General features: G+C 44.2%; 54 protein-coding genes and 1 pseudogene (1 of these 55 running past the window's edge). 35 read left to right on the forward strand and 20 right to left on the reverse strand.

Annotated features, from left to right (window positions below; genetic code table 11):
- Positions 1 to 40: 40 nt before the first annotated feature.
- The 5 genes from GL182_RS13480 to GL182_RS13500 all read right to left on the reverse strand — a co-directional run bounded on the left by GL182_RS13480 (position 41) and on the right by GL182_RS13500 (position 5,263).
- The gene (locus GL182_RS13480; RefSeq protein ID WP_163380216.1) at positions 41 to 274 is read right to left on the reverse strand and encodes a type II toxin-antitoxin system HicA family toxin; all 234 of its coding nucleotides are present in this window, start codon (positions 272 to 274) and stop codon (positions 41 to 43) included.
- Positions 271 to 507, reverse strand: a complete 237-nt coding sequence (locus GL182_RS13485; RefSeq protein ID WP_205603658.1) for a type II toxin-antitoxin system HicB family antitoxin — start codon at positions 505 to 507, stop codon at positions 271 to 273. Before GL182_RS13485 ends, GL182_RS13480 begins: the two co-directional genes overlap by 4 nt.
- Positions 508 to 543: 36 nt before the next feature.
- On the reverse strand, positions 544 to 1,407 hold the full coding sequence (locus GL182_RS13490; RefSeq protein ID WP_163380217.1) for a tyrosine-type recombinase/integrase: 864 nt from the start codon (positions 1,405 to 1,407) through the stop codon (positions 544 to 546).
- On the reverse strand, positions 1,404 to 2,276 hold the full coding sequence (locus GL182_RS13495; RefSeq protein ID WP_163380218.1) for a tyrosine-type recombinase/integrase: 873 nt from the start codon (positions 2,274 to 2,276) through the stop codon (positions 1,404 to 1,406). Before GL182_RS13495 ends, GL182_RS13490 begins: the two co-directional genes overlap by 4 nt.
- An 80-nt stretch (positions 2,277 to 2,356) precedes the next feature.
- A complete protein-coding gene (locus GL182_RS13500; RefSeq protein ID WP_163380219.1) occupies positions 2,357 to 5,263 on the reverse strand; it encodes a CHC2 zinc finger domain-containing protein in 2,907 nt (968 codons plus the stop codon).
- A 286-nt stretch (positions 5,264 to 5,549) separates the two neighbouring features.
- Between GL182_RS13500 and GL182_RS13505 the strand changes: the two genes are divergently transcribed.
- Positions 5,550 to 5,888 carry a helix-turn-helix domain-containing protein gene (locus tag GL182_RS13505; RefSeq protein ID WP_163380220.1) on the forward strand — a complete coding sequence of 113 codons (339 nt, stop codon included), beginning with the start codon at positions 5,550 to 5,552 and terminating at the stop codon, positions 5,886 to 5,888.
- Between the two features lie 241 nt (positions 5,889 to 6,129).
- On the opposite strand, the gene GL182_RS13510 is transcribed toward GL182_RS13505, so the two are convergent.
- The 7 genes from GL182_RS13510 to GL182_RS13540 all read right to left on the reverse strand — a co-directional run bounded on the left by GL182_RS13510 (position 6,130) and on the right by GL182_RS13540 (position 11,690).
- Complete coding sequence (locus GL182_RS13510) at positions 6,130 to 6,480, reverse strand: DUF3592 domain-containing protein (RefSeq protein WP_163380221.1); 351 nt, start codon at positions 6,478 to 6,480, stop codon at positions 6,130 to 6,132.
- Complete coding sequence (locus tag GL182_RS13515) at positions 6,480 to 8,081, reverse strand: RHS repeat domain-containing protein (RefSeq protein WP_163380222.1); 1,602 nt, start codon at positions 8,079 to 8,081, stop codon at positions 6,480 to 6,482. Before GL182_RS13515 ends, GL182_RS13510 begins: the two co-directional genes overlap by 1 nt.
- A 102-nt stretch (positions 8,082 to 8,183) precedes the next feature.
- Entirely contained in the window at positions 8,184 to 8,786 is a 603-nt protein-coding gene (locus tag GL182_RS13520) for a hypothetical protein (protein ID WP_163380223.1), read from the reverse strand.
- A gap of 69 nt (positions 8,787 to 8,855) precedes the next feature.
- Positions 8,856 to 9,188, reverse strand: a complete 333-nt coding sequence (locus tag GL182_RS13525) for a type II toxin-antitoxin system RelE/ParE family toxin (protein ID WP_163380224.1) — start codon at positions 9,186 to 9,188, stop codon at positions 8,856 to 8,858.
- Positions 9,182 to 9,400, reverse strand: a complete 219-nt coding sequence (locus GL182_RS13530; RefSeq protein WP_163380225.1) for a hypothetical protein — start codon at positions 9,398 to 9,400, stop codon at positions 9,182 to 9,184. The genes GL182_RS13525 and GL182_RS13530 overlap by 7 nt, the downstream gene beginning before the upstream one ends.
- A 70-nt stretch (positions 9,401 to 9,470) precedes the next feature.
- Entirely contained in the window at positions 9,471 to 10,349 is an 879-nt protein-coding gene (locus tag GL182_RS13535) for a hypothetical protein (protein ID WP_163380226.1), read from the reverse strand.
- Positions 10,350 to 10,367: 18 nt separating this feature from the next.
- Complete coding sequence (locus tag GL182_RS13540; RefSeq protein WP_163380227.1) at positions 10,368 to 11,690, reverse strand: site-specific integrase; 1,323 nt, start codon at positions 11,688 to 11,690, stop codon at positions 10,368 to 10,370.
- Between the two features lie 1,196 nt (positions 11,691 to 12,886).
- On the opposite strand from GL182_RS13540, the gene GL182_RS13545 reads away from it, so the two are divergent.
- The 5 genes and pseudogenes from GL182_RS13545 to GL182_RS24500 all read left to right on the forward strand — a co-directional run bounded on the left by GL182_RS13545 (position 12,887) and on the right by GL182_RS24500 (position 18,372).
- Positions 12,887 to 13,819 carry a heme-binding protein gene (locus GL182_RS13545; RefSeq protein WP_163380228.1) on the forward strand — a complete coding sequence of 311 codons (933 nt, stop codon included), beginning with the start codon at positions 12,887 to 12,889 and terminating at the stop codon, positions 13,817 to 13,819.
- 35 nt (positions 13,820 to 13,854) lie between these two features.
- Positions 13,855 to 15,885, forward strand: coding sequence for a flavin monoamine oxidase family protein (locus tag GL182_RS13550; protein ID WP_163380229.1), 2,031 nt, complete (start codon positions 13,855 to 13,857; stop codon positions 15,883 to 15,885).
- 139 nt (positions 15,886 to 16,024) lie between these two features.
- Positions 16,025 to 17,809: a thiamine pyrophosphate-binding protein gene (locus GL182_RS13555; RefSeq protein WP_205603659.1), complete on the forward strand. Its 1,785-nt coding sequence runs from the start codon at positions 16,025 to 16,027 to the stop codon at positions 17,807 to 17,809.
- Between the two features lie 73 nt (positions 17,810 to 17,882).
- Positions 17,883 to 17,990: pseudogene (locus GL182_RS24310) on the forward strand (transposase); the annotation flags it as partial.
- Positions 17,986 to 18,372, forward strand: a complete 387-nt coding sequence (locus GL182_RS24500; RefSeq protein WP_410267501.1) for a transposase — start codon at positions 17,986 to 17,988, stop codon at positions 18,370 to 18,372. The pseudogene GL182_RS24310 and the gene GL182_RS24500, both read left to right, overlap by 5 nt.
- 53 nt (positions 18,373 to 18,425) lie before the next feature.
- Here the strand turns inward: GL182_RS24500 and GL182_RS13570 are convergent, their stop codons facing one another.
- The 3 genes from GL182_RS13570 to GL182_RS13580 form a co-directional block, all read right to left on the reverse strand.
- Positions 18,426 to 18,878 (reverse strand): phage tail protein, encoded by a 453-nt coding sequence (locus tag GL182_RS13570; RefSeq protein ID WP_163380232.1) that lies wholly within the window; start codon positions 18,876 to 18,878, stop codon positions 18,426 to 18,428.
- A gap of 67 nt (positions 18,879 to 18,945) precedes the next feature.
- Positions 18,946 to 20,106 (reverse strand): DUF4221 family protein, encoded by a 1,161-nt coding sequence (locus GL182_RS13575; protein ID WP_163380233.1) that lies wholly within the window; start codon positions 20,104 to 20,106, stop codon positions 18,946 to 18,948.
- Between the two features lie 282 nt (positions 20,107 to 20,388).
- The gene (locus GL182_RS13580; protein ID WP_163380234.1) at positions 20,389 to 21,633 is read right to left on the reverse strand and encodes a polysaccharide deacetylase family protein; all 1,245 of its coding nucleotides are present in this window, start codon (positions 21,631 to 21,633) and stop codon (positions 20,389 to 20,391) included.
- A gap of 549 nt (positions 21,634 to 22,182) precedes the next feature.
- On the opposite strand from GL182_RS13580, the gene GL182_RS13585 reads away from it, so the two are divergent.
- Together GL182_RS13585 and GL182_RS13590 are read left to right on the forward strand one after the other, a co-directional pair.
- Positions 22,183 to 23,316 (forward strand): alpha/beta hydrolase family protein, encoded by a 1,134-nt coding sequence (locus GL182_RS13585; protein ID WP_163380235.1) that lies wholly within the window; start codon positions 22,183 to 22,185, stop codon positions 23,314 to 23,316.
- A gap of 162 nt (positions 23,317 to 23,478) precedes the next feature.
- Positions 23,479 to 24,396, forward strand: a complete 918-nt coding sequence (locus GL182_RS13590) for an endonuclease/exonuclease/phosphatase family protein (protein WP_163380236.1) — start codon at positions 23,479 to 23,481, stop codon at positions 24,394 to 24,396.
- A 334-nt stretch (positions 24,397 to 24,730) separates the two neighbouring features.
- Here GL182_RS13590 and GL182_RS13595 read toward each other — a convergent pair whose 3' ends face one another.
- The 4 genes from GL182_RS13595 to GL182_RS13610 form a co-directional block, all read right to left on the reverse strand.
- Positions 24,731 to 25,876, reverse strand: coding sequence for a hypothetical protein (locus tag GL182_RS13595; RefSeq protein WP_163380237.1), 1,146 nt, complete (start codon positions 25,874 to 25,876; stop codon positions 24,731 to 24,733).
- A 265-nt stretch (positions 25,877 to 26,141) separates the two neighbouring features.
- The gene (locus GL182_RS13600) at positions 26,142 to 27,305 is read right to left on the reverse strand and encodes a hypothetical protein (protein ID WP_163380238.1); all 1,164 of its coding nucleotides are present in this window, start codon (positions 27,303 to 27,305) and stop codon (positions 26,142 to 26,144) included.
- 365 nt (positions 27,306 to 27,670) lie between these two features.
- Complete coding sequence (locus GL182_RS13605; protein WP_163380239.1) at positions 27,671 to 28,078, reverse strand: PH domain-containing protein; 408 nt, start codon at positions 28,076 to 28,078, stop codon at positions 27,671 to 27,673.
- Between the two features lie 125 nt (positions 28,079 to 28,203).
- Positions 28,204 to 28,524, reverse strand: coding sequence for a nucleotidyltransferase family protein (locus GL182_RS13610; RefSeq protein WP_163380240.1), 321 nt, complete (start codon positions 28,522 to 28,524; stop codon positions 28,204 to 28,206).
- A 474-nt stretch (positions 28,525 to 28,998) separates the two neighbouring features.
- Between GL182_RS13610 and GL182_RS13615 the strand changes: the two genes are divergently transcribed.
- From GL182_RS13615 to GL182_RS13725, 22 genes are all read left to right on the forward strand, one after another.
- Positions 28,999 to 29,604 carry a Uma2 family endonuclease gene (locus GL182_RS13615; protein WP_163380241.1) on the forward strand — a complete coding sequence of 202 codons (606 nt, stop codon included), beginning with the start codon at positions 28,999 to 29,001 and terminating at the stop codon, positions 29,602 to 29,604.
- A 906-nt stretch (positions 29,605 to 30,510) separates the two neighbouring features.
- On the forward strand, positions 30,511 to 30,762 hold the full coding sequence (locus GL182_RS13620; RefSeq protein ID WP_163380242.1) for a hypothetical protein: 252 nt from the start codon (positions 30,511 to 30,513) through the stop codon (positions 30,760 to 30,762).
- Between the two features lie 110 nt (positions 30,763 to 30,872).
- Positions 30,873 to 32,135 (forward strand): 6-bladed beta-propeller, encoded by a 1,263-nt coding sequence (locus GL182_RS13625; protein WP_240469836.1) that lies wholly within the window; start codon positions 30,873 to 30,875, stop codon positions 32,133 to 32,135.
- A 272-nt stretch (positions 32,136 to 32,407) separates the two neighbouring features.
- On the forward strand, positions 32,408 to 33,292 hold the full coding sequence (locus GL182_RS13630; RefSeq protein WP_163380244.1) for a polysaccharide pyruvyl transferase family protein: 885 nt from the start codon (positions 32,408 to 32,410) through the stop codon (positions 33,290 to 33,292).
- 313 nt (positions 33,293 to 33,605) lie between these two features.
- Positions 33,606 to 35,192, forward strand: a complete 1,587-nt coding sequence (locus GL182_RS13635) for a cysteine peptidase family C39 domain-containing protein (RefSeq protein WP_163380245.1) — start codon at positions 33,606 to 33,608, stop codon at positions 35,190 to 35,192.
- A 95-nt stretch (positions 35,193 to 35,287) separates the two neighbouring features.
- Positions 35,288 to 35,503: a hypothetical protein gene (locus tag GL182_RS13640; protein ID WP_163380246.1), complete on the forward strand. Its 216-nt coding sequence runs from the start codon at positions 35,288 to 35,290 to the stop codon at positions 35,501 to 35,503.
- Between the two features lie 162 nt (positions 35,504 to 35,665).
- The gene (locus GL182_RS13645; RefSeq protein ID WP_163380247.1) at positions 35,666 to 35,884 is read left to right on the forward strand and encodes a hypothetical protein; all 219 of its coding nucleotides are present in this window, start codon (positions 35,666 to 35,668) and stop codon (positions 35,882 to 35,884) included.
- An 81-nt stretch (positions 35,885 to 35,965) separates the two neighbouring features.
- Positions 35,966 to 37,099 carry a DUF4221 family protein gene (locus GL182_RS13650; protein ID WP_163380248.1) on the forward strand — a complete coding sequence of 378 codons (1,134 nt, stop codon included), beginning with the start codon at positions 35,966 to 35,968 and terminating at the stop codon, positions 37,097 to 37,099.
- 18 nt (positions 37,100 to 37,117) lie between these two features.
- Positions 37,118 to 39,319, forward strand: coding sequence for a peptidase domain-containing ABC transporter (locus GL182_RS13655; protein WP_163380249.1), 2,202 nt, complete (start codon positions 37,118 to 37,120; stop codon positions 39,317 to 39,319).
- A 2-nt stretch (positions 39,320 to 39,321) separates the two neighbouring features.
- A complete protein-coding gene (locus GL182_RS13660; RefSeq protein ID WP_163380250.1) occupies positions 39,322 to 40,626 on the forward strand; it encodes an HlyD family secretion protein in 1,305 nt (434 codons plus the stop codon).
- An 11-nt stretch (positions 40,627 to 40,637) separates the two neighbouring features.
- Positions 40,638 to 41,723 carry a hypothetical protein gene (locus tag GL182_RS13665; RefSeq protein WP_163380251.1) on the forward strand — a complete coding sequence of 362 codons (1,086 nt, stop codon included), beginning with the start codon at positions 40,638 to 40,640 and terminating at the stop codon, positions 41,721 to 41,723.
- 13 nt (positions 41,724 to 41,736) lie between these two features.
- Positions 41,737 to 42,513, forward strand: a complete 777-nt coding sequence (locus GL182_RS13670) for a galactosyltransferase-related protein (RefSeq protein WP_163380252.1) — start codon at positions 41,737 to 41,739, stop codon at positions 42,511 to 42,513.
- Between the two features lie 37 nt (positions 42,514 to 42,550).
- On the forward strand, positions 42,551 to 44,302 hold the full coding sequence (locus tag GL182_RS13680) for a sulfotransferase (protein ID WP_205603661.1): 1,752 nt from the start codon (positions 42,551 to 42,553) through the stop codon (positions 44,300 to 44,302).
- 64 nt (positions 44,303 to 44,366) lie between these two features.
- Positions 44,367 to 45,158 (forward strand): DUF3405 domain-containing protein, encoded by a 792-nt coding sequence (locus GL182_RS13685; protein WP_163380253.1) that lies wholly within the window; start codon positions 44,367 to 44,369, stop codon positions 45,156 to 45,158.
- A 414-nt stretch (positions 45,159 to 45,572) separates the two neighbouring features.
- On the forward strand, positions 45,573 to 45,932 hold the full coding sequence (locus GL182_RS13690) for a LytTR family DNA-binding domain-containing protein (protein WP_262889341.1): 360 nt from the start codon (positions 45,573 to 45,575) through the stop codon (positions 45,930 to 45,932).
- A gap of 252 nt (positions 45,933 to 46,184) precedes the next feature.
- On the forward strand, positions 46,185 to 47,609 hold the full coding sequence (locus GL182_RS13695) for a glycosyltransferase family 2 protein (RefSeq protein ID WP_163380255.1): 1,425 nt from the start codon (positions 46,185 to 46,187) through the stop codon (positions 47,607 to 47,609).
- A gap of 675 nt (positions 47,610 to 48,284) precedes the next feature.
- The gene (locus GL182_RS13700) at positions 48,285 to 48,527 is read left to right on the forward strand and encodes a hypothetical protein (RefSeq protein ID WP_163380256.1); all 243 of its coding nucleotides are present in this window, start codon (positions 48,285 to 48,287) and stop codon (positions 48,525 to 48,527) included.
- Positions 48,528 to 48,588: 61 nt separating this feature from the next.
- Positions 48,589 to 49,584 carry a hypothetical protein gene (locus GL182_RS13705; RefSeq protein WP_163380257.1) on the forward strand — a complete coding sequence of 332 codons (996 nt, stop codon included), beginning with the start codon at positions 48,589 to 48,591 and terminating at the stop codon, positions 49,582 to 49,584.
- Positions 49,544 to 50,620 (forward strand): 6-bladed beta-propeller, encoded by a 1,077-nt coding sequence (locus GL182_RS13710; protein WP_163380258.1) that lies wholly within the window; start codon positions 49,544 to 49,546, stop codon positions 50,618 to 50,620. The genes GL182_RS13705 and GL182_RS13710 overlap by 41 nt, the downstream gene beginning before the upstream one ends.
- A 190-nt stretch (positions 50,621 to 50,810) precedes the next feature.
- The gene (locus GL182_RS13715) at positions 50,811 to 51,068 is read left to right on the forward strand and encodes a cysteine peptidase family C39 domain-containing protein (RefSeq protein WP_163380453.1); all 258 of its coding nucleotides are present in this window, start codon (positions 50,811 to 50,813) and stop codon (positions 51,066 to 51,068) included.
- Between the two features lie 157 nt (positions 51,069 to 51,225).
- Positions 51,226 to 52,494: a carboxypeptidase-like regulatory domain-containing protein gene (locus tag GL182_RS13720; RefSeq protein WP_163380259.1), complete on the forward strand. Its 1,269-nt coding sequence runs from the start codon at positions 51,226 to 51,228 to the stop codon at positions 52,492 to 52,494.
- Positions 52,481 to 53,935 carry a TlpA family protein disulfide reductase gene (locus GL182_RS13725; RefSeq protein WP_163380260.1) on the forward strand — a complete coding sequence of 485 codons (1,455 nt, stop codon included), beginning with the start codon at positions 52,481 to 52,483 and terminating at the stop codon, positions 53,933 to 53,935. The genes GL182_RS13720 and GL182_RS13725 overlap by 14 nt, the downstream gene beginning before the upstream one ends.
- A gap of 61 nt (positions 53,936 to 53,996) precedes the next feature.
- Here GL182_RS13725 and GL182_RS13730 read toward each other — a convergent pair whose 3' ends face one another.
- Positions 53,997 to 54,167, reverse strand: a complete 171-nt coding sequence (locus tag GL182_RS13730) for an ATP-binding protein (RefSeq protein ID WP_240469837.1) — start codon at positions 54,165 to 54,167, stop codon at positions 53,997 to 53,999.
- Between the two features lie 202 nt (positions 54,168 to 54,369).
- Here GL182_RS13730 and GL182_RS13735 point away from each other — a divergent pair, with 202 nt between their 5' ends.
- The 5 genes from GL182_RS13735 to GL182_RS13755 all read left to right on the forward strand — a co-directional run.
- Entirely contained in the window at positions 54,370 to 54,684 is a 315-nt protein-coding gene (locus GL182_RS13735) for a LytTR family DNA-binding domain-containing protein (RefSeq protein ID WP_163380261.1), read from the forward strand.
- A 139-nt stretch (positions 54,685 to 54,823) separates the two neighbouring features.
- On the forward strand, positions 54,824 to 55,135 hold the full coding sequence (locus GL182_RS13740) for a nucleotidyltransferase family protein (protein ID WP_163380455.1): 312 nt from the start codon (positions 54,824 to 54,826) through the stop codon (positions 55,133 to 55,135).
- Positions 55,125 to 55,409 carry a HepT-like ribonuclease domain-containing protein gene (locus GL182_RS13745; protein ID WP_205603662.1) on the forward strand — a complete coding sequence of 95 codons (285 nt, stop codon included), beginning with the start codon at positions 55,125 to 55,127 and terminating at the stop codon, positions 55,407 to 55,409. Before GL182_RS13740 ends, GL182_RS13745 begins: the two co-directional genes overlap by 11 nt.
- A 171-nt stretch (positions 55,410 to 55,580) precedes the next feature.
- Positions 55,581 to 56,666: a BF3164 family lipoprotein gene (locus GL182_RS13750; RefSeq protein WP_410267513.1), complete on the forward strand. Its 1,086-nt coding sequence runs from the start codon at positions 55,581 to 55,583 to the stop codon at positions 56,664 to 56,666.
- A gap of 160 nt (positions 56,667 to 56,826) precedes the next feature.
- Positions 56,827 to 57,671 carry the 5' portion of an alpha/beta hydrolase gene (locus GL182_RS13755; protein WP_163380263.1) on the forward strand. Its footprint extends 310 nt past the window's final position, so only the first 845 of its 1,155 coding nucleotides appear in the window; the start codon lies at positions 56,827 to 56,829; the stop codon falls past the right edge of the window.

The following is a 57,671-nucleotide window of genomic DNA, read 5'->3' on the forward strand; positions in this document are numbered from 1 at the left end:
TCCGGCTATGTCGCTTGAGAGGAGATGTGTAACGGATGGTTTATATCCCGCCTAACAGTTCAATGAATTCCTCTGGCGTAATTTCTACTTGCCGAAGTACCGCCCGTAATAATGAACGGCCGATATCTCTGCCCTTATGATGTGGTATTGTGGTATAACGGCCATCGGGATGACGATAAAAAACATGGCTTCCTTTTTGCCTTTTTATTTCAAACCCCAACAGTAAAAGAACCTTTTCTAAGGTTTTGGCATCTACCAACGGTAGTTTACTCATACAGCTATCGATATCTGTTGGAAGCCTATAAACTCGGACAGGTCGCTTAGTTCTTCAGGGCTCAGCTCTTCCAGGCACAACTCAATAACTTCTTTTAAATTAGTTTGTAACTCGTCTAATGTGGCTGCTTGGGTATAGGCACCCGGCAGGTTAGGAACAAGCCCCACATAGAGGCCTGTCTCCTTATCTTTTTCTATTTGGGCCGTAAACTGATAAGTTTTCATAGTAATCATAAAGGTAAACATTTTATATGGTTATTTAAGTTTCTTTCACCCCAAAGGATGGTGTTTCTGTACCGCCACTTTCAGCTCTTCGAGCTGTGCCTGTTTGTATTTCTCCGTTGCCGAGGGGTATTTATGACCGGCAAACACCTGGACAATCCTCAGGTCGTTCCCTGCTCTCAGAAGATTGGTGATGACACTTTGTCTGATCGTCCGGCAGTTGACCTTCCGGGGTGCATAAAGCCCCTTAAAGCTCCTTGTGACCTGCTTGGTGATATCTTCCGAAGTTACCGGGTGCTGACGGCTTCCGATAAGTAGTGCTTCACTTTCATTGTCCTTTAATAGTTTCGGCCTGACCTGGCTGAGGTACTCATGAAAAAGCATGATCTGTTCAGGTTTCAGCTGTAATTCCCTGCTGTTGGTCTTGGGCGTTCCCCTGATGTAGATGCTTCCCCTGTCCAGGTTCACATCGTTGGTTTTCAGGTTCTCCAGTTCGGCCGGTAACAGTCCCTGGTAAACCAAAAGGCCCATCAGTACCCGGTTCCGGTAAGTGAGTACAGTGTACCGCTCTTTGCGGTCCAGCAGTTTTTCCAGTTCTTCCGCTGTGAATAAATCCTGCAACTGAATGTCCCTTGATTGTTTGTCCCTTAGTTTTATTGACCTGGACGGGTTGTCCTTTCTTTTCCCGCTGGCATGCAGGTAGCTGTAATAGGCTTTGATGCTGCAAAGTATCCGGTTGAGTGTGGCCGGGTTGCCGTAGCGCTTGCGTAAAGCCCCGAGGTAATTGGCAATGTCCTTGTGCATGGCCACGGCCGCCCCGGGCTGGTTCTGCAGGTAGGCCTGTATTTCCCGCCCGTAAGCTGTTGCCGTTTTGGGCGTATACTGCTGCTGTAAGTATTGCTCAAGTGTCATAGTTTCCTGATCTGGTTTTGATGCACCTTAGCATAGATCTGCGTGGCTTCCAGATGGCTGTGCCCCAAAAAGTCACGGACCTGTTCCACCGGCAGGCCGCTTTCCAACAGGTGCGTGGCGATCGAATGCCGCAGGTAGTGTAAACTGATCTCCCGCTTTATCTCTGTCCTGGCCGCTATCTCTTTCAGCCTGCGGTTGTAACTGTCCCCACTCATTCTTGTCCCGGTCCCGTTCAGCATAAAAGCTTCTGTATCTTTTGCCTTTTTTGCTGCGCCCCGTGCTTCCAGGTAATAGTTTTCAAGTTCCCGGCTTACTCTCGCTGTCATGGGTACGGCCCTGCGTTTTGCCCCCTTCCCCTCCCGCACGTAAAGGACCTGCTGCCTGAAATGGATGTCTCTGGTGTTGAGCTTTACGGCTTCCGCCCTTCTCAGGCCGCAGGAATAAAACAGGTGCAAAAGGGCGGTTTCTTCGATCGCCTGGCAGGCTTGGAACAGGGCTTTAATTTCGCCTTGTGTAAACGGCTCCCTGCGGTTGGGCACGGGGCTTTTGAACTTCATGGTGCTGATGGGGTTTTCCCCGATCCGCCCGGTGGTTTCCAGCCAGCCGAAAAAGATCCTCAGGGCGTAGAGGTGGTGGTTGATGTACTGTTCGCTCAATGCCCCTTCCTTTCGTTTGTGCGGCCTTTGACGCAGCCACCTGTAAAAACGGACAATATCGGCAGATCTCATTTCATCTATTGGGATGTGCCCCTGGCTCTCCAGGAAGGCTTTTACGCAGTCCGGTAGCATGCTAACGCTGCTCTTGCCGTAGCCTATCTGCTGTAGGTAATCCCTGAATTCCCTGACCGTCTGGTCATACGTAGGCGTCATATTGCTGTCTTTTTTGATGGGGCTTGCACAACTTTACCGGACACCGGAAGCCAGTCCCCATAAGCGGGGACGGCGGCCATTTATTTTGATCCCTGCCCGTTTTCAGCGTTTTCCCTGCTTCCTGCCGGTACTTCTGGCTTCCGGTCTGGTGTCCGGTCCATGCCGGAAGCTAACCCGTTTTCTTTGTTTTTTATCGTTACCAGTTGCTCTGTCAGGTGGACTTTTATCCTGGCCCTCAGTGCGGTGTAGTCGTCCCAGTGGCTGATCCTGTAGGTAAAGCCACGGTTGGCAAAACCATACTGACGGACGTATTCCAGTGCTATCAGTCGGTTCAGATAAACCTGCAGCTGGCTTTTCTTCAGTCCGCTGGCCTGCATCGCATCAAAACGGTTGAACTCGTAGTCTTTCCCTTTCTTTTCAATGAAGGTTTTCAGGGATTCGTAAAACTGTCTGAGCGGCCCGTCCAGCTCGTCCACTTTCAGCACAATGCTCTCGAACATGATCCCTATGGCCGTGGCCAGGTCTTCGGTGGTGGCGGTCAGTCTTCCTTGTCCGTCCTTCTTTCGCTGATACTGGTTCACCACCGTGATGATCTTGATAAAGCCCTGGAACAGCTCGTTCAGCCTCCGGATCTTGTGGGCTTCCTTCGGCAGGCTGACTTTGCCGGCAAAGGGGTTGACCACCTCATGGGGCTTTAGCATCCGTACCAGCTGCTGTAAAAACCGCTTGGTTTTCTGCTCTTGCCTCCCGTCAATGATGCCGGCCGCTTTCCGGTCCTGGTAGCGGATGATCCGTTCGGTCTGTCCGGGGCTCTCATCCACCGCTATCAGGAACACCCGGCTCATGTTATCCTCGTAAACCTCGCCTTTGGTGGTGCAGCACAGGGAGGCCACCGGGCCCCTGACTATCCGCTGTCCCTCGCTGATCTGACCGCTTTCGTTCTTTACCGACACGGCACTGCGCAGCTCCCCGCCGCTGATCAGCTCCCGGGCCGAGTATTCGGCTTCCTCGGAGAGGCCGTCCATGTCCTCCAGGCAGAGCAGGTGGTTCACAAAATAGGTCTCCGGAAAGTTGTACAATGCCTTGTCGCTGATCCGGGTGAAACGGTCGACGCTCTCTTCCGGCATGCAGTCGCTGACCTGCCGCATCAATCTTGTTTTGCCACTGCCGGAGGAGCCCTGGATCAGGGCGTGAAGGGGTTCCGGGAGCTTGTGGCTGAAGGCAACCAGGAACAAAAATATCCGGTTGTGGTCTTCCCCTACTATGCCGGTCTTGCCGAGCAGTCCGCCCAACCTTTGTATGAGTTTCGGTTGTTTAGCAAAGGCCTCCAGCTCCTGCCGTTCTTTGGCCGTCAGTGGCGTAAGCTGTGGGCTCTCCCCTTTCTCCGTGGCAGCGTTTACTAAAGTTTCACGGTATGCATCCAGTAAATCCGTCAGGCGGTAAATGTCTTCTTCCAAAAGGTCTTTTCTCAGGTTCAGCCGCTCACTTACCTCCTTGCACAGGCGTTCCACCTGTTTGTCTTCATACAGGTCTACTTTATTGCGGCTCTTGCGTTTGGTTTCGGGGTGCTCCACCTGCAGGGTCACTTTCATGCTGTCAGGTGTCCTGCTGATCCCGCCCAGGATGGCGTAATGGGCCCTTGGAGCCTGTCCCGCACCTGATACGGGAGTGTAGCTGAGTTTGTAGGGGTTGCGGGTGTCCAGCCGGGCACCGCTACCGGCGGCTGTTTTTCCTGTCTTTGGGGCCTCCGGTTCCTTTGTGTCCCGGCCTTCGGCAGGCGATCTTTCTTTTTCATCCGGGGCATTTTCAATTGAAAATTTATCTGCCGGCAGGCATGAAAGAAAAGTGCCTGCATTGCCCCAGGGAAGGCGGGCTTCCAGCAGATGGGCTAGCACCCCGGGTTCATGGGACTGCAGCAGGCTGTTCACATCCTCGTTTTCCGGCACGTCCACGCTGCTCAATGCCAGTCCGGGGTTCAGGGACCTGAGGGTTTCGGCATGTCTGCTTACTGCTTTTCTGCCCGGATCGTCCCCGTTGAGAAAAAATATGACCTCGTCCAGGCTTTCCAGGGATTTGATTGCTTCGGTGTGTTCTTCGGTTAGCCCGTTGGTGCCGTACAGGGCCAGGATACCGTATTGTTTGGCTATGGCTTCCTGCTGCAAAAGGCTGGCCGCATCGATGATGCTTTCGGTAAGGATCAGCTTTTGAGTTGCAGCATTGGGGTATCCCGGGTAAAGCCCGGATCTGTCTTTCAGGTAAAAGTGCCGCTGGTCTTTATTGTCGGTGGTACTGCGGAAGTACAGGCCGCTGACCTGATCGGAACCGTTCCGCAGGGCGAAGCATATACAGCCCTTCGCAAAGGGTTTATACCCCTGACCACCGGAACGGGTATTGCTGCCGGAGGGGGAAAGCAGGCCCACTTTCACGCAGGCTTCGATCAACGCATCTTCCTGCTTTGCTCCCGATACGCTGCCGCTATCCGGACTTCCAGCTTTTCTAAACCTTCCAGCGTGGTGGAACTGGCCACTGTTGTAGCCTATTTCCAGCCTTGTGTGGTTAAGGGACCTGCTTTCCAGGTAATCCCGGGCCGGGGGGCTGTTGGGCACGGCGTTCCTGAAGTAGGCGAACATTTTGTCCAGTATCTGCTCACGGCTGACGGTTGGCTTCACTGCTGGGCTTACAGTTTTGTTTGGGTTATTTAATGGATTGTTTTCTCCGCCTGAAAGTTCAATGGCCTTTTCGATTGCTTCCGCTTTGCTGCTGTTCTCTTTGTGCATGATAAAATCGATCACATCCATGCTCTTACCATGGGTCTTGCAGTTGCTGCTGAAGCAGTAGGCCGTGTGGGTTTTGGGATACACCTGCAGGGAAGGCGTCCGGTCTTCGTGGAACGGACAGTGCAGCCTACCGTGTTTGTCGGGTTTCAGGCCGTAGTGGGCCAAAACTTTCGCCAGCGTCAGGCGTGCTTTGATTTCCTGGATTTCCATTCCTTTACCGGTTAAAGGGGTGGGAAGATGTCCCGCGGCGGCACATCCATAAACAGCGGTATTCTTCCCGGGGGGCGGTTTGGAAAAGCCCTTTCGGATTTTGGGGGTCACGGCGGTTTTCTTTCATCTGAAAAAAAATTAAAATTTTTATTTTCTCATATCTGTCCCAAAAGTAATATTAGTGAGAATCCAACGCAAGACATTTGAAAGAAAAAAATAAGTTTTTTGCTTATATTTGTCCTTATAAGATATAAAAAGGCTTTTTTAACTAAAAAGCTTCTCAATTATGACTATATCAGAGAAAATAAGACTCACAAGGCAGCAGAAAAAATTGTCCCAGGGGGAACTCTCAAAAATATCGGGGGTCAACCTCAAAAGCCTTTCAAGGTACGAGCTCGGCACAACCGTACCCCCGGCCGATGTGCTCAAAAGCATCGCCGATGCACTGGAAGTATCCACCGACTACCTGGTGAGTGAAAACGGGCAGGTACAGATAAAGGACAAGGAGCTGTTCAAAAAGTTTGAGCTCATCCAGGAAATGGAGGGAGAGACCAAAAACATGATCATGAACTTCCTAGACCTGGCGATCAGGGATTTTAAGGCAAAACAGGCATATGCTTCTTGAAACCAGTACCCGTAAAGCGATAACTATCCGCTCTTACTTAACCCTATTGTTTAAATTTAAATAACCCCGTTACTTTCAAAATTTTTCTATGATTAACAACAGATTAACCATCGGGCGGGATTCCGACTCGAAAATTCAAACAAAAAAATCATCTTCCCAAACAATTATCAGCTGAAAGAAAGTAAAGCAGAATGTTTCTAAGGAAGAATGTAAAACCTTATTCTTACGCAGGAGATTGTAGTTATTGATCGCTTATCTTTTTATCAAACAGAATCCGGCTTTGAGTTGGGTCTTCTTCTAAATAAAGTACATAATACCTTTCACCTACCTTGGTAGTCTTTGAAGCTGTACAGGAGGAAATTGATTTATAGTTTTCTCCATTTACTTCAAATTTATATTTAACAAAATACCCATATCCACTTCCACACTTTCCTCGCCAAACTTTTTCAACAATTCCAATAGACTCTATGCCATTTACCTTTAATTTCTTATAATTATAGAGCATTTCTCCTCCTTTATATAATCCCATAATAAGGATATAAAGAATTAAAAGCCAAGAAATCCAATATATCGTTTTTTTAATTTTTAACATTAGTTCAAATCAAGGAAATCACTGTTTTTTGGTTTTGGAGTATATTCTTCTTGATCTCGGGCAAAAGGGATTGGCAATTCTGCTGAATCCGAAGGATCAGCAGATTCATTTCCTGAAGGGTTATCTGATAAGTAAATTGTCAATTTTTCTCCAAGGGCCGAAGTAGCACCCAGACCAAGATTAGCTCCAACTACTGAAATTGGATTATTTCGAGGGAAAACAGTCTTCTCAACAAAAGGACTTAAAGCACTTCCTTTTGTTGTAATTGGTTTTAAGAGTTTATCTACAATTTTTCCACCGCCAAATCCGATCCCTGCAAATGTCCCTGCAACCATCGTTTCAACAGGATTCACTTTTGAAAAATCCCCATCCAAAATTATATCCTTTTGAATTGTTTGGTCAAGTAAATTTGACCCTGTGGCAATTCCTACACTTCCGAAAAGTCCTACACCTGACCCTAATGCCACTCCTGTACCAGTGGTTGTTGCTAGGTGTAACCAAGCTTTACCATCGCCCTCTGACAATTTTTGAATAGCATTAAAAAAACCGCCATGTTGTTGGGTTAGGTCATACAATCCCACACCAGCACCGATAAGACCGCCGGCTAACATTGTAGGGCAATTTACACAGTCTCCTTTTGGGTCGATTTTCGCAAGTGGATTGTCATCCATTGAATTATATGGTGATTGCCACGGAAAAAACTCCAATTTAGGATCCACACTCCACCACCTCCCTACCACGGGATCATACTGCCTGAATTCGGTCGTATAGCTCCTACCGGGGCCATTTACCTCATCATCCCCTTCCATCCCATTGAACCCATATCGGTACGTGCTGTCCTGAACCGTACGACCATCCATAGCTAATCCGAACGGATAGTAATCCGTGGTGTTGATAGCTGTCGTCCAGGTGCTGTCCTGGTCCAGGTGGATATTGTCACTTACGACCGCAAGGACGTTTCCAAGGTGGTTTGTAAGTTCGTACTTCTTGCCTCCAAGACTTCTATATCCTGTTTTCGAAGCGTAATTAACCAAACCAAGCCTGGAACTGCCATAAATGGCTTGTTCCTTGAGCGTTCTATTATTGTACACCCCCATCACATTACCAGAAGCATCCCTTACATAAATGGTTGTGTCACTATCGGTGATCTTGGCTATTCGGTTTCCTGATGCATCATATCGGAAATGTACCTCAGAATTGTCATCTTTAAATACTGCTCGTACCTTTCCATATGGGGTCCATGCGATACTATCGATTCCCTCCGCATTGTCACCAATAAGGTTGCCAATCTGGTCGTAGGAGTAGTTTTCAACATCCGAACCGTCTACGTTCTTTAGTTTGTTGCTCTCCTCGTAGTAGCTGTATGTCAATTCATCAAGAATCGCCGTCTGCGAGTCCCTCCTTTGTAAAGTTAATAAATTTCCGTTAGCATCATAGCTGTAATCGGTGTCATATTTATCCGTAGGATCAGTCCTCGTTAACCCGTTCTGGCCATAGGTACTCAGGCTTCTGGCCCTAACTATTCTGTGAAGCTGGTCGTAGCCGTAGACCATGGCCTGCATGCGGTCGGACTCGCCCAGGCTGGGCAGGTCGGTGCTCATCCAGCTTCAATAATCGGTTTTTAAAAGTATTGTTTTTACCCTATTAAAAATTATTCTCTGAATTTAATTCACTTAGGGCCTACCCTGCCACCTGGCTCCTCCCTAAAATGATCCAAAGGGATCATTTCTTAACGGTCGGCCCTCATTGCACAAGCCCTTCGCCGCAGTCGTACCCCGGTCGTCCTGATACCTGGTCCATAGGTTGTCCCGGGTATCGGAGAGCGTGATGCCGCTGCCGATCGGCATATAATCATCCTGGTAATAGCCCAGCGAAAAGGCCATGGCATCTCCGCCGGTACGCAGGCCGTTTTCCCCATCCCCTCCGGGATCGCCTGTGTACGGAGTGTTCACCCCCTTCAGCCAGCCCTGCAGGGTATAGTAGTAATCCAGCCCCTGTACATTGTATTCTCCCAGCTCTACCCGGGCCAGCGGGCCGTGGGGATAATAGAAGTAAGTGGCATCTGTGCTCCAGACGAAGCCATCGGTGCTGCTCATCACGTCCTCTATTCGGTTGTCTGCATCGTAGCGGTAGCGGTGGATCAGTTGGTCCTCATGACCGCCCTGATAGATCACCGCATTTACATTGCCACTTATCAGGTCGTAGATGTAATCGGTACGTTTACTGCCTATCTCCGGCAGGTCCTGAAGTAGGGCCTTAACCCACCCTGCAGCCCGGCCCTTCGCTAAATTGCTCCACCGGAGCAATTCTTAACGCTCTGTCCTCATGCGCATCATAGCTATAATTTATTCTGAGTCAGAATACTTGGTGGGACACTAGTAAGACTTAGGTTCTTGTTTTACATGCCTTACCCGGAGGATTTTGATTTCTTTATCTGTGTGCCGATAAGCTACCCGGTAGGAGTATTTCTCAAAAGCCCTGTAGCTCCCTGGGTTGTCCTTTTTAAACCTGTCCAACGGATATTTCTCTGGGTGATCTGCCAAGTTGCGGGTCAGGAATAGAATGGTGTCTTTCACTTTCTCAGCACTTGCAGGTGAGTTTTCTTTAATTTTTTTGTAAGCTTTTTGAAGTGAAATAAAAGCACTTTTGGTCCAGGATACCGTAGGTCGTTGTTTGGAAAAATTCTCTACAGGATTACCTTCTACCATTTTTTAGCCATTTTCTCTGCTTCATCCTGGCTGTAGAAGGCTCCCCTGTCCATCTCGGCTTCAGCTTCATCCAATTCCCGGTTGTATTGCTCAACGCTGATAGGACCTTCCGAGAACTTAATCAAAGAAGTTTCTAATTCAGTGAGCTCTTCTTCATTCAAGTGCATTACCTTCTCTATAATCGCGTATTTTCTGGCGGCAATTGTTTCCATCCTTATCAATATTTAAGTCTTTTCAAATATAACGATTTTAAAGGAATTTAGATTTTTCTGACTATTTCCGTTAATGGTATTCCACCCCATTTTTCAATCCAACCCTTGGACTTTCCATGGTGTCAATAAGTCTGTCGATTTCACTGGCCTTCGACCCCAATTTTGCCTGATTGAATATTGCTTTGACATTTCTAAGCTGATCGATCCTTTTGGGTGAAAGATTTGCTCCATATCTGATTTCGCTTACCTTTTTAGTGATATCCTTTTTGATGTTATCCGGAGAAGCTGTCAGGATTTCTCCCAACACCCGGTAAACACCTTCCTTCGACAAACTGCAATTTGGATCCAGGCAGAGTTTGTTGATCAGTTCATTTAATGTCCCCGGTCCACCCAACAAAAAATCGATGGCCAGTAATTTCTCCGTTTTATCCAGTTTGTTTTCTGAGGTTTCGATCACGGCATAATCTCGCTTTGCCCGCATATTTTCATAGAAAAGTAGTGCAGCCTCCCTGTCAAGAAAATCCAGGGTTTCAAATTCCCGGAAATTGGCCAATTTCTCCGTAGGATCCACATACTTTAGAAAAATGCTGGTCTCCCGAATGTTCTTAAGGGTATTGCCAATCAGGTTATAAATAATCCCCGCCGTAATCCCTGAAAAAATCAGGGCCATTGGTACTTTTAATGTAACGTCAATCGTCAAAACCGAAATGGCAAGCAAAAGGCTTAGAAAAGTAAGGAGAATGGGATAAATCAAGGACAGGTAGACAAACCACTTTCGGCGCCGTATAAAATGCGAAAAATCCTCAAAGTGCTGTCGGTTGATGGAAAAAATATGCCAGCCATACCGGTAAGCCAGCATCCTTTCTTCTTCGGAACTCCCGTCAAAAAGCAGCAGGTACTCCCGGAGTTTGTACAGCCAGAGGGGCCTTTTTGGATCGAACTTTTTCATGGTTCAAGGGTTGATTTCTTACACTGGAGCTCCCCAGGCTTTCTGCATCTCGTTTCTTTTTCTTTCTTCCGTCACTTTCACATACCGTTGAAAGCTCTTGTAATCGGCATGGCCGGTAATCTTCATTACGGTCTCTGCAGGGATTCCTTTTTCCAGGGATAAGGTGGCAAAGGTTTTCCTTCCGGTGTGTGCACTGATTATTTCGTGTTTTTTGTAGATGGTGGATTGTTTGGTGGCACCTTTGTACCGGATTATTTCTATGGGATCATCGATCCCAGCCAGTTTGCAGAGCTCCTTGACGTATTTGTTGAACTTCTGATTAGAAATCATGGGAATGGGGCTTGCCAGGTTCCTGTATTTTTCCAGAATGGTTTTGGAATATTGGTTCAAAGGGACAATGGCAAGTTCCTTGGTTTTTCGGATGGTCAACCGGATTTCCATTTCTTTGATATGTTCTCGTTTTAGTTGCTGCAGGTCTGAAAACCTGAAACCGGTCACACAGCTAAAACAGAAAATATCCCGCACCTGATCCAAACGCTTGTTGGAGCTCAGGTTAAAATTAAAAAGCAGGTCCAATTCACCTTGGGTCAAGGCGATGACTTCCAGTTTGTCTTTCTTGATAGAAAAATCCTTGTATCCATCATTGACCTTGATGCCCTGCCTCTTGGCATAGCCAAGGAAAGTTTTAAGGGTACTCAGTTGCTTGGCAATGGTAATGTTATTCAAGGTTTTTACCGTGCCGGTAGTCTCATGTACCTCTTCCCAACCAATCAAATGGTTTTGAAAGGCCTGCATAAAGTTGTAGTCGATTTTATCGAACCGGATTTTACTCCTGGTTTTGGCCTCATAATTTTTTAAGTGCTTTTTAAGGGATTTATACACCACCAAACTACCCTTGACCCGGGTGAGTTCGTGTTCCTGAATGTAGCGGTCTACAAAATCATAGACGAGATTGGAGGGGTCTTCTTTTTTGGTTAGTTGAAGTTTTGATTCCTTTATTTTTTCCACCAGCATCTCTACACTGTAGGCTATGCCCCTGGACCTATAACCTTCTTCCAACTTTCGAACTTTATTTTTCAAATCAATCAGGTCATCCTGGTACTGGATTAGGGTATGCTTGTTGGGTAGGTTGTCTCCATATTTTTTTTGGAGTTGGATTTTAAGCTTTGTGGTTAGGTTTAAAATTTGCTGACGCTCCCCGGACCAAAGTTCAGGTATCAAATTAATTCCTGTACCGACTTTTTTCCTTTGGCTCGCCAGGTGGATCAATAAGGTGAGCGGTTGTTCCCCTCTTTTGTTTTCCAAATCCCGTCTTAACTCATATCTCAATGATGCTTCCATCGGCTGATTTTAAATAATGATACCTAAATTTACGAATAAAAAAATTCAGGGGCGAATTCAGGGGCGAAAAAGTTGATTAAATGTGTTCAAAACTTATCTTTAACCAAGATATAATATGTTCATATATATGTATATATGGCACTTATGATATCTTTTGATAAAATAGTATGGATAGGTTCGAATCCCTCCTCCTCTGCACAAAAATAGCCAAGCTGATTGCTTGGCTATTTTCATTTCGAGTCGCCGGGAGCCACCCTGCAGCCTGGTAAATCGCTAAAATACTCCATTCGGGACGAATTTTTAACGCTCGGGCCCATGAATCGACACGATCCCGATCCACCCCAACCTAATCTGGTACTTGCCTGCCAGTAGGCAAGGTTTACGCTTCCGCTCGGGCTAGTCCCGCCTACCCGGCCCAAAACGCTTACCTTGTCCTCCATCGTCTCGGATAAATTCACTGGATATACCGGAAGAAATGGACCCCCAGAATAATGCGTTAGCAGAAAGGTTAAACTGTCTCTAAATGCGTTAAACCCCTACTATTCTGGCAAAAGAGAATTCCACACACTCGTATATCACCATTCCAGCTTAAGGCATAGCAGTGATTCCCGGAAAAATATGCCCTGTAGTCGTTGTATGTAAATGGCATTTGGCGGAATATTGAATTACCCGGTGTGCCTCAAGGAATGCTGCCGGAAACTCACGAGAAGTTGAACGCTAACGACTGGGAAAGATTGACCATCCGTTCAGGTGTTGGCAAGCGATCGGAGTATGGGATTTGCTTTCAACGCGGTTTCTTAACGCAACGAACAAACATCTGAAAAAAGGCACCCATTCCGTATAATCTATGCTTTTTTCCGTCTTAAATCATGCAAAATAAATATTATTGAGTACATTTAAAGAAGGTTGGGCAAAACCAGGAAAAAAGGACTCCACAAACGCCTCCCGCACCCGGGCTTGGTGCTTTTGGCAGGGTTCAATTATAATTCATACGCAAATAGTCTGCGAAATCTAATGGTTTATCCACTCATTGCGGCAAATGATATTTTCAAAAAGTAGAAAATAAAAAACATTATTAAATAGGCGGCATCCGAAAAGCCAATTTTATACCAGAGTAGAAAAATTAAATGTTAATCGAATCGTATTAAAACTAAACATGTAATCCTCTTGCATCATCCACTTAAACGAACACTTTTATGCTTACCACAGAAAATTTCAAGGAAATGCTCGCCCAGGGTAGAACGTTAAAGCATGCTCCGGCAGACGAAGACGCACTCGGCCCTCTTAAACAATTAACGGGCGTTTGGACAAACGTACCCCATCTACCCGGTCATGGTTGGAACATGATCGCGCTTCCGTTCATCAAGGAAGGGTCTTCGCTGAACTACAGGTTGCTGCTTAATCAATACAATGAGAAAAACGCGTTTGGCCTGGTGGATAAGGGCGTTCCAAATAGAGGCGTAGACCTTAATGAACCGGAAAACACGGATCAGTTCGTAGCCACGCTGGATTACGATCAGTCTATCACCCAAATCGCGGCTATGGACTTTCCGGAGAGTGGGGAAGCAGGCCCCCCAGACCTACCCATACATCACGAGCCCGGCTTATTTTTGCACATGACGAACCTGGCTACCACCGGTTTTGACATCGCAAGACTTGGTTCTATCCCCCATGGGAATTCAGTTTTGGCTTTAGGAAAGGCTCGAACGATTGACGGTGCCCCGACCATTCCTCAGGAAAGTGGATTACCGTTAGGTTTCAAAAAGCTTGATAACCCCTACCTGGCTCCGTATAAGCATTTTCATGAAAATCTTTTTAAGGGTGTTTTCGACCCCACCATTCCGAACGACCTGCTTACCAAAGCCAACGAGGGAGTCGCTATTGTAAAAACCACCGAGCTGACGTTTGATTCCACTTTTGAGTCCGGTGGCATTTCCAGTATTCCTTTTATTAAAAAGCAGGCAAACGCCACCAAGATGAATGCTACGTTTTGGATACAGGAATTAGCGGACAAGGATTCGAACGGCGACCCGATTTTGAGGCTTCAATATACCCAGACGGTCATTCTCAACTTCTTTGGTATTGACTGGCCTCATGTCAGCGTCAACACCTTACAAAAGGTAGTATAATCAACCGTATTTTAATAAACCCAAATCTGAAAAAAATGGCACACTTTAAAGTTAAGAATCTAAAACATCCCGAAGGTCATCAGGTACCAAAAAAAGCCTCCGTGGTGATTGTAGGAGCCGGTATGGCAGGTCTGTATACGGCCTGGCGGTTAATCAATGAGAAAGGGTATTCCCCGGAAGAAATCGTAATTCTTGAAAAACTCAATCGTACCGGAGGAAGACTAGACTCGGACCTGATCCAATTTGAGGGGGCCACTGTCAAAGAGGAAGAAGGTGGCATGCGCTTTACGTTTGACAGTATGGATAACCTGATGGCACTGTTTATGACCCTGCCAACTGCTGATGAGAGCGGTGAACCCAATCCGGGAGAGGAGCTTATCGCCAGGCAGATCGTTCCTTTTCCCATGCAAAGTGGCGGAAACAATAGATTATACTTTAGAGGGGTTCCTTTTAAACAAAAGGAAGCGAACAATACCTGGCCACAACTGTACAATCTTACCGAGCAGGAAATTGCCCTGAGCCCCTCAGAGATTATCAATAGCGTTTACAATCAGATATTGGCTGCCAATCCGGATTTTACGGCCAAATACCCAACGGCGGAAGACCGCAAGGGGCCGGCCTATTGGCAAGACTTCCGCATCGGCTGCCAATGGGAGGGGGTGACTATGAAGGACTGGTCGTTATGGAATCTTTTTGCTGACATGGGCTACAGCAATGAAGCCATTAACATGGTGTATCAATCATCGGGATTCAATGGCACATTCCTTTCTCAAATGAACGGCGGAGTTGCCTACCAATTGCTGAAAGAATTTCCAGCCGATCCACAATTTCGTACCTTGAGTGAAGGCTTCAGCACATTGCCTAATGCCCTTGCAGCGCAAGTAGGCAAAAAGTCCATATTCCTGAACACCACCGTTACCAGTCTGAACCAATCCAGCGAGGAGGGCTATCAGCTTGATTACACGATCACCAATAAAAAAGGTGAGGAGGAAAAAAGGGGGCAAATACAGGGTGCAAAGGTGGTTCTAGCGCTACCCAGGCTGGCACTGGAGACGCTATTCATCCGATCCAATACGTTCAATGTACTGGATAAAAGCAAATCGGATGAATTGTGGAACACGCTTCAAACAGCCACTAACCAGCCCCTACTCAAGATCAATTTGTATTACCCAAAAGCCTGGTGGTGTAACGAGACGCTGGTAGAAAAAGGAGCCGTCGAATTCGGACCTAATTTTGCCGATTTACCTGTTGGTTCCATTTATCCATTCTATGCGGTGGATGATGCGTTAGCGGCTGCCCTGGAATATCAGCAATACATGCGCGAGCACAATCAACCGATTCCGGAAGATATTCAGAAAAAGATAGATGAAATCAATCGGCGTAAATCTCAGAAACCGGCAGCGTTGACCATTTACTGCGATTACATGAATATCAATTTCTGGTTGGCCTTGCAAAAAAATGGACCGCTTTTCACTTCGGATATGCAGGAGAAAGAAAACGATAAAGAGAATCAGGTAGTCTTTGCCGCTTCCCAGAAGGTGGTAGAAAAGGCGACTGAGTTTTTCAAGAAAGTGTTCAATGTGACCTACATTCCTCAGCCTGTCTTGACCAGTGCCCGTATTTGGGCCGGAAGTACCGTTATCGATAAAGAAGCCAGCGAAAGATTTGGATACGGTGTGCACCAATGGGCTTTGCACGCAGAAGACGATAAAACGCAGGAACTACTCACGGAACCCTTACCGAATGTATATATCTGCAATGAAGCCTATTCAGATTACCAGGGTTGGGTAGAAGGTTCGCTGCGTTCGGCCAACCTCATGCTGAAAAAATGGGGATTGAATGCGTACAGCGAGGTATTCCAGGAGAAAACCGGGAAGACCCCCGAAGAAGCCGTCAGTAGTTTCTACAAAAAGAACAGCCTTGAGCAAATTAAAACGTATATCGATCCAGATTTTCAGGAGTTCAAAGAAATCGCTCCGTCAAAAGCACGCGAGAATGTTCGGCAAAGCCTCAAAGCAGATGGCGTTTCGCATGGCATTACATTGACGCATTACGACTTACCCTAAGCAGGATGAAACGGTCTCAGCAACCGATCATTTCCTGATTCCCGGATCGCTCGAGGAGGCCGGCCGGGTGTCAGATCAGGGACAAGGGCTGGTTTCTGGGACAGTATCATTTTTATCACCTTATAACAAAATCATGGACATGAAAACCGAAATGACGGTGGCGGGTTACCTAAAATCCCGTATGGAGGAACTTGGAATAGCGTATATGTTTGGTGTGGCCGGAAATTATACCGCACCATTGCTCGACACCATTCTTTCCGATACGAATTCTCCAATTAAAATAATCAATAACTCCAATGAGATTACTGCAGGATTTGCTGCCGATGGCTACGCTCGCGTCAAAGGAAAGCCAAGCGCCGTATATGTGACCTATAGTGTAGGCCCCTTCACCGGACTCAATACGATCGCAGGAAGCTTCGTAGAAAAAGTACCGATTTTGATGATCAATGGAGCGCCTACGAATAAGGAAGACAGTAATGAGAAAAATGTGGGGCTTTTGTACTCGCATACTACTGGCTACGAATTTATCGACATTCACATGTTTAGACCGATTACCGTGGCCGCAGAGCGCATCACCAACGCTGCCCAGGCACCCTATCAAATAGACTCGGTACTAACGGCATTGCTTACGCATAGCCGACCCGTTTACCTGGAAGTGACGGAAGACGTGTGGCGCGCGCCGTGTAATGCACCTGAAGGGTCATTGAGCTCAGGAAAAGGACGTATCCTGACCGTAAGTGAAGCAAGCAAAGCCATAGATGCCGCCATAAAGTTGATCAGGAGCAGGCCAAAATCCATATTTTGGGCTGGAATTGAGTTGCAACGAATGGGCTTGCAAGAAGAATTCCTTGAACTTCTTGAAGTAACCAATGACCAACATGCCCAGCCTAATGAGCGGATTCACTTTGTTACCTCAGCACTAGGCAAGTCATGCATCTCTGAAGATAATCCGTTTTTTGACGGTTGTGTTACCTTAACAAAAGATCAAATCAATAAACTGGTCGGCGATGACGGCGTGATCATCGGCATCGGTGCCTGGACCATTGGCAAGGACACGGAAAACCAAAATATCAGAAGTGACAGAACCATTATGGCAGCACACGATGGGGTGTTTGTAGGTTCGGAATTTTTCCCATTGGTGGATTTAAAAACGTTTATCGTAGCGCTTACGGAGGCATTTAAAACCGCGCCTAATTTGAATTTGAAGGGCATTCATCCAGCGCTAAAGCGGCTGGCTCTGGTTGAGACGAGTGATAAGGGCATGGGCTATACGCCGTTTTTCAAAGAACTGGAGAGCTACATCAAACAGGAAAAAGACACCGTTCTTGTAGTAGATGCCGGATTTCCCTTGATCGGAGCACAAGGTGTAACCATTCCCGAGAGAAACGGCTTTGTGGCCCAGGCTGCCTGGTTGGCGATCGGCTACTCCGTACCGGCGGCTACAGGAATAAAGTTTGCCGTACCTAACAAGCGCGTGATGGTAGCCGTGGGAGATGGTGCCTTTCACGAGACCTGCCAGGCGGTCGCAGAACACCATGCAAACGGTCAGAACACCGTCGTGTTCGTATTGGTGAATGGGATTTACGGGATCGAACAATACCTGGTGAACCCCAACCCCTTTCGAAAGCCTCCGGTCGATTATTCCGATAACTTGTTGGATGCGAACTATTCGTACAACGAAATTCCACGGTGGAACTACAGCAAAATACCCGATGCGATGGGTGGTATTGGCAGAAAAGCAGGTACGGTAGATGAGCTACGGACCATACTGGAGGAGATCAGGCAGACACCCCATGAGAATTTTGTCGTAGAGGTCAGCATTCCCTCCAAAGATACTCCGGAGGTCTTATGGCCACATCTGCCTGGTGCAATCGGAGAAGACGAAACAGAAAACCCCAATTGGCCACCAGAATCTAAGTTTTAGTTGCTGATCTTCTACTTCTTGAAAGTCTTGGTCAAACGTTTAAAAGGATTTATGCACATGGACTACCGATGAGGTTAGAATCCTGATCGGCGCAGTAATTATCAAACATATGCTCAATCTGGATGATCGGGAAACCGTCGCCCAGATTACTGAAAACATGTATCTTCAGTACTTTCATGGGGGGTACAGTTCCTATAACAAACAACCTCAAACTGGCGGCCAAGCCACTGGGAAGGCCCTCGGCAAGGGCAGTGGAAAACCACGTAGGACCCTGGGAAAGGAATCCGATAGCGGGCAAGTTTGGACTTACTAAAAACGGATACGGTATGAACCGGATCAGGGCAAGGCTCAAAAACACCAGCCAATCATGGATCGCCTCCATCATCCTAGTACTCAACCTGGTCAAATTGGCCGGGATGGCGCTCCCGTGCCTGAGTTTTTCAGCGTGGACGGAGCTGAAATACACCATCAAGAGCATAATAATCCAGATTCTGGAAAACCTGAAAACACATAACCAGCCCAGAGAGCTCTCTGGGCTGGTTATGAAAACTTGTGTTTTTTGAGTTTTTCAGCAGACCCTAATTATATTCCTATTTAGTCGAAGGATGGTGATCTTTTAACCATTACTTATGGCAAGCTCCTCAAATGAAATTTCAATCGCCTCCACCGCTATTTCGTCGGCATCTGATTTAAAATCAGAAGTAGAAATTTTGATAGGAAAGGCATTGTTAAGGATCCATGTCATCGTTGGTCTACCTTCACCATCACGAAGTTTGATGGTAACGGTTTGCTGTTTGATGGTATTCATCTTGATTTTTTTGAACCAATCCCAAAATAGGTGGTCACTCATAATAATGCCCTTCTTTAAAGTCACACGGGCATACGTATTCATTTCTGGCATTTTGATAGTAGAAAATACTGGATTATTGCCATGTCTGTATTCCAATCGTTGTGGTTCTGTATCCAAACCGCTTACCTCCTGAAAGGGTACGGCTGCTCCGGTTCCAAAGTCTACTTCGAAGAAAAACCTGGGTAAAGGCCATATGTTGTTTTCTGCTTCTTCCGCCATGGTTTTTTAAAATTACGGCATTTTTTTAATTGATTGATAACATAAAGGGTGGGGGCGTAAAAAACAGCTATGCATCCAGGTCCAACCGTACAAAAGCCAATTCGTCATTGACATTAAGATAAAGCCATACTTTTCCGTCTTTCATAAAAGGTTTTTGGGGTATAGGAGTCGAAAAAAGTTTGCCAATACCATCTGCTACCTCTGCCTCTTTGGTCACTTCAAAAGAATCATTCAGAATACTGATAAACACTTTGTGGTCATTCATTTCTGGCAGGCCCTTGTCATTCATTTTAGGTTCCCCAATAATGGAGAGCCTTACGTAATGCTCATTATTCAGGTCTATCATTAGAGGCAGGAATGTAACTTCCTCTTTAATCTTCAGTATTTCCATTTCGAAGGACTCCCTTGAATTTACCTCCTTGGTATAGGTACCCACTTTTCCGCTTGCAGTGAGCGTAGGGTTGCAATCATAATATTTCAAGTTTTTTTCAGCCAAATCATATACTGCTATTTTGCTAAACACGGGATTGGTGATAATTAACTTATTTCCCAACCTGACTATTTCCGAGCTCTGGGGAGAAGAAGTCGATACCCCACCACCAACGCTATGTTCTACTGTATATTCGTGAGCTCTCTCAAATCCATCCAGTTTAACCTTTTTTAGGGACTGATTTTCTTCATTTACTATAGCAAAAAATATTTCTCCGGTCTCATAATTCTCAACGAGGCCGTATACAGTTTTATAATCATGGGAAGGAATAATTTTTGAGATGAACTGCTCCCTGCCTTCTAATTTATCCCCTTGAAATTCACGACCATTAAAGATAAATTTTTTCAGTTTTTGCTTTTCTAAGTTAAAGATGCTTGTCCCATCCCCACTCGTCAGGACCAAATTATTATTGACATCAGAACTTACCCCAAATACATAATCACCAAAAGCATTGGGCCCATCCTCGTCAAAATTCATCCTTTCTTCAAACTTCAACGTTTCCAGATTTATCCTTTCCAGGTAAGGACTTGTCCCTCCTGAATTAAAAAGGTACTTTCCATCATTGCTGAGACCCGAAAAATAAATCCCAGAACGCAGGTTGATAAAATCCTCTCCGGTAGCTATCAAGACCGTATCAATGGAAACCTCCAATCCCTCCACTTTTCCCGTTCCAGATGAGGACTGATTACAGGAATAAAATGAAAGTGTTATTAAAAATAGACTGAGGGGTTTTTTCATAAGCCTAATTTTGAACTAAAAAACCAAATAAACAAATGTTATGATATAAAAACCCGATTCAAGGGCCTGATATTCAGCCACTATTTCACATGTTGATTGGTAAACTTAAAGCGCTTATTGTCCAGTTAAGACTTAAAAAAAGCTAACCTTTTAATGGCCTTTTTAGCATTTATTCAGGATACCGGTAAAAAGCAATAAAACAGGGGCTAACTTTTCCGGGATCATCCTGCGGGTTAAATACTCCCTGCTCATTTGTTGATTGGCATCAAGGGTGTATTCTGATCATTTTTCAACCGGTACCAGCCTCAGGGCTTTTAAATCCATCAATGCTCCCTCTTCAAATTGCTCGCCGGAAGCCACGGTGACCCGGTTAAAATCCGCATCCAATACCAGTTCTCCTATCTTCGTTTCCTGAAAGGTCTCCCAGGAACCGGAGGGTTTTACGATGCCTTCAATGCTTTGATCGCCCGAGGTCAGCACAAAAGGTTTTCCGGCTTCTTCATCCGATACAGACCATTCCATCCAGACTTCATAGGTGCCTTTCTTTGGGAGATCCAGGTCCCATTCCACCCGGTCCTTTGCCGTAAACCAACCAAAGGCATTCCACTCAGGCATGTATTGGATAGCAGGGCCTATGCCTTTACCTTTTTCCGCTGTAAGGTAAACGGTTCCATCTGCTGAAGGCCGTGAAATTCCGGGAATATTTAAATTATCCTTCATGGCGGTCCGCTTTTCCTGAACGTATTTGGCAACGGTTCCCACCGGGGCGATCCAGATGCCGTTTGCCGGATCATTGGCATAAGCACAAAGTTTCCTTAGCATGCTCAAATAAGTGGTTTGATTGCCCTCCGTATTCGTCTCATGCCCGGCAAGGACCAACCATTGCCGGTTTTCAGCAGCAGCCTCTATCAGGGGCAAAATTTCTTCAAAGGATTTGTTGTCCATTTCCATACCGGTAAGTTGCGCCATGTCTGCATAATAAGGATCCACCGGAGCTTCATCTCTCCAGCCCCTTCCTGAGAGAAACAGTTCTGAAATCAGGGGTACATAACTTTGGGTACGTTCTCCCTTGCCAACGTATGTAAGTCCGCAGGGATAGGCGAAAACTTCCGGTCTTACGCCTAATAGCCGCTCCACTTCATCGTTTGCTGCGATCAATTCCTTTCGCATACGGTCCAAGGTGTAATCTTCAAGTGCCTTATTTCTGGACCAGGCAAAATTGCCGCTGCAGGGATGATAAAGCGAATGATTCCCGATTTCATGTCCCGAGGCAACAACCTCTTTCCATCCGGGTATATCCCGCTCCATGCTTGCGGGAACCACATAGAAAGTAGCTCTTACCCCATACTCATCCAATAAGGCGGCCCCCGGACTGGGATTACTGGCCCGGGCATCATCAAAACTTAAACTGATGGCCATTTTTTTACCCTCCGGCCAGGGAAAATCCGGGTTTTGAGCTGCTGCGCTAAAAAGGATGAAACCAGATAATATGACTGTAAGTGTGGTTACTGAAAATTGGATCTTCATCTCTTTCGTAGTTTAATTTTCTTAGTTTTTAGTTCATTTTGAAATCGGTACAAAACTGCCTCTCCGAAATTTTTTCCTGATCCTGAAACCAAAAGGGATGCTGAAAGCAAAATCCTTTAGGATGCCACTCCTCTTCTGGTAACAAATAGCCAAACCTGCTATTGGTATAGCCATAATTAAAAGTAATCTAAGATTAAAGCAAGAAGATGGAGACAATTATTTTTATTTTTCTGCAGGGGGTTTCTTTTAAAGATGGGGTCTTTGATGAATTTACGCAGTTACCTAGTTGCAGAAAAACATACCTACCTTAGCTGCTTAGGCTACCCGTATTTGATCAACCAAGGCTTCATCGATCCTTCACAAGTCTAAAAATTAGCGTTACTTTTTTTAAAGTAAACCTGCATGCGATCGATTCCATTCCGATCCGTACAAATTTCCGAATCAACCCACAGCGCCCTGCTACCGATTCCGCATGTAATGCCAACTATTCCCGGAATGTTTTTCCAGCGAGGTATTCAATTAAAGACAGGAATTTCCTACCTTAAAAACATGAATAAAAAAATGTGTTACCCCGGGATATGCTTTCTTGCTTGGGTTTTGTTTGCCGGTTTCCAGGAAGTGGTCGCCCAAAATACGGAATTGATTGCGCCGGAGGTGGAAACCGCACGTACGGATGCCTACGAACAGCAACTGGAAAATTACCTGCGCCATTTTCTGGTAGAGGAGTACGAAGCCCGTGCAGCTAAGCAGTGGAACCGGGATTACAGCAGCCCTGCGGCTCTTGAACGAAGCGTCAGCCCCAACCGCAGGCGATGGGAAGAAGTGCTGAGCCCTCCGGTACTCTTCAAGACAGGACCGCTCGAAACCAAACCCTACCCCCTGGGACAAGTACAGGCCGAATGGCTTACCCTTCCCCTGGGAATATTGACGGCAGAAGCATTGTTTGCCTTTCCGGAAGGGGCAAGCCAACAGCGACCGGTACCGCTGGTCATTGTGCAACACGGCATTGGGAGCACACCGGAAACCCCTTTTTCTTCCGGTGCCTACCATGAGTATGCTAAAGGATTGCTTGATGCCGGATTTGCCGTACTCCTGCCGATGAACCTGCGTTCAGTAGAGCGACGCAACAACGTGGAGCGCTATGCACGCCTGGCAGGTACCAGTTTACCCGGCATAGAATTGGTTCGGGTACAGCACCTGTTGGATGTTGTACTTGCCGATCCGCGAGTGAACGCAGAACGAGTCGGGATGTGGGGTGTTTCGCTGGGAGGAATGGCTACCCTATTCTGGATGCCCCTTGAACCCCGGATAAAAGCAGGTGTGGTATCGGCCTGGTTCAATCAACGAAGAAATAAGATGGCAGTGCCGGATGAGCGGTATTCCAGCTTTTCACCCCGGGAAGAACATGCCTTTTTCAACGGTTGGCTGACGGAATTTTCCGATGAAGACCTCGTTTCCCTGATCGTGCCCCGGCCATTGATGATACAGCACGGTAAAAACGACAATATTGCCCATTGGCCGCAGGTCGTGGAAGCCTACGAAAAGGCAGCCATTCACTACCAACGCCTGAACATCCCCGAAAAGATCGATCTCGTCTTGCACGAAGGAGGCCACGAGGCGATTGTCTCGGAAGGGGTACAATTTCTGACCAACTGGCTGACAGCTTCCGGCAAGGAAAAGTAAGGAATTATAGCCGTACGCATTCGTTAAAAATAATCAAAGGAAGTTCCGTTTTAGGAAGGCCTTTGATGAAGCACCTGGTCCTTTCGGCCTTCATTCAGTTCTGCATGCCAACAAAAATTTGATCTCGAAATAATGTTAGATACAACTCCAAACCCCCTTACTATGAATCGGTTTTTTCTTATCCTTGCGCTGTTGGCTTTACTTCAACCAAACGTATACGCCCAAAACCAATCCCTTAAAGTCATCAGCTACAATATCTGGAATGGTTTTGACTGGGGGAAAGACCTGGAACGGGAAAAAACCATGGTTCATTGGCTGAAAGAACAGGATGCGGACATCATCGGCTTTCAGGAGCTCAATGCCTTTAGCCCGGAAAAACTTGTGCAGATGGCCCTTGAATGGGGACACCCCTATTCCCTGCTTTTAAAAGAAGATGGGTATCCGATAGGCATTACTTCAAAGACACCGCTGGAACTCAAAGGCCGCCTGCTGGGAGGATTTTGGCACGGGATGCTGCATGCCAAAACCCGTGACATCGACTTTCTGGTGGTCCACCTGAGCCCCCAGGATTGGCAATTCCGCCGGTCCGAAGCCGAGATGGTTTCGACCTATATCGAAAACGTACTGGTCAAAAACCAGCAGGAAAAGTTCATGGTTCTCGGGGATTTTAATGCCCATTCTCCCTTTGACGCCGGATTTGACCTTGCCCATCCGGAAACCCTTCGCCGCAATCGGGAAGGGGACAGCCTGCGATTCGAAGAAAAGGGTGCGGAAGCCTTCCAAACGCTTCGAAACGGCAGCTTTGACTACAGCGTCATGTCCCGGTTTTTATCCCTTCCCCTGATCGACGTGGTCCAAAACCATACGGAAGAAAACCGAAAATCCTCCTTTCCCACGCCCTTGATCACGCAAGAACTATCGCCCGAAAAACAGGCCGGCTACCGGCAGCGCATCGATTACATCCTGGTCAGCCCTTTTTTTGAATTCCAATGCACCCATGCTGAAGTGGTCAACACGGGAACACCGGACAGGCTCTCCGATCACTATCCGGTCGTCGCATCCTTTGCCTGGGATGAATAATCCGTCGGGAGGTGGATTTTCATCCAACACATTTTATTAGCTGCGACACTAAAGATAATTTTTTATTGGACTCAATAGATTTTTCAAAGGCTGATTTTTTAATTACCTGAGATAAGGACTCATTAGATCAACATCCCTTTAAAACGGCTAAAATAGTAACCCCGAACGAGTTTGAAAAACAACTTCAAAATGCAAGAACTAAGCCTTGACCGAAATGCTTTGTTGTAAAAAAAATAAATTGCGATCTTTCATTGCCGGATTCTAAAAAAACTTTAAAGTCTTTGAGACACCGAAGGTTTTTTTCGTAAACGTACCAGGAAAGACCTTCTTTAGATTATTTTATTTTCAACTTCATTTGATAAAAAGTAACCTTATCCTCCTCCACCCCAAAATAATCCTGGTCCTTCAGACCAAAAAAAGCTCCATTTTCATCCACCGCACTGCTGAGCGTGATACCCTGTGGAACTGAAATATCCTTTTGCAGTATCCGGTGTTCCCGGTCCAGAACCGCCAGGTAATCGGTGATTTGAAGGGAAAATGCCGCTCTTTCTTCCATCGTATTCCTGGGAAAGGATTTGGCCTTTTCCTCCTCCATACCCTTGGTGTAATGGATGAGGATCTGGCTGTCCAAAACAAACAGGTTTTGGATCCTGCCAAAGACATTGTAAAGACTCGCTTCGTAGTAATCATCTATGTTGGCCATGGGAACACCCTTGATTGCGACGGCATCTTTCAGGTCCAGGTCGATGGTTTTTTGGTAAACCAAATGTTCCTCCTTCTGCCCGTACAGGTGATATGCCAATTCGCCCCTGAAATAGACCAACCACTCCTCTCCTGCAGGAATCACGGCAGGAAAGGTCCAGTGGTAAAAATTGCCGTCCTCGTATATCGTTCCGGGTGGAAAAGGCATGGTCTGCCTGTAGGCACCTGTTTCCGGATCAACCAGCTCCAGAATGGGACTGCGGTAAATGCTTTCAAACATTTCGGCCTGGTTGGTATAATCCTGTTCTCCCCTTTCCGGTCGGATATAGGCCAGTTCCTTTCCGAAGGCATGAACGGGACTTTTGAGCCCGTTGATAAAGGTGTACGGTGGATTTAAATCCATGCGCTTGACGATTTCTCCCTCCCCTGAAAAAAACAGCAAGCCCTTTGCGGCATCCATTACCGTGTATTTCCCCTCAAAAAAGCCCCATCCCATGGCCCAGGTGATGGCATTGGGGCCGTCCTTTGCCAGGTGAAACCGGGAACTGACGGTTCCTTGCCTGTCAAACAGCAGTACTTCATCCGTACCGTTGTCCATGCCCAGAAATAGGTGGGTTGACGAGTCGTAGTCATAAAGAAACAGATTTCCCCGATAATCCACCTGAATGGAATCAGTTAACATCAATTGATAAGCAAAATCATCCTCGCTTTTTTTACCGTTATTGCTACACCCATAAAGGAACAAAGCCAAACAGCTTATACAAAGCCCTATTTTCATCTTCCCAAGTTCTACAAAAGAAAATGAAACCATTACATAAAAGATGTTAAATTTTACCAATCGGGGGGATTTTGGGAGATAAATGAAAGATTTTAATACTTAGCATTTCGAAAAAATCCCCCTACCCCCTTTTTAAGGGGGATTTATCTTATCTGCATTTTCTGTGTTCATTGTAAAAACGTACCGCTTGGCTACAGAAACATCATCTAGAATCGAATTAAGGTTTCTAACTAAATGGCTATCTTCTCGCGACCAAAAATTAAATTTATTTCCCTCCGTAGACCAGTTTAAATTTATAAACCGTATTAAAATCCTCTTCCACACCTGCCTGTTCCTGGTCTTTAAGTGCCACGATTTGCCCTTCCTTGTCCACCATGGCCTCAAAAGGAACCATGCTTTTCGGAATGGGCAGGTCCACTGCGCGCAGGCCAAACTCCGAATCAAAAACGGCAAATTCCATAGGGAAGGAGTACACCAATTCCCGCCGCTGTGCGGGATCCGACACATCGTAGGCGGCTTTCGTTTCGGGAGAAACACCCTTGCTGTAAAAGGCGATCAAATGATCCTTCAGGGGTAAAAACCGGTGGATCTGTGGGATACGGTAAACCAGTCCGTTTTTTTCAAAGAAGGTATCCATCTGCTCCAATGGCACCGGCTGGTCCGGGAAGGCGTTCTTCGCCGGAATTTTTACCGTCCGCTCAAAGAGCAACTGTTGTTCCTTTTCGGTATATACATGAAACTCCAAGGCATTATTGACCGAAAGGAACCATTGGGAGCCGCTATTTTGAATAAGGGGCGTAGGATACCCGTAAAAGAGCCCTTCTTCAAAGGCATCGGTTTCCGGAAAATGCATGGTAGGATAATATTCGTCGCTGATTGTATCCAACACCTCCATCATGGGTCCTCCATCAAGCATGCGTTGGTAGGCTGCCTGCCGGTCCTGCCCCTCTTCTGCCGATTCCGGTTTGTAGAACAGCAATTTATCCCCCAGCGAAGAGGCTGCTATATGCGCGCCACCCACGATCCAGAAATAGGGATAGGGTATCTCCGTCCGGTTCAATACCTTTCCCTGTCGGCTCAATGTATAGATTTTATCGCCAAAGAGGCAGATGTTTCCTGCCGAGAACCTGGGGTTCAGCCCATAGCCGCTGATGGCCTCCGGGCCGTCGTCTTTCAGGATAAACGTATGTTGGATACCTCCTGAGGCATCAAAAATCAAGACTTCCTTTTTCTGTTGGTCGTAGGCAAGGTACTGGTTGGTTTCCGGATCGTAATCCTTTAGCTCCAGACTACCCATATAATCGATACGTAGCGAGTCCACCAATTGAAGGGCATAGCTGCCGACACCGGAAGTTTCCTTTTGGGATCTGGAACAGGACAGCAGCCCAGCTGCCAGCAAAGCTAGTAGTGGTAAACGGGAGTTAATCATGGTTAAAAGTAGAACTAATGGTTTAAAAAAGCAAAGCTTTCTAATGGCTATTGTCGGAGTAATTGGAGTGTTTTACTTAGTTGTGAGTAAATAAATCCCCCTGCCCCCTTGATAAGGGGGAGTTGGACAGATGACTATTTGCAGCCATGGTATTGCCGCTGAACTTTTTCAGCCCGTTACAATAATACCTATTCAACATTAATTAATTGAGTAAACCTCCCTTCGATTTACATGCAATAGTGGACCGCCAGCACTTTCGGATAATGTAACTAAATCCCCCTTTTTAAGGGGGCGCAGGGGGATTTTATTTTTTCAAAATTTGCAAGTGCATTCCTGGATTTCGATATGCTCAGCACTTTTTAATGCTACTTAGGTATCTTTCCCGATGCGATCACCTGGATGCTGGGGTTGATGGTGAGCAGGTCGACAATCAGGGCATCACTGTCTTCCGGGGCAATGTAGACATCGTCGTACCGGTTGTATTTCACGATCAAGCCTCCGGTAGCCAGTGCAGGCTTCACTCCCACCCATCGGGTTTTGTCTTTAAGGATGGTCCGGATGCTACCTATGTCAATTTCTCCCTTGATATAGCCTGACTTGTAGTAAAAGGTATGACTCCGGACCCAATACCGGGTGTCAAGATAGGGCCAGATAATCGATAAGGCCGGAGCGGTCAGGGGAATCATCCTTCGCAACTTTTCCCTCCACGGTTTGGTACCCAAAAACCCGTATGCCAGTGGCAATACCAACATGGCGAGCAGTATACCCTGCATCAGGCGTCCTTTTTTTGGCTTTGTATGTTTTCATTTTAAGTGGCGGCATCCCGTTATTTTTACTACCAAAAATAGCGAAGATTAGGGGATTCCTCCAGGAATTTACGATCCCATTCAAAAAAACATTATCCTGATCCGTCATGAATCAACACTTTGGTGGAATCGATACTTTTCCGCAAAAAAGGATTCTTAATCGATGCATCGGTAAGCAAATCAACTCTTCTGGCGAAAAATTTCTCGAGTGAATCCCAGAGGGAAATCAGCATTTCTCCACGTGCGATGGGATCCTCGTAAGTTACCTCAACGAGTAGGTCAATATCACTTTTAGTTGGATCAAAACGATCGGAGATGGATGATCCGAAGGCGAACAGGTATTTCACATTATGCCTACTGCAGAGTGTCTCAAATTCCTTTTTTCGTGTTGCGATTACTTCGTTCAACTGCATAATTCGAATATAATAAATTATTTCAGTAAATAACAGGCAGAAACAGCAAACAAGTAATTGCCAATCAAATAGTTTGGAACATTTAAATCGAAAAATACTTGCCACAATCAGGTACTATGGGTTAACAGGCTCGGTACATTTTGGATTGTTCGGACCAGATTAGTTGTAATAGGACTCGTTTGCGGTAGCCAAGGTGGTGGTTAGGGTTAAAGGGCCGGAAACGCTTTGGAAGCTGACAAAAATAGGGATATTCTGTGTTTCTTTTACGGCAATTTGATAAGACGGGTAGGAAAAGGGTTGTTTAGATTTCGTCAGATGATATTGGCCTGGGCAGCAAAGTACCCTGGTAGTCTTTTGGGGTTTTGTATCGAAATTCAAGCATCCAGTCCATGTTTCCATTACCGATAGGTATTTCTCGCGGAATTGATTGGTTTTTATTATTTTTATCAATCATTGACGTGTTTTGTTAGCCCTATGGAAACGCAACCTGAAAAAAACATAGCCAAAGAACCTGACTTTGCTTACGGCTCCTACACGTATGCGGATTATCTTACCTGGGAGATAGATGAAATGGTAGAACTGATCCGTGGAAAGGTGTTTCGACAGGCAGCTGCACCCCGAGTGATTCACCAACGGATTTCCGGAAAAATGTTCTACTCGCTGTACGATTTTCTAAAGGGTAAGTCTTGTGAAGTATTCTCAGCACCTTTCGATGTACGACTGCCGGTGGCTTCCAAAAAGAATGAAGATATCGATACGGTTGTCCAACCGGACCTATGTGTCGTATGTGATGCAGAGAAGATAGACGAACGTGGCTGTCTTGGTGCACCAGACTTGATCATAGAAATACTTTCTCCCGGCAATAATCGAAAAGACTTGAAGTTAAAATACGAAGTGTATGAGGCTTCGGGAGTGAAAGAATACTGGGTCATCCATCCGGATGAGCGAACGCTTCTTATTTATACCCTGGATAAGCGGAAATACCGCGCCTCCCGTTTATTCACCTTGGGTGACAGGGTAATTTCTGAAGCCCTGCCTGGATTTGAGCTGAAGCTGGATCATGTGTTTGGAGGATTATAGTTTGGTCTCTGGCTTGGGATTCCAAGGCACAAAAAAGAATACTAAAACAGTATCATATACGAAGCCAGTATTTCGGACTACAGTAGAATAACACCTAACCTATTATAGGGTGAATCAAAAAGAACATTGTGTTATGTCCTGATTACAATATCATCCAAGATCCCCCAAAGGCTTGTATTGGAACAATATGTTATTTTTTTGCCATACCTGCGTATCAAAGAAACGAAAGACAGCATGCGCTATCCAGTTATTCAAACCCAAGCACTGAAAGTGCGCAATACCCAAACACAGGGTGCAGCCCTGTGTCTAAACCCGAAACGGGAACCCAAGCCCTGACGGGGCGAAATATGTTTGGCAAACCCCACATCCGATATAGAAAAAAATATACCGCCCGTTCACGGGAAAAACAGGTCAGTTCACGGGAAATACAATTATTCACTTATATTTTTTGATTTTATCCATTAGATTGGGAAGTATTAAGACCAAAAGCATAGATAGATACCAACTTTTCTGGTAATTAACAAGCTATTAAATTGTTCCAACAGCATGAATAATTGTTTCCACAGCTCCGGTAAAATTTTTGAATGGCTGAAAAACCGCTTTACCAAAGGAATACCGAATCGCAGACATCAAAGAAATAAATATCTACAAATAGGTAAAATAGAAACATTCTATTGCGATGAAATCGAGCCTGCCTACCGGACTGGCAGGCATGACGTAGCCGTCAAACAATAGGATGACTATCAACCATGCGACCTGCCTGCCGGTAGGCCGGGATTCTCCCGATGAGATTGGGACAAGCTATGTGGCCGATTAAAGACAATTTATAGACACATGAATGGGCACAATTCCCGGGTGTCCTTAGTAAGTCCGGGAAATCGACAAATATCATTAATTTAAAGAAAAATGAAAAAATTAAATTTAGAAAAACTAAAGCTGGCGGCAGAGGATGTGCTGCAAAGGAATCAAATGACTACAGTCTATGGCGGATCTGGAGGAAGTTCCTGTTCTGTTTGCTACTTGTATGAGGACACTGCAGGCACCATTCTCATAGACACCTTGTATAACCCACACCCTGGTTTAAGTTTTTCAGAGTGTCATGAAGCGGTTGGGCGATATGTCCACGATATGGAATATGGTACTTATACCTGTTCTTGAGTAAATCGGTTTCTTTTTCTGATGTCCTGGTTTTACTTAGACTTATTTCTTTAGGTGTTATTTCAGAACCGCTTGCTAATAGGTAATTCAAAAAGCCCATTTCTAATCATTTGGGCTTTTTATGGTTTCTCCTTTACGTTTTAGAACAACGTATGAATGAAGTTTGGAAGAAAACACCCCTACGACGCTTGTTCTCAATGACTTCCCAAATACAGAACAAGGCTGTTTCCCAGAAAATTTATCGTACATGCTTTCCAAAATTGAATATGAAATATACCACGCTTATTTTGCCTGTTATTACAGTTTTCCTGTTGCAAAATTGTGGAGATAAAGACAACTCGGATGCCGAACTGTTTACCAATACAATTGAAATCCAGAAGGATTTTTTATTGGGCGATTCGCTGGAGTTACAATTCGAAATGCTGGACACCATAAATCTGGAGGCCGAGGGAAACCCTCCTCTTTCTACAGTACAGGAGATAGCCTTCTCAAAGCACTTTTTTTTTCTGCTGGACAATAAACTGGGACTTTTAAAATTTGATTACAGTGGGAATTTACTTGGTACTATCGGAGAGATGGGAGAAGGCCCTGAAGAATATATTATGCCCTATGCGATTTACCTGGAAGAAAAAGAAAATATAGTCCTTGTGGCAGATTGGGTGAAAATGGTATTGATTTCCTATGATCTTGAGGGAAATTTCATCAGCTCAAGCCGATTGCCTGGTCGTCCAATTTCCTTGTATCATGAAAATAATACTTTATTGGTGATTCAGGAGGGTCTTTTTGGTTCCAATGAAGAAACCCGTAACATACTATTAAGCTCATTTGATCCAAAAACACTTGAAGTCATCAAACACCAGAAAAGCCCGCTGTACAGTTACACTTCAAAATTTACGATAATCCATAGATTCCCAAGAATTTTAGGCCGGATAAAAGAATCGACCCTCTTTTACCTACCTCAAACCCGAGTCAGGGGATTAGTTGAGCATAAAGATACGATCTACAGAAAAGTGAAAGATCATCTGGTTCCGGAATACCTACTTCACTTCAAGGGATTTGAGAAGGAAGATCTGCCAGTGATAGAATATGTAGAAATGTTCGAAGGATATGCAACCCTACTTTTCAAATTTAATAAGCAGTCATTTCTCGTATTGCTTGATTTAGTCAACAATGTACCTTTGTCTTTCCTAAAACAACCTGACGATACTAACTTAACGGGTATAAAGATTCAAAGGCTTCCAAAACATCTGTCTGAGGACCTGTTTTACTCCATCTTAAGGAATGAGGGTGGTATGCAAGAAAAAAATCCACTAATTGCGCTGTATCGGCTTGTTTCTCCAAGTTTAAATGGAAACAGGGATAGTGAAAGATAACAGTTTCATTAAATATCTTGATGAATTTGAATATTAACTAGATATTCAACATCCCACCAAGGCAGGAGGACTCAAAGTATACCCCAATTGTTGCATGTAACGGACTGATCTCAATGCACAATTCCTACAGAACCAATCGAATTGCAGCGGTCTTCAAAATCAAAGGATCGGATTTTTATAACTAGAGAAACAACCCCCAACTCAGGTTTGTATTTTATAATCCGCAATCCAAATAGAGAGAATGGTAATAATTGAATGAAATATTTGTAGTTATGAAAATACGCTATGCAGGATTTGACTACCGGGGATTAAACAACCTGGGAGATCAGGTCCAATCTATTGCCGCCGAACGATTTTTACCGGAAATTAACATGAGGCTTAACAGGGATACACTGGCAAGCGCCCATTGTAACCCTAACCATTTGTTGATCATGAACGGGTGGTATTCACACCAGCCTGAGCACTGTCTTCCAATTAGTAATAGTATTTTGCCGGTTTTTTGGGGATTCCATATCAGCGACTGGAATGATTCCTGGAGGCATTTTTTATCGGAAGAGAATTTGGCATTTTTCAAAAAGCATGAGCCCATAGGATGCCGGGACAGCTATACTGCAGAGAAATTAAAGGCTGCCGGCATTGAGGCCTTTTACAGCCGCTGTTTGACGCTTACCCTGCCCGAAAGGAAGAAAAAGCCTGAAGACGGCGCAATCATGATTGTAGATGTTCCGTTTCTTTTGCCGGATTTTATTGAAAAAAACGGTCTGAGGATGACGCATACCATAAACCCGGACACTACAGCGCGTAAAAAGCGACTGCAGGCAAAAAAACTGTTGTACCTGTATAAGCGCTACGCAACGCTGGTGGTGACAAGCAGACTCCACTGTGCCCTTCCCTGCATTGCCATGGGCATACCGGTCATCTTCTTTGGAAATCCACTAGATTACCGGGTTTCAATCATCGGAGAACTCGGACTAAACATTTATGAGATCCCCAAGCATTCCTCCGGAGCAGATTCCTACAAAAAAGCGTTAGACGGGCTATTCAGCACCGTAGATTGGAGGCCGGAACCGTTGGATTTTCAGGCCACTAAAAAAAACATGATCCATGACTTTTCAGACTTTCTTCATAAACAGCATTCAAAAATGACCATATACTAAGGCTGAATTTTTTAACGGTTTGATCAAAACATTATTTTACCTTCCTTTCTTTTTCAGAACCAAAAAAAATCCCTAAGCCACAGGTCAAATGGCATATCTCCTCCTTAATCCTCAGGCTGTTACCAATATTTGTCATTTCCTTCACGGGATAAAACCACCCGTTCACGGGGAAAACAGGCCAGTTCACGGGAAATAATATTATTCACTTATATTTTTTGATTTTATCCATTAGATTGGGAAGTAATAAGAGCAAAAACATATATAGATTCCTGCTTTTCTGGTAATCTACCTACTATTAAACTGTTTAAACCGCATGAATAATTGTTTCCACAGCTCCGGTAAAATCCTTGAATTGCTGAAAATTCGCTTTACCAAAAACTACCTGAAAGAAGAAATCCTTTCCCATCCACAATTTCCCAGTTTGCTGACCCTTTCGGATGTGTTGGAAAAGTACCATATCAGTACCCTTCCCCTTAAGGTCGGAAAAGAGAAGCTCGATCAGATTCCCATGCCCTGTATCGTGCAGGTCAAGGTACAAGGAAAGGAATATTTCCAAACCCTTTCCCATATCGCTGAAGACAGTTTTTCCGGATATGATGAGGAAGGAAAAAAGTTCAAACTAAGCAGGGAGGATTTTTTGCATTCATGGACCGGGGTGGTTTTGGCAGTAGAAAAAAGCGAGCACGCAGCCGAACCGCGAATTGAAGAACGTCTTCAAAAAGAAAAAATACAGACCTTCCTGATGGCCGGCCTGGTCCTGTTCGCTTTGATTGCAGTAGGTTTCGGATGGCCTGAACTGATGGGATCCGGATACGGAATTGCCACAGCAGGCTTACTGCTACTGAAGCTGATCGGATTGGGCGTTTCGGGGTTGATTTTATGGCGGGAGATCGACAAAGATAACCCCTTGGTTCAAAAATTCTGCTCCGGGGGAGCCAAGACGGACTGCAACACGGTACTGGACAGTGCGGCTTTCAAGTTTGCGGATGCGGCCATTAGCCCCGGATCCCTGGCTTTTGCTTACTTCTTTTCCGGCTCCTTGTTGCTTTTAACCCAAATATCTCCGCTTAGAGTACTGCCCACATTAGCATGGCTAAGCCTGGCAACCCTTCCGGTAGTAGTCATTTCTTTTTATTACCAGGCCTTCAGGATAAAGAGTTGGTGCCGGCTATGCCTGTTCCTGATAGGTATCTTGGTGCTTGAGATGGCACTGGTCTGGGCACAGCAGGTCTATCAGCATGCGATTGACTTGCCGGCAGTTGCTGCCTTTGCCTTTCTTTTTATCGCCTCCCTTCTGGGCTGGATATACCTGAAACCCATCCTCGATGCGAAAGACAAGCACTATACGTACCAAAGGAACCTGAAAAAATTAAAAAGCGATCCGGTAATTTTTGACAGCCTGCTAACCCGGTCGAAAAAGATAAACAACCCGACCGGGGACCTGGGCATTCTCCTAAAAAACGAATCTCCCAGGTATCAGGTCATCAAGGTGTGTAACCCCTACTGTGGACCCTGTTCAGAGGCACATCCGGAATTGGAGCGATTGGTAGAGGAAGGAATCATTGACTTACAGATTATATTCTTTCCCAATAATAGTACGGACGATCTCCATGCAAAAACCATCAGCCATTTGCTGGCCATAAACAGCAAAGGGGACCCCAAGGTAACGCAGGAAGCATTAGATATTTGGTATGCTGCCGAAAAAAAGGACTATACGGTATTTGCCGAACGCTACCCCATGAATGGAGAGCTAAGCAAACAGCAGGAAAAACTACTCGCCATGAAATCCTGGTGTGAAAAGGAAGGAATCATCCATACACCAACCATTTTTATCAACGGATATCAATTACCAAAAGAATACAGTATAGCGGACATCAAGGAAATAAATGTCTATAAGTAGGTATATAAAGAAATTCTATCGCGATGAATGGGCACAAATCCCGGGTGTCCTAAGCTGGTCCGGGGAAAACAAAAACATCATTAAATAAAAGAAAAATGAAAAAGTTAAATTTAGAAAAATTAAAGCTGGCAGCAGAGGATGTGCTACATCGAAGCCAACTGGCTGGGATTTATGGAGGGTCAGATGGATGTCAATATGTTTATTGCACATGTAATTTACACCTTGGAGCTTGGCAGGGTTATTACTGTTCGGAAGCTGAAGAAGAAGAAGCAATAAATACATATTGCGAAGGCGGGGGTGATTGCGAATAAAACGAATTAATAGAAATTAGTTACCTTGATAAGGTATCCTATATTTTAAGGAAAATTAATGCATTTTCTTAATCCTAAAAAAATTACGGAAATGAATTGGGAGAATTCCCAAGTGCCTAAACTAAATAGGGAAAGAAATAATAATATTTAAATAACAGAAAAATGGAAAAATTAAATTTAGCGAAATTAAGGCTTGCTATTGACGATGTGCTGCAGCGAAATCAAATGACAACGATTTATGGGGGGTCTGACGGGTGCAATTATTATTATTGTCAATGCACAGGAAGCACAGGAGCTTGGCAAGGATATTACTGTAGCGCACAAGAAATAGTAGATGCTATAGATAGAAATTGCGAACTGGAAAATGGCTCTTGTACTTAATATGTAAACCAAATATCAATTAGTTTCATTGGCCATACAATTTCTTAGTATGGCCAATGTAATGTTAGACTAAAAAGTAATATGCAAAATTATTCTTACTTAATACTTATACTGTTGCTCTCCTGTAGAGGAAATACAATTAAAACAGATCCAGATTATTTTTCCAATCTGAAATTTTCGGTAGATACCGTTATTATTGATCCAGGTGATGAAATTATCTTTTTGAAACACCAATTGTTGAATGCGGACATGGGTAAAGACGGAAAGTATTTTTATAATTTTAATAATGATGACCATACACTTGAAAAAATTAATTTGGATAAGCTACGATTGGAGGAAAAAGTGCCTTTTGATACCGAGGGGCCCAACGGTACGGGGCCCGGTATAGGAATGATGAAAGTTCACAATGACAGCCAAATAACGATGAATAATTTGAGTCATACGTCCTTATTCTCTTTGGAAGGAGAGAAGGTCAGGACCATTTATTTTGAAAACTTTTCCTTGGGTTTGTACTCCATGGAGGATAGGGAATATTTAAAACCAGAAAGGGTGCTCGATAAGGATGAAAACCGATTATATGGATTAATATATCGTTTCCAGGAGAAAAGTTTTGCTTTATGCATACTTGACCTGGAAACCTTTGAGGTAGAAAGATTGGAATTAAAAAGTTTTGAAAACCTGTCTAATTTTCAGATTTATTATACTCCGGGTAACAGTCGAATAGCTCACCAACTCGATGTAGATCTGGAAAAAATTGAAAATAAAGTGATCATATCGAACGAAATTACGAGTATTTTGATGTGGTATGATACCGTTAGGGATTCTCTTTTTACTAAATCATATGCCAGTCAACTTACAGCAAACCAAAAAGAAAAAGAGTATGTAACGGAATACGAAACGCTAGAGGAATTTGAAATTGCAAAAAGAAAGTTAAGGCAAGAAATAAATTTTATGCCCCCGTTTTGGGAAGAGCAAGGGGAGTGTTTTTATCGATTCTCACATCAGGAGATCGAAAATACTGGCGGGGAAAGAACTAGATCAAAAGTATATTTAACGGCATTAGACAAGGACTTAAATATGCTGGGTGAGACATTGATCCCTCAATTGACCAAAAAGCCAGGTAAACATTTTGCGAAGGATGGGGAAATTTGGATTTATGAAAATATAAATGATGAGATGGGGTTTGTCCGTTTGAAGATGAAAAAAAATAAATAAATTTAAACACCCCTTTTCTTGAAAACCACTTTCCCCTTCTACAAACAACCCGATGCCAAAGACTGTGGCCCCACCTGCCTGCGCATTATCGCCAAACATTACGGCAAATTGATCTCCCTGCAGGAAATACGGGAATATTCGGAAACCACCCGCTCCGGAAGCAACCTGCTTAAGCTTAGTGAGGCGGCAGAGGCTATCGGCTTTAAGACTATCGGGGCAAAGCTTGATTTTAACCGGCTGAAACAGGCACAGCTTCCCCTGATCGCCCATTGGGATAAAAGGCACTTTGTGGTGGTGTACCGGATCAAAAAAGATCAGGTTTACCTCTCCGATCCGGCCTATGGCCTGATCCGCCTGTCAAAACCTAAATTTATCGCCCGGTGGATCGGAAACAATGCCGATGAATCCACCAAAGAAGGCGTCACCCTGTTGCTGGAGGTAACCCCGGACTTTAAAAGGATGAAATGGGAGGAAGAAGACAAGCGCTCACTACGCTTTCTGTTCCGGTATTTGTTCAATTACAAAAACCTCTTGGTTCAGCTTTGTATCGGGCTGCTGGTAGGCAGTCTCTTGCAGCTTATTTTTCCCTTTCTGACCCAGAGCATCGTGGACGTGGGCATCCAAAACCAGGATATCGGTTTTATCTACCTGGTACTATTGGCGCAGATAATGCTGTTTGTCGGGCGTACCAGTGTAGAAGTGTTCCGGAGCTGGATTTTGCTTCACCTGAGTACCCGGATCAATATCTCCCTGGTATCCGACTTTTTTATCAAACTGATGAACCTGCCCATTGCCTATTTCGATACCCGGATGACCGGGGACATCATGCAGCGCATCGGAGACCACCGCCGGATAGAAAACCTGTTGACTGGAACCACCCTTAGCACCTTATTTTCCTTTTTTAATTTCTTCGTCTTCGGGGCGGTACTCATCTATTACAGCCTTACCATCTTTCTGATTTTTCTGGCGGGAAGCATTTTCTACATCCTCTGGGTGCTGTATTTTATGAAGCGCAGGAGGGAGCTGGACTACAAGCGTTTTGGCCAGTTGAGCCAGGAACAGAGCACGGTGATCGAACTGATCAACGGCATGCAGGAAATCAAAATGCACAATGCGGAAAAGCAAAAACGATGGCGATGGGAATTTGTACAGGCCAGCCTGTTCAATGTGTCTATTCAGACCCTTTCCCTGGAACAAACCCAGGGCGTAGGTTCCTCCATGATCAATGAGCTGAAGAATATTCTCATCACGTTTACTTCAGCGGTGCTGGTAATTGAAGGCAATCTTACCCTGGGCATGATGCTTTCGCTCCAGTACATCATCGGGCAGCTAAACAGCCCCATCACCCAGGTAGTTGGTTTTATTCGGGCCTATCAGGATGCCAGCATCAGCCTGGAGCGGCTAAACGAGATTCATGACAAGGAAGAGGAGGAAAACAGGGATACGCAGTATATCCGGAAAATCAATGTAGCTAAGGAGCTGACCCTGAAAAACCTGTCCTTTCGGTATATAGGAGCCGATGAGCCCGTTCTGGAAGGGCTCGACCTGATCATCCCTCCACAGAAAATTACAGCGGTGGTAGGGGCCAGCGGAAGCGGAAAGACCACCCTGATGAAGTTATTGCTCAAGTTTTACGAACCCACCAGAGGAGAGATCCTGTATGGCCAGCATGACCTTAGCATCATTGCTGCCAGAAGCTGGAGGGATCATTGCGGGGTGGTGATGCAGGAAGGCTACGTGTTTAACGATACCATAGCGGCCAATATTGCTGTGGGTCAGGATCGCATCGACCAGGAGCTGTTGGTCAAAGCCGCCCGGATCGCCAATATCTACGACTACATCCAATCCCTGCCGCTTGGCTTCAATACCAAAATCGGCAACGAGGGAGCCGGGATCAGCACCGGACAAAAGCAGCGGCTTTTTATCGCCCGGGCGGTGTATAAGGATCCTGAAATTCTCTTTTTTGACGAGGCCACCTCGGCACTCGATGCCCGAAACGAACGTATAGTGATGGAAAACCTGCAGCATTTTATGAAAGGGAAGACGGTAGTGGTCATTGCCCATCGCCTGAGTACGGTAAAAAATGCAGATCAGATCATCGTTATCGATCAGGGAAAAATAGTGGAACTGGGGTCCCATGACCAACTGCTGTATGCACAGGGGGCCTATTTTGATTTGGTAAAAAATCAATTGGAGCTGGAAAAAATAAATACAAACTAACCATGCCCGATGAGAACACCCATACCGATAACCTAGATCTCCGGTCCGAAGAAGTACAGGAGATCATTACCCGGCCGCCGGCCTGGCTGATCCGCTGGGGCATCACCCTGGTATTTGTTATGACCTGTCTGATCATCACGCTCTCTTTTCTGATAAGGTACCCGGATTTTGTGCAGGCAAAGGTGCTGGTGACAACCCGGGAGCCGACGGAGCGGGTGCTGGCCCGTACTTCCGGTCAGATAGAAAAGCTCTTTGTGGAAAACGGAGAACTTGTCTCCTCCGGCCAGCCACTTGCCGGGATCAAAAGCACCGCAAACCTGGAGGATATCCTGATCCTGAAAGACCAATTGGAAAAGGCGGTCTTTGGAAAGGAAAATGGGTATGCCTTCCCCATGGATTCACTTTCCAGCCTGGTACTGGGAGAAGTGGAACCTGCCTTTCTGGAATTTGAACGAAATTACATGGAATACCGGCTGCTTCTGGAACTACAACCCTTTATCGGACAATTGGACGGCAGCCGTACCGCATTGGTGGAAATCAATAACCGGATCGAAAGGCAGATCGCCCAAAAGGAGCTATTGGAACGTAGAATGGAACTGGTCCAGCTCGACTACGATCGCAACAAGTCACTGCATGAAGATGGGGTAATTGCCGACAAGGATTTTGAAGCCCGGGAAATGGAATACCTGCAGATACAGGAGCAGGTCAACAGCATGGCCATAGCCATTTCCCAAATGCAGGAGGCCCTGAGCCTGGGAAACCAAACGCTGCGCATCACGGAAATCAATAAAAAGGAAGAGGAGACCCGCGCCCTGAAAAGCCTGATCCAGTCCTACCATGGGCTGCAGCGTGCCCTGCGGGATTGGGAATATACGTACCTGATGAAATCTTCTACCGGAGGTCTGGTCAGCTTTCAGAAAATCTGGAGTGCCAATCAACAGGTAAATGCCGGCGAACCGGTATTTACTGTACTTCCGGAAAACAAGGAGGAACTGGTAGGTGCCATGAAAATACCGGCACAGAACGCTGGGAAAGTGGCAATCGGCCTCAAAGTGTTGATTAAGCTGGACAATTTCCCTTTTCAGCAGTATGGCGCCCTGACGGGTCGTGTTACCAGGGTGGCTGTCTCCCCGGATGATGAATTCAATTATCTGGTTTACGCCTCCCTTCCGGAAGGTACGCAAACCTCTTTTAATACCAGGATCCCCTTTACGCAGGAGCTTCTGGGAAACGCCGAGATCATTACCCGGGACCTGAGTGTGGCAGAAAGGCTTTTTTTTAAATTTAAATCAATCATGGCCAATTAAACCGGAAAATAATGAAAACCCAACAAACCGAAAGCAGCCCACAGTTACCATCCAAACTCATAGCAATCAACCGACTTTTGGTTGAACACGCCCCGTCCAATGAAGCCCCCGGACTCCTACAGGGAAAAATGGGCCTGGGTATATATTATTTTATGTTGGCCCGGGAGACCAATGACCCGGCACATCAGACCATGGCTGAAAAATGTATAGGGGAAGTCTATGAAGCAGCAGGAAACATTTCCATTGCTGCTGATTTTGAAAACGGGCTTGCGGGCATTGCCTGGGGCCTGTGCCATTTGATCAAAAATGATTTCGTAGCTGCTGATCCGGATGAAATTCTGGAGGATGTGGACGATCGCATCTTCCGCTATTGGAATGCAAACAAAGAAACATTGCCCGTAGATATCAGGCAGGGTTTGCTCGGGTATTGGGTTTACTACACCCTTAGGCTCGAACTAACACATGATCCCGTGAACCGTTTTATCCACACCCGGGTGGTGTCCGAAATCCTCAACCGGATCGGACAACTGGTAGAGGAGGAAAAATTTCAGCACAGGGAACCGGATTTGTTTACCCTGTATTGGGATCTTCCTCTACTATTGATCCTCCTGTCCAAGTCGAAACAACTACAGGTCAGTTCCAATAAAATTGACCGGATACTGGATTACCTTAGCCCAATCATCACCTCCCTGTATCCAAGATTGCATAGCAATAGAATGTACCTTTTGTTGGGACTGGAAAGCATGATCAAACAATTACCCCTGACTGTTTTGCAAGACCATGCAGATCTACTGAGGAAAAGCACCTCCCTGACCAGGATCATTGAAGTGGAATTCAAAAGCCTGAATATCCTGGCACAGGATGGTATCACGGGGCTGGCATTTATCAGCAGAAGACTGTCAAGCCTTACCGGAACTTCAGCCCTGCTATTTGCCAGGGAAGCGTTAATCCGAAAAATAAATAAATCGGTGTATTGGCTGGAGGAGAGCCATTATCAGGAAATGAAGAAAAATACAGGCTGGGCTAGAGGCCTGTCCGGAATGGGAATGCTCTTACTGGAAATTCTAAAAGATAGCCCGGGTGAAATGGAGAAATAAATTTTAGCAGCATATGGAAAAATCAGATCTTAGAGATGTCACCTTTATCATCCCCCTGCGAATAGATACGGTAGACAGACTGGAAAACACCCTTGTCATCCTGGATTTCCTCCTGGGAAGTTTTCATACCAGGATAAAAATTCTGGAAGCCTGCCGACGCAATACCGGAATATTACAACAATTGCTACCCGGGGAGGTGGACTACCGGTTTGTGGAAGACCGTGATGATGTCTTTCACCGGACGAAATACATCAATACACTTACAACAACCTGTGAAACTACCTATTTAAGCCTCTGGGATACGGATGTCATCATTCCCTCAAGCCAAATAGAAGCAACCATGAAAAGGCTAAGGGAGGGGAAGGCCGATTTTGTGACCCCATTTCAGGACAGGTTTTTAGACACGTCTTACATCCTTCGGGATCTTTATATCCAATCAGGGGACATTGGACTATTGGAAAAGCAGCAGGGCAAAATGAATGCGCTGTATACCCCCAATCCGGTGGGTGGGGTATTTTTTGCCCATAGACAGGCCTATGTCGATACGGGGATGGAAAACGAGAGATTCTACGGCTGGGGCAGAGAAGATGGAGACCGGGCAAACCGCTGGAAGATATTGGGCTACCGCCACCAACATGTACCCGGCCCCTTATTTCATCTTTCCCACGAAAGGGGACTCAACAGCTCCTTCCACAGTTCCAGTCAAAACGACAAAAAAATGGCGGAGTTGCAAAGGTCCCTGGTGATGTCGAAAAAGGAATTGAAAAGGGAAATTAAAAGCTGGAGATAATGCTATTTTCATTACGGGATTTTTAGATAGGGTAATAATGAAATCAAAAATATTTGGCATAGGACTACCCAGGACGGGAACACAATCACTAACTCAGGCGATGAGAAAGTTGGGTTTTGTTTCCGGTCATTGCCTCTCTCCTAATCAGTGGAACAAAATAGATCATTTTGATTTTGTTTGTGATTCCCCTGTACCTTCCAGGTTTATTGATCTTGATAGAATTTACCCCGGATCCAAATTTATATTGACAACAAGAAATGTTAATAACTGGCTTAGTTCATGCAGAACGTTCTTTATCGATAAGAGACCTCCCGAGCGGATTAAAGAAAAATGGTTCCTTGATTATCGTATAGAAATTTTTGGCACTGCAAAATTTGATGCTAAACTATTTGAAGAAACATACTATAAACACAATGAAAGGGTCAGGAAACATTTCCTTGAATCTAACAGTAGATTATTGATTTTAGATATCACAAAAGGTGAAGGATGGGTAAAACTAATAGATTTTCTGGGCTTGTCGATTGATTCAAAAGAATTGGGCCCATTTCCTTTTGAAGATTTTGTAAAAAGAAAAAAGTCATCTTGGCTTAACAAAGAAAAAAAAGTCCCCGCAATTAAAGTTTTTTATCCCTCAAATTCACCAACAATAAATTTAAATAAGTTAGAAATAAATTGCATTCCGAAGGCCAGAGAAGAAAGCAAGCCCCTAAAAACAAAAAATCTAAAACAGATTTTATCTATTCTTGAGAAACTTAACGACTTTATAAGTAAAAATGAACCAGCAAAAAATGAGGTTGGACTATTAAACGGAAAAATCGGATTGAGTATTTATTTCTTTATGTTGGGAAGGAGTACCAGAAATAGTGAAATTCTATCCATCGCAGAGCATATTCTAATGGATGTTTATAATACTTTAGGGAATTTTATCATACCTACAAATTTTCAAAACGGGCTTTCCGGCATTGCCTGGGGCCTTTGCCATCTGATCAAAAATGACTATGTAGAAGGTGATCCCGATGAAATTTTAATTGATGTCGACCACCAAATCATTAGCTATTGGAATGCAAACAAAGAAACATTGCCTGTAGATCTCCGGCTGGGATTGTTGGGATACTTGGCTTACTATACCAGTAGGCTCGAAATTTCACAGGGCCATGCTAAGTCCGTAAACCAAAATATCCATACCCGGGTCGTCTCCGAAATTATTAACCGGATAGGACAGCTGGTAGAGGAGGAAAAATTTCAGCACAGGGAACCGGAATTGTTTACCCTGTATTGGGATCTTCCTCTACTATTGATCCTCCTTGCCAAGGCAAAACAACTACAGGTCAATTCCAATAAAATTGACCGGATACTGGATTACCTTACCCCAATCATCACCTCTCTCTATCCAAGATTGCATAGCAATAGAATGTACCTTCTGTTGGGATTGGAAAGTATATTTAAAGAGCTACCATTGACTGCGTTGCAAGATCATGCGGATCTGCTAAAGGAAAGCATTTCCTTGGATACGATTATCGATGAGGAATGTAAAAACCTGAATATCCTGGCACAAGATGGTATCACAGGTCTGGCATGGATCAGTAGAAAATTGTCAGCCCTTACCGGGACTTCGAAACTATTATTACCTATGGAAAAAATAATCCAAAAAACAAGCAGATCAAATTATTGGGAGGAGAATGGTTATAATCAAGACATGGTGAATAATTGTGGATTGACAGCAGGATTAGGCGGCATAGGAATACTTCTACTGGAATATTTAAATGATACAGTTGGTGGAAAAAACTAATTTGAAGGCTATATAGGTCCAAATCATATAAAAACCTCTTAATTCAAACTAAAATTATTATAGCATGGTGGTGAAAAATATTCAATCCTTTTTAATACTATCCAATAAAACTTCCCTCCCTTTGATTCAAAAATACCGGGAAATATTTGATGCAACCCGGGATATAGGAGATACGGTATTGCTTTACCATCTGGATAAGGGGAAGCCTGGTGTTAATGCTTCAGGGCTTAATGCTTTTACATTTACGGATGAGGTCTTAAGCTCCCTGAATTATTTCCCCCTTGGCTTTACCCTGGTTCCGGGCAGCAACCATTTCCCCTTGCTGAAATTTTATCTATCTCATCCGCATTACGATTACTACTGGTGCATCGAGGACGATGTGGCGTTCTCCGGAGATTGGAGAGCCTTTTTTGAGGCTTTTTCCTCCCTGGACACTGATTTTATCAGCAGCCATATCCGCCGCTACAAGGAGGAGCCGGAATGGCCCTGGTGGCCTGCCCTGGCCCATCCCTATACTGTTATCCCACAAGAGCAACGGATCCGCTCCTTTAACCCCATCTACCGCATTTCGCGGCAAGCCCTGGAGTTAATCCACAAAGCACTCCTCAGCAAGTGGTGTGGGCATCACGAGGTACTGATCCCTACCCTGCTTTACGAAACCGGACTTTCTATCCATGACTTTGGAGGCAAGGGAGAATTTGTACCCGAGGGCTTTGAAAACCGATTCTACATGAACAACAGCCCCAACCATAGAGGCATACTCTCCGACGGCACCATGCGTTGGAGACCGGTTTTTGCGGAGGCAGGAACATTGAAAAACAAACTCTACCATCCTGTAAAACTGACGGATGATTAAAACCTGAATAATAATCCCCGAATGCGCAAGCTGAAAAAGTGGAACCTTACTCAATTTGAAGGTATGGCTTACATTTCTATCCTTAGAGATTCACTTGATGATCCATCCGAAAATACAAATTACCATTAACCAAACGGAAGGGCATTCATCCGCAGTAAGTTTGACAACTTCCTTTTAGGCAGGCAATTAGAAAAAGTTATGCAAAACTACTTTAAATCTTATACTTTTAATAAATAGTTAAATTAAATGCGTAAAAACACCCATTAAAATTTATATAAAAAAAGAAAATTATAATTTTATTGATGTAAATTTTAAATATAAATGTAAATCCAATCAAAAAATAATTCAAATCAATTTGAATACATTCCTTTTTTTTTATCTTATCGACCTAGTTACACTACTAAGTTTATTTTTATGGAGAGCCATTCTTTAATCCTCAGTTGCAATCATAAAATCCTTAAAATTGGCCTTGATATGGTCACCCATATTGTGGTAAACGATTATCTGCTCACCGTCTTTTGTCTGGATGGAAGCAGCCATTCCTGCTGCTCCTCGTTAAAAAAGGTAGAAAAAAAATTGCCGGAGACATTTTTCAAAATAAACCGGAACTGCCTGGCCAATGTTAATTTAATCCAGTCAATTCCGCCAAAGGAAAGGGAAATAGTAATGGAAAACAATGTACGACTGAAGGTAGCCAAATCCAAATGGGCTACGCTAAAGAAAGAATTTCGTCAACCTGATTCCCCAGACAATGGCATCAGGGATACGCATTAATCTAATTTCGTGCTTATTTGAGGGTCTATCAGAAAAAATATGTTTACGTAAAGCCTCCATGCTCAAACGTCTAGCAGCAATAATTAGGGTTGTGTATATCATTTAATTAGAATAACCGAAGTGGAAATTTTATTTCTGGAGGGGTTAAGGGAGGAGGTATAGTTAAGCGTAACGATCTTGAATTTCATCGCTATACCCGGTTTAATTTCTTTTATCTGCCTTTATGGGGAAAGGCTTTTATAAAAAATACTAATGAGAAGAATTGCTAATGCCTTACCACTGGTATCCGTTATTATGCCCTGCAACAATGCATCAAGTTTCATAGCAGAGGCAGTGGAAAGTATCCTGTTACAGGATTTCAAAGACATTGAGTTGCTGATTATCGACTACGGGGCCAATGATAAGGCTACCAATCTGATCCTATCACTTGATGATACCCGCATCCGGTATTTCGAATTTGATACCAAACGGGGAAACTGTGCGGCCAGAAATTTTGGGATAGCTCATGCATTTGGAAAATATATTGCCTTTACGGATGCCGACGATCTTTCCCTGCCTGATCGCCTGTCTACACAATATAGTATGCTGGAAAATCATCCCGACACCTTTTGCATTGGCTCCTCCTATGAAATCATCGATGCAGCAGGCAGAAATATGGGTTTAGTAAATAAGCCGCCAGACCATGAAAAAATAAAGGTCTTGTTGTTTGCCGACAAAAACACCCGCCAGCCAGCCATGATGATCAGAAATACCCTGTGTCAGGATTTTGGATTTCGATTTGACGAATCCTTTTCCTATGCTGGAGATTATGATTTTGTGGTAAGGGTTGCACAAAAATTTAAAGTTCAAAACATTTCCAAGCCGCTCGTAAGATCCCGGATATATCCGGAACAGGCTTTTACCGAAAAAAGAGAAATGGAGGAGGAGACGGCCAATCGGGTTAGGAGACGGCAACTGGAAACCCTCGGTGTGGATTTTACCGAGGAGGATTTTCACCTTCATTTAAAGTTGATCCATCACCGGTATTTGGAGGATCTTGAGTTGGATCAGGTGGAGACATGGCTAAACCGGCTCCTTACTGGGAACCATCAAAAAATGATTTACGACAATGACTTCTTTTATTCGATTTGTGAAAATTTGGCAGCCACTGCCATTCGCCACAACCGGCTGGGGGGATGGTCCATTGAAAAAAAAATGCTTACCTGCATTAATGAAATCCTGGTTCCCGGGTCCAAATTGCTTGAGTTCGGTACAGGAAAGGGAACCGAAGCCTTGCTACGAAATTATCAGGTGACCAGCATTGAGCACGATACCCGGTATTGTATTTCATTATCGCAGGAGCATGAATGTATGCTGGCCCCTATAGAAGGGGAATGGTATTCGCCAGAAGAAGTCAAATCTGTTTTATCCCGTATAAATTTTGATCTGATTTTGGTCGACGGGCCTCCCGGGACATTAAGGCAAGGGATTTTAAATCACCTGGAATTATTTAAAGGTATAAAAAGTGTATTTGTCTTTGATGATATGGATCGAGAACTTGACCGGAAAACAATGATTACTTTTTGCAGGGAGCTTTGCCTTACCTACAAAATTATACAGGGGGACAGGAAGCAATTTGCTGTCTGCCGGCAATATCCGGATGACCCATCAAATGTAGACCGAATACCCTTTAAATAATGATTTTGAAAAGCTAGTTTCCTTTCAACTAACAACCCGATGCCATTTCAATTGTACCTGAGAAATTCCAAAAAAAGTAATGACGAAGGAATGTACTATTGCTGCAGGTATCCATACCAGCACATCACGCCTTATAAGGCTGAGCCTGTTGAAGCCCGACTCCGCTGCCTTCGACTCCGCTCAGGCACCGCAGCCCCAAATCTCCGCGTCAACAAATCAACACAACCTCAAACCATCAACTTTATTCTTTTCGTCATCTAAACTACAACTGGCTCAATCCCTATACATTACAGCACCAATCATTTCCTTCAGGGGATAAAACTGCCCGTTCACGGGAAAAATAGGTCAGTTCACGAGAAATACTATTATTCACTTATATTTTTTGATTTTTTCCATTAGATTGGGAAGTAATAAGAGCAAAAACATATATAGATTCCTACTTTTCTGGTAATCTACCTACTATTAAACTGTTTGAACCGCATGAATAATTGTTTCCGCAGCTCCGGTAAGATCCTAAAATTGTTGAAAAATTGCTTTATCAAAGAAATTTAATCATAAAAGACCTAAAAAGATAATCACAAATTAGGTGGTAAATACAGGCATTCTATCGCGATGAATGGACATAGTTCCTGATGTCCTAAATAGTCAGGAAATTTATTAAATGTCAATTTCAAAATGATGAAAAAGGTAAATTTAAAAAAACTAAAACTCACATCAGAAGATGTACTTCAAAAGGACAAACTATCAAAGGTATATGGCGGAATGGTAGGCCAGGGGACTTTTGAATGTTATTGCGGATTCGTAGGAGGTTGCGGGGAAGATTCCCCATTCACAGTAAATGCAGCTAATTTAACAGAGGCATTATGGGCAGCAGGATTGGTTTGTCAGGGTTCTGGTGCAACTTGTCAAGGGCTTTAGTAGATTTAGGGGGGCATATGCTCCCCTAATTTCTGAATTTTAGGATTTAATCAGCTTTAATATGCACCTATTATTAATGATATTGATGATTGTCTCAGCCATGCTGGTCAGTGATCATGATATTTTCGTTGAACACAAATACGAAAACCAGATCAACGCATCCACTATTGCGGATGCGGTTGATCTTGTTGATTTGAACCGAAATTACCACAACATTTCCCGTCTTGTCATTGGAGACAAATACCTGATAGTCAGTCCAGGGGAAGAAGACCTAAAAGGTTTTTCCAATTCGGTAGCCCTGTTCAGCAAAGACGGTACCTTTATGGAAGAGCTTTACAGAGGCAAAAATATTATCCAAAGTCTAGCCTACGATAAAACGAGTGAACATCTTTATATCGCCCATAATGACAAGATCGTGGTTTATGACGTCCGCCATCGCAACCAAAAAGCACAGTTTGAGGTGAAAAACAGTTTGTCCAACATCGCCTTTTTCTCCGGCAGGATCTACGCCGGAACAGTAAAATTTGAGTCCGGTAAAAAGACCTATCTCATTGAGGCTTTCGACAGCAAGGACTATAAATCCGTTAAAACCGCTATTGAAATGGTCTATGATACAGAGAAAGCCCATCCTGCCGTAAAAATCGTATCCAGGCGCAACTCCTTTAGCAGTGGAAACGGCTCCCTCTATGTGTCCTTTGGTGAAGCCAACGACATTTACTCTTCTAAGAATGAATTTATACGTCCGGTTGCCCGACTCAAGAACTTATACCAGTCCAATGATGGGGAACACGATATCTTTTTGTCCGGTAACCAAGGAATAATAGGAAAGTTTGCGACTACTTCATTCAGACATCGGGGTAATAAATATCTCCTGTTCTATGATTTAAAAAACCGCAAACAATATTTAAGTGAATCTAGCAACAAATCAGGCCTCTACGACGACTTTAATCATTCCGGCTATTATATCCCAAAATTTACCAACCTCAACCCATACATGTATGCCTATACCAACAAGGATGAAAAAACTTCTATTGTCCTATTTAAGGTTAAGTCTTAGTTTTTTTATCTTTCTCATCCTTGGCTGCTCGCAAGGTGACAAACATGACTTAATGGCCATTGAAGTTCCGAAAGCCAGCGATGACCCCATTAGGTTGGAAGATATAGCTGAGTCAATTCAGCTTGTTCAACTTGAGACAAAGGAAGGTTCTTTGCTAAATATGATTCAAGAGGTGAAGCTCTACGATGAAAAGCTGTATGTGGTCGATCTGGCGGGTCAGATCCTGGTTTTTGATATTGAAGGAAATTTTTTGCAAATGCTAGGAAAGAACGGGAACGGACCCGGAGAATACACCTACATTTCGTCTCTGGCGATAGACGAATCTTCCAATTTGATTTATATTGCATCTGGCCAAAAACTCCTGGCTTACTCCACGGAAAACGAGCTCGTAGCAGAGGGCAAGTTACCACTTTTTATTAATTACCTTAACACTCATAATGGAAAATTATTCGCCCTTGCTCAACTTAATGGGATCGAAACGGAGCAGGGGTATATAAACCAGACTACCTTGTTGGAGATATCCAACTCTCTGGAAGTAGCGGACAGTATTCCGGTTCGCCGGTTGATTCTTAAGGAACAAATTGCAGCAACCTACCCCTATAAACATTTTATCTCCAAGGTGGACAGCGACCTTTACCTTTATAGCCCTGTACTAACCAATGAAACCATCCTTCGGGATACCCTCTATCGACTTGAGGGAAAGACCTTGACTCCTTTCGCTAAGCTTAATTTTGAACAGAACCATCTCAATGAGAAAAATCAAAAAATAATTTGGATCAAGAATATGGTCAATTCCCGGTCCTATCTTATGTGTGAATACGATTCAGACGGGGACAAATGGATGTTTTTGTTTGATAAGGGTAAGTCAATCGGTTACAATTTAAAGGGGGGACTATTGGATGGGCGGGATGATCCCGTCATTCTTAGGCCACTGGACCCAGCTCATGACATATTCTATTTTATCAAAACCGCAAAATATTCAGCCGATAATACGGAGGAATTGAATCCTGTCATTGGCATTGTAAGTTTAAAGTAAAGACTGGCGGAGAAACGATAATCTACGATACGTAGGATTAATAAAATACTGTACCAATACCTTCTATTTTAAAACAGCCGAGTATTCAGGTGGAGATATAGGAGGGCCAAATCCTACAATTGATTTTGCTGAATTTAAATTGCAATTTCTTGTACAACCTGAAATTTAATTATTTAGGTTATTAATTAAAATTTCTTCGAATCTCACCTTCCGCTTCTACAAACAACCCGATGCCAAAGACTGTGGCCCCACCTGCCTGCGCATCATTGCCAAGTACTACGGCAAACTGATCTCCCTGCAGGAAATACGGGAATATTCGGAAACCACCCGCTCCGGAAGCAACCTGCTTAAGCTAAGCGAGGCAGCGGAATCCATCGGATTTAAAACCATAGGGGCCAGGCCTGGTATTAAATATTTAATTAACAAATTTGTGTTATATTTGATATAGGGCGTACTGCAGGACCAAAAAATTAGGAAGCCCTGGTTTCAAACCCGAAAATAATTTAATGGAGAGATTTTAATCACAAAAAATTAATTTTCTATGATTCTGGCGTCAATCAGACTTGCAAGCGGGAAAATTCAATTGAAAACATGCATTCGCTAAGATGAAAATTTTATCCCTGTCCATTTTTTTTGCCTGCCTTTATGGAATCGTGTATCCCCAATCCAATTCACCAACCGGACAATTGAGTGGCAGCGTACTAGATGAAGGAAACAATCCTTTGGACCATGTCTACTTTTTCTTAAAAAATTATCCGGAATTTAATGGAGTTTCCAATTCTTCCGGGCACTTCTCCCTTCGATTTCCTAAGGTACTAAAGGAAGATACCCTGGTGGTGAACCGCCTCGGATACCATCACATACAAGTTCCCCTGGCCCGGTTAAAATCAACCGGAAACAGCATCAAATTAGCGCAAGCAGTCATTGCCCTGGAAGAAGTCATCGTAAAGCCTGAAGATAGCTCCCTGGAAGAAATGATTTCCAAAGCCATCGACAGTATTCCCCAAAATTATCCCAATAAACGCCACCAACTAACCGGTCTTTACCGCAAAGTTTCCACCAATTATGATGACTTTACCCATTTGGTGGAAGCTGTTGTAACGGTGGAAGACCTGGGATATGAAAAAGATGTACAGAGCGCTAAAATAAAAGTGGAATCTCTGAGACAGAGCGATGAACATGCCGAAGTTGACCCCTATATCTCAGCCATGAAAGCAAAGGTTAGAAATCAGATCGAATCCATGGGTGAACCTCTAGGGCCTTTGAATCCAATCATCGGGACTTATCCCTCCAACTACATCAGAACAGCCTATGTTCCTGAAAGCCACTTTAGCAGGGACGGATACCGGTTTATGGGGATCCCTGAACTGCCCGTTTATCATCAATTTCTGGGCATGGAGTTTATCGGCAGGGATACCATCTACCACATAGCCTTTGGCTCAGATGATCCCCCTGATGGCAGGAATTTCCTAAAAATAAATGGCCGAAACCATGCAATTGTCGAATACCAACTGGGCTATAGAAGTGGGGAGCACCAGGTCTATGTAAAGTTCAGGGAAGTGGGTGGCCGCTACTATCCGGAAATCATCCGGCTGAAGTCACTTAGGCTGATCAACCGGGATGTAGGTGTTCACCAGATGGATATCCATACTCTTTGGTTTGATAAGGTGAACACAGATCATTTAAAAAAAATCAGGCCCAGAGAGCTGCTCAAAAGAGAGCAGGAAATTGAACCAAACGAATTCCCCTTGGATGAAGGATTTTGGAAAGATAACGAATTCCTGAAGAACCACCCATTGGATAGCGCAATCATCAACAGCCTGGAAAGAAATGGAAAGCTGTTGGAACAATTTGAACGAAATGCGAAGGATTAATTCAATACTATCGGTCTTCATTGTGCTGCTGGTCCTGTTTTTCTCCGCTTGTGGTAGAAACCAGGAAGTGAAGGATCATGACGAGCAAGAAAATAGTGCACAGATTGTTCTGGTATTAAAAGATAGCCTGGTTCGGGATTTTCTCAGGGAGCGAAAAGCCGCTTTAAAATACCTGGACGATGCATATATGCCTGTAACAATTGATTTCTCCGGAAAGGAAAATAATTTGGTATTATCCATCGACACCCAAAGAGAAGCTATAGACCTGATGTATACTGACAACAGCCAGACCGAATACAACTACCTGCTGGCTAAAGGGGACAGTATACTTATCAGCCTGGACGAACGAAGACCATGGCTAAAAACCCTAAACAGCGAACGATCTGTATACGATGACAACCTGGAACTGCTTCGCAATCGTGAATTGTACCATTCCACCTATACCCCACTTCAGGATTCCCATTTCCTCTGGCAGGCAAATTTTAACTCCCCAACACCGGTTGACCTCAGTGAAGAACGAATAAAAAGCAGAAAAAAGGCCCTGGAAAGTGGGGAAAAAGAACTATTCTGGCTGGACTCCCTGAAGAACACAGGTCTGATTGCTGAAAGAACCGCTTCTTTTTATAAGGCAAAACTCCGGTTTGAATTGGACCACCTTCATTTTTTTTCTGCGGAGAAGGGGGTTTATGACCCAGGGGGAGCCTTAGATCACTTTACGACATCTGTTACCGACAGTTCCGAATACCTACAGACCGTCTATTTTGATGAGTTTTCGGATTTTTTACTGGCACAAATCAAAGCGAAAGATCGAAATGAGCTCCTTCTTCCGGACAGTTTGGGTTCAGGTCCAAGCCCATTTAGCAAGCGTATGCGTTTTAAACTCCTTGAGGAATCCCTCCCCCGCCTATCTTTTCAGGAAGCGGATAAATGGCTGAAAAGCTTTGGAAATCAGTTGGAAAATAAAGTTCAGGCTGATTTTTTAAAAGCCCGAATCAATACCTTGAAAAAAGAAAGGCCGGACATGGAATTGATGGGGCTCGGAAACCGGCTGATGTCTTTTGAAGAATTGCTGCATCAGAAAAGGGGCAGTTACCTGTATGTCGACCTTTGGGCGGCCTGGTGCATCCCCTGCATCAAAGCATTCCCTGCTTTGCGGAACCTGCATGAACTAAACAAAGACCGGAGCCTCGAGGTCATTCACCTCTCTGTAGATAAAAACCATAAGTTTTGGGAGCAGGTGGTTCGGAAACATGGCATTGCCTTCCCAGACCGTTCTTTTACGGTGCTGAACCTGGGTGAATCCAGTTTTCTGGATCAGTTGGACCTGGCATTTATCCCCCGATACCTGCTCTTTGATCCTAAAGGCAAGCTCATACACCCAAATGCTCCGGGTCCGGAGCAAGAGGAATTAAATGGGATTTTAGACGAATTTCTTAGATAGGGATTTGATTCGGTTTTTTTTACTACCTATTCAACGAAAAGGCGACAGAAATCCGCATATTTCATTTACTGGATACTATTGGGCAAAAATTAAAATCCAGATCTTCCATAATCTGCCTTACTAAGGTGGTCTTACCTACCTGTCGAGGTCCGTAGATGACCTGTATAAATCTCCTGGGTTCATCTTTCAGCCGTTTCAGCAATCCTGCTTTTTCTGTTCTTTGGTACGTCATATTATTTTACTCAATATATTGAGTAATTTTACTTAATATATTGAGTAAATGCAAAATTCTAAATTATTTATTTTCAGCGGATTTAAAATTATAGCCTGGGATTGCGATCAGTGCCTTTACCGGGGATGAAGCCAATAAAAGCGTATTATACTGGATCAACTGGGCCTGACGTCAATCCCCGGATACTTGCTCTTTGAAAAGGATGGAAGAGCATTTGCCGGATGACTTCATCAGAATAAACCGGAACTGCCTTGCCAATGTTAATTTAATCCAATCTTTTTTGCCTAAGGAAAGAGAGATAAGGTTACAAAATGATCTTTGCCTGCGGGTATCCAAATCCAAATGGAGCAATATCAAAAAGGAACTCCTTCAACGTACCTCACCCAAAAGGCCATTCAAAAAAGATCCTAATCCAATTTCCGGAAATTTAGAGAAATTTTTGGATGAAAGAAGGCCGGGTAAAACGTGGAATGCTATCAGGGTAGGCTTGTTGACACCTTTGAGCAATGGGTTTTGAAGGACAGCGAGGTGGTTGCGAAGTTGACAGCCATTATGAGAGAGCGGTTAGGTTATTGGCTTTAACCAGGTAGTTATCGCCAAGTTTTTACCTGCAGGTAATTGCGGAAAATTGATTAGATTTGAATAAAAACAATAAAATGCACGCATTAATTGAGCAACGAAAAGAAGAGCTTAAGAATATCTGCGAAAGACTAAAAATCAAAAGACTTTATGCCTTTGGCTCTGCCGTGGCTTCAGATAAGTTCAGAGAGAATAGTGATATTGACTTCTTGATATCATTTGACGACAAAATATCACCTGAAGAATATTCTGAGAATTATTTCCAATTGCAATATGCATTGAGAAATCTTTTCAATCGGGAAATAGATATAATTACCGAAAGTTCCTTATCAAATCCCTACTTTATTGAAAGTGTAAACAAGAATAAAGTCCTGATTTATGAAGCATGAAATAAAAAAAAATCTTTATGACGTGAATGTTTCCATAAACTCAATTTTTGACTATTTGGGCGATGAGCTTGACTTTACAGAATATTTGAACAACAAGCTTTTACGTAGGGCTATAGAAAGAGAAATAGAAATTATTGGTGAAGCTATAAACAGAGCATTGAAGCAAGACCCAGACTTGCAAATTGAGAATGCAAAAAGAATAGTCGATACAAGGAATTGGGTAATACATGGATATGATAAAGTTGACGATGTGATAATCTGGGGATTGTGGTGAACCACCTACCAAAACTGCAAGAAGAAATTCAAAAATATTTACAGGATTGAGTTAATTGTAAATGAAATTTAGAAGGCCTGAATAACAGATGTTATTTTTCTATATTATTTATATTAATTTAAAGCCAAACCCACCCACCCACCCCAAAAAACAATGATCTATCTTCGAGGCTTGTCATTATTACTAGCAATTCCTTTTACCGCATCTACATTCATTTTTTCTTGCACACCAATTACAGAGCGGGCTAAAAATGAAAAAACCTTTTCCTTCGAAACGCTGCCAAAGTCTATCTCCCTTCAGGGTAATAAAATATACTATCCTGAACTAAAAATGCCTTATACCTTGTTTACAAACAATGATCTGTTGATTGTAGGAGAGAGCAGAAGAACCTATGATGAATTCCCTCCCATTCACCTTATTCACAGCCAAAAAATGGATTACCTGGGTGCTAAAGGAGTGATCGGATTTGGTCCTGGTGAACTTTCGGATGTTGCCGGAATGGATGCAGGTTCAAATGAAAATACATTTTGGGTGTACAGTGCCATGGAGAAGCGGTTTTCCGAATTCAGTTTGAAAGACACTACCTCCCTTTCTTCCAATCAAATCAAACAAGAGGGGGATTTTTTTATGGCAATGGCGATGAAGTTTTCTTCCGATAGCACGGTGATGTGCCGAATGGTCAACGATCCCTTTCGTTTCGTAGAATTTAGTTTGGATGGGCAGCGAATTAAAAATTATGGCAAATGGAAAGACATTTTGGTTCGAAAAGATTTTACTGATTACATGATGGCCGATCTGCACCTAGGCTATTTTCAGGGAAATCAACGTAACCAAACCTACGCATATGCCAGTGCATACCGGGACCGCCTGGAAATTTTAGATAAGAAATCGGAACAAATATATCTGGTAGATGGTCCATATAATTTTATTCCTGAGTTTACAGTAGCGACTTCCGGCGGTAAATCCAATGGTGTCATCGTAGACATCAAAGAACCCATGGCTTATGCTGCCGTAGAGGTAAGCGATGATTACATTTATGGCCTCTATTGTGGCAGAACATTCAGGGAAGTACGTGAAGGCAGCGAATATGCGACTGAAATCTACGTATTTGATCTACAGGGCACTATTATCTGTGAATTAAAACTGGATATCAGCATCCGGGCCCTTGCCGTAAATGAGCAGGCCGGCAAATTGTATGGTATCACCACAGATGAAGATCCTGGAATTGCTGTTTTTGATTTACCTTCGTTTGACTAACAAAAAAGGCACTATTTCACATCATTTAACAATACAGACTATATTCATAATTGGATTAGATTTTTAAACAAGCTATTTTCAACTACTGGACCCCTTAACTAGCTGATTTTAAGGAGAAATCCTTTAGGCCTCCGATTGTAAACGTAAATCAAACGCTGTTTTGATAGCATTTCTGCAAATTCTAAGTGTATTCTTATGGTTTATCCTGTCGCCTTCTGGTACCAGTAGGTTTATATCCGTGCCCCTGGACCATCGGGAGCCCCGCGGCAAGCAAATAACCATCAGTTATACCCTTTTCCAACCCTACGAGGAACAAAAAGAAACCATTCTGCTATTGGATGATCTAGTGGACAACTATTTTCAGCAAAGCATGGAGCTCCGGAAACTGGCGAATGAATTTAACCTGGTACAAATCAAAGGCCGCCATCAGTCCAAAGTCCTCCTGAATACCCTCCGGGCTACCGGGGAAACGGACTGGTCCAAAGCTTACCAGCTACTGAACGTGGACCAGCATGTCCGGGACCTGGAAAGGGTCCGGAAAGCCTTACCCGGAGATCAGCCGGTGCATTTGGTGGGCTTTTCCGGTGCTGCCGCCTACCTGCATTATTACCTGAGCCTGTATCCCGAAAAAGTCAGTTCCCTGATTTCCTTTAACCCCCTACTTCTTGACCTTCAAAAAAACCTGAACTTCCGGGACCCGGCCCCCTGCCCGGAAGCGCAGGCCAACCGGTTTTGGTTCGGCTATTTATGGCATGCACATGCCGAAAGGCTTTGTCCGGATACGGGTGATACCGATGATTTTCCTTTCTATGCCTTTTTACAATGGGGATTTTTGGTGCCGGGCCTATGGGAAAATAGGGACGATGATGTGGCACTAAAAGTACGGCTGTTTGAGCACAGTTATGATTTACTGGCAAACCGGCTGAACGATCAGCCTCCTTCCATTGCGGCAGCCTGGATGAAACAGGAAAGCCAGCCCATCTGGAAGGAATTGGAGCAAGCTTC

It is taken from the genome of Cyclobacterium sp. SYSU L10401 (assembly GCF_010993705.1).
Classification (GTDB): Bacteria; Bacteroidota; Bacteroidia; order Cytophagales; family Cyclobacteriaceae; genus Cyclobacterium.

Coding starts and splice junctions, on each gene's coding strand:
- GL182_RS13480 (WP_163380216.1), bottom strand. CDS start 274: ATGAGTAAACTACCGTTGGTAGATGCCAAAACCTTAGAAAAGGTTCTT.
- GL182_RS13485 (WP_205603658.1), bottom strand. CDS start 507: ATGATTACTATGAAAACTTATCAGTTTACGGCCCAAATAGAAAAAGAT.
- GL182_RS13490 (WP_163380217.1), bottom strand. CDS start 1,407: ATGACACTTGAGCAATACTTACAGCAGCAGTATACGCCCAAAACGGCA.
- GL182_RS13495 (WP_163380218.1), bottom strand. CDS start 2,276: ATGACGCCTACGTATGACCAGACGGTCAGGGAATTCAGGGATTACCTA.
- GL182_RS13500 (WP_163380219.1), bottom strand. CDS start 5,263: ATGGAAATCCAGGAAATCAAAGCACGCCTGACGCTGGCGAAAGTTTTG.
- GL182_RS13505 (WP_163380220.1), top strand. CDS start 5,550: ATGACTATATCAGAGAAAATAAGACTCACAAGGCAGCAGAAAAAATTG.
- GL182_RS13510 (WP_163380221.1), bottom strand. CDS start 6,480: ATGTTAAAAATTAAAAAAACGATATATTGGATTTCTTGGCTTTTAATT.
- GL182_RS13515 (WP_163380222.1), bottom strand. CDS start 8,081: ATGAGCACCGACCTGCCCAGCCTGGGCGAGTCCGACCGCATGCAGGCC.
- GL182_RS13525 (WP_163380224.1), bottom strand. CDS start 9,188: ATGGTAGAAGGTAATCCTGTAGAGAATTTTTCCAAACAACGACCTACG.
- GL182_RS13530 (WP_163380225.1), bottom strand. CDS start 9,400: ATGGAAACAATTGCCGCCAGAAAATACGCGATTATAGAGAAGGTAATG.
- GL182_RS13535 (WP_163380226.1), bottom strand. CDS start 10,349: ATGAAAAAGTTCGATCCAAAAAGGCCCCTCTGGCTGTACAAACTCCGG.
- GL182_RS13540 (WP_163380227.1), bottom strand. CDS start 11,690: ATGGAAGCATCATTGAGATATGAGTTAAGACGGGATTTGGAAAACAAA.
- GL182_RS13545 (WP_163380228.1), top strand. CDS start 12,887: ATGCTTACCACAGAAAATTTCAAGGAAATGCTCGCCCAGGGTAGAACG.
- GL182_RS13550 (WP_163380229.1), top strand. CDS start 13,855: ATGGCACACTTTAAAGTTAAGAATCTAAAACATCCCGAAGGTCATCAG.
- GL182_RS13555 (WP_205603659.1), top strand. CDS start 16,025: ATGAAAACCGAAATGACGGTGGCGGGTTACCTAAAATCCCGTATGGAG.
- GL182_RS24500 (WP_410267501.1), top strand. CDS start 17,986: ATGGGGGGTACAGTTCCTATAACAAACAACCTCAAACTGGCGGCCAAG.
- GL182_RS13570 (WP_163380232.1), bottom strand. CDS start 18,878: ATGGCGGAAGAAGCAGAAAACAACATATGGCCTTTACCCAGGTTTTTC.
- GL182_RS13575 (WP_163380233.1), bottom strand. CDS start 20,106: ATGAAAAAACCCCTCAGTCTATTTTTAATAACACTTTCATTTTATTCC.
- GL182_RS13580 (WP_163380234.1), bottom strand. CDS start 21,633: ATGAAGATCCAATTTTCAGTAACCACACTTACAGTCATATTATCTGGT.
- GL182_RS13585 (WP_163380235.1), top strand. CDS start 22,183: ATGAATAAAAAAATGTGTTACCCCGGGATATGCTTTCTTGCTTGGGTT.
- GL182_RS13590 (WP_163380236.1), top strand. CDS start 23,479: ATGAATCGGTTTTTTCTTATCCTTGCGCTGTTGGCTTTACTTCAACCA.
- GL182_RS13595 (WP_163380237.1), bottom strand. CDS start 25,876: ATGAAAATAGGGCTTTGTATAAGCTGTTTGGCTTTGTTCCTTTATGGG.
- GL182_RS13600 (WP_163380238.1), bottom strand. CDS start 27,305: ATGATTAACTCCCGTTTACCACTACTAGCTTTGCTGGCAGCTGGGCTG.
- GL182_RS13605 (WP_163380239.1), bottom strand. CDS start 28,078: ATGCAGGGTATACTGCTCGCCATGTTGGTATTGCCACTGGCATACGGG.
- GL182_RS13610 (WP_163380240.1), bottom strand. CDS start 28,524: ATGCAGTTGAACGAAGTAATCGCAACACGAAAAAAGGAATTTGAGACA.
- GL182_RS13615 (WP_163380241.1), top strand. CDS start 28,999: ATGGAAACGCAACCTGAAAAAAACATAGCCAAAGAACCTGACTTTGCT.
- GL182_RS13620 (WP_163380242.1), top strand. CDS start 30,511: ATGAAAAAATTAAATTTAGAAAAACTAAAGCTGGCGGCAGAGGATGTG.
- GL182_RS13630 (WP_163380244.1), top strand. CDS start 32,408: ATGAAAATACGCTATGCAGGATTTGACTACCGGGGATTAAACAACCTG.
- GL182_RS13635 (WP_163380245.1), top strand. CDS start 33,606: ATGAATAATTGTTTCCACAGCTCCGGTAAAATCCTTGAATTGCTGAAA.
- GL182_RS13640 (WP_163380246.1), top strand. CDS start 35,288: ATGAAAAAGTTAAATTTAGAAAAATTAAAGCTGGCAGCAGAGGATGTG.
- GL182_RS13645 (WP_163380247.1), top strand. CDS start 35,666: ATGGAAAAATTAAATTTAGCGAAATTAAGGCTTGCTATTGACGATGTG.
- GL182_RS13650 (WP_163380248.1), top strand. CDS start 35,966: ATGCAAAATTATTCTTACTTAATACTTATACTGTTGCTCTCCTGTAGA.
- GL182_RS13660 (WP_163380250.1), top strand. CDS start 39,322: ATGCCCGATGAGAACACCCATACCGATAACCTAGATCTCCGGTCCGAA.
- GL182_RS13665 (WP_163380251.1), top strand. CDS start 40,638: ATGAAAACCCAACAAACCGAAAGCAGCCCACAGTTACCATCCAAACTC.
- GL182_RS13670 (WP_163380252.1), top strand. CDS start 41,737: ATGGAAAAATCAGATCTTAGAGATGTCACCTTTATCATCCCCCTGCGA.
- GL182_RS13680 (WP_205603661.1), top strand. CDS start 42,551: ATGAAATCAAAAATATTTGGCATAGGACTACCCAGGACGGGAACACAA.
- GL182_RS13685 (WP_163380253.1), top strand. CDS start 44,367: ATGGTGGTGAAAAATATTCAATCCTTTTTAATACTATCCAATAAAACT.
- GL182_RS13690 (WP_262889341.1), top strand. CDS start 45,573: ATGGAGAGCCATTCTTTAATCCTCAGTTGCAATCATAAAATCCTTAAA.
- GL182_RS13695 (WP_163380255.1), top strand. CDS start 46,185: ATGAGAAGAATTGCTAATGCCTTACCACTGGTATCCGTTATTATGCCC.
- GL182_RS13700 (WP_163380256.1), top strand. CDS start 48,285: ATGATGAAAAAGGTAAATTTAAAAAAACTAAAACTCACATCAGAAGAT.
- GL182_RS13705 (WP_163380257.1), top strand. CDS start 48,589: ATGCACCTATTATTAATGATATTGATGATTGTCTCAGCCATGCTGGTC.
- GL182_RS13710 (WP_163380258.1), top strand. CDS start 49,544: ATGAAAAAACTTCTATTGTCCTATTTAAGGTTAAGTCTTAGTTTTTTT.
- GL182_RS13720 (WP_163380259.1), top strand. CDS start 51,226: ATGAAAATTTTATCCCTGTCCATTTTTTTTGCCTGCCTTTATGGAATC.
- GL182_RS13725 (WP_163380260.1), top strand. CDS start 52,481: ATGCGAAGGATTAATTCAATACTATCGGTCTTCATTGTGCTGCTGGTC.
- GL182_RS13730 (WP_240469837.1), bottom strand. CDS start 54,167: ATGACGTACCAAAGAACAGAAAAAGCAGGATTGCTGAAACGGCTGAAA.
- GL182_RS13735 (WP_163380261.1), top strand. CDS start 54,370: ATGGAAGAGCATTTGCCGGATGACTTCATCAGAATAAACCGGAACTGC.
- GL182_RS13740 (WP_163380455.1), top strand. CDS start 54,824: ATGCACGCATTAATTGAGCAACGAAAAGAAGAGCTTAAGAATATCTGC.
- GL182_RS13745 (WP_205603662.1), top strand. CDS start 55,125: ATGAAGCATGAAATAAAAAAAAATCTTTATGACGTGAATGTTTCCATA.